This is a genomic window from Duncaniella muricolitica (assembly GCF_910574735.1).
Lineage (GTDB): Bacteria > Bacteroidota > Bacteroidia > Bacteroidales > Muribaculaceae > Duncaniella > Duncaniella muricolitica.
Map to the genome: position 1 here is coordinate 1 of NZ_CAJTCF010000034.1, position 41,735 is coordinate 41,735.

Sequence of the window (41,735 nt, forward strand, 5' to 3'; positions counted from 1 at the left end):
CTTATACATTAACTTTGTATTCAATAGTTTTGAATACCATAAAGTTACAAAACTTTATGGACATAAAAAAGCCTCAGCTTGTGAAAGTTGAGGCTTTTGCTGTTTTTTTGAGGAATAGTTCTGCAACACCCTCTTGCCGACATCATCGGGAGGGGGGGGATATTGGTCCACATTTACCGACGATGTCGGGATAGGGTAATGTCGGGGGTGCCTGCCGACATCATCGTTTGGGAATGTTGGTCGGGCATTTCTTATACTTTATATTTGAGACTATTCCATCCCGTATTCCTTGATTTTGCGGTAGAGGGTACGTTCGGAGATATTGAGTTCGGCGGCTGTGGCCTTGCGACGGCCGCCGTTGCGCTCAAGTGCGCGACGTATGGTCTCGCGCTCGGTATCCTCAAGCGTGGCCGGCGACACGTCTTCGTAGGTGTCGCTCCTGCGTTCGCTTACCGGCGATGGTGCCGACAACGGCGAGCAGAATGGCTCAAACTTGACTATCGAGCGGGTCGGCGCGGATGACATCTGCGCGCTTTCTGGCTCGAAGGTGTCGACAAAACGCGCATCACTGTGCTGCGACATGCGGTCAAGACGCTCGGAAAGCGAGTCAATCTGCTGCTGAAGGCGCATCACCATACCCAGAAGCATCTCGCGCTCTACGGCATAGTCGTGAGGCTGATCAGACCGACTGCCGGGGATAGTGGCGAGTCCGGCTCCGTGACCCGGAAGATAGGGGCGAAGGAGCGATGAATCGACGGTCTCGCCGGCATGAAACAGGGCCATCTGCTCGACAACATTTTTAAGCTGACGAACATTGCCGGGCCAGCGATAGGCCATGAGCAACTGACGGGCCGTGTCGTCAAACGAGATACGCGGCATGGTGTAACGCTCGGCAAAATCGGCTGCAAACTTGCGCGAGAGCAGCAGTATGTCGCCACCGCGGTCGCGCAACGGGGGGATGGAGATGGAGACGGTCGAAAGGCGGTAGTAAAGGTCTTCGCGAAAACGACCTTCAGCCACAGCCCGGGCCATGTCGACATTGGTGGCCGCCACGATACGTACGTTGGCACGCTGCACTGTCGATGAGCCGACCTTGATAAACTCGCCGCTCTCCAGCACTCTCAGCAGGCGCGCCTGGGTGGTGAGAGGGAGCTCGGCCACCTCGTCGAGAAATATAGTGCCGCCGTCGGCTTCCTCAAAATAGCCCTTGCGGGTGGCCACCGCGCCTGTAAACGCGCCTTTTTCATGACCGAAAAGCTCCGAGTCGATGGTGCCCTCGGGGATGGCTCCGCAGTTGACCGCTATGTAACGGGAATGTTTGCGCGGCGAAAACTCATGTATTATCTTTGGAAAAAACTCCTTGCCCGTGCCGCTCTCGCCCGTCACGAGCACCGACAGGTCGATGGGAGCCACCTGCACGGCACGCGCTATGGACTCCATGAGCGCGGGCGAATTGCCCACGATGCCAAACCGCTGTCGGGCACGCTCTACCTGCGGAGGATAGTCGAGTCGCTGAAGTTCCATATTACTATATTATATAATGTGTCGGGAAGTATGCCATTCAGGCACACACTCCTCTAAAGACTGGTCTATTTAAGTTTCTGAAGAGCGTAAGTCTTGGCCTTGAGCCACTCGCCCAGCTCGGGTATCGAAGTGTTGTGAGCCTTGATTTCCTCGGGGGTGATAATGTCGCCCACCGAGATGTGGAGCGTGTCGCCCTTGCGGCGGAACACTTCGGCCGGCAGGCGGAATGTGCGCAACTGCCAACTGATGATGCCGAGCAGACGAAACCACAGACTGTTGTAGCCGTGAAAGAAGATGGGTATCACCGGCACACCGAGCTGACTGATGAGACGTATGACCACAGGCTGCCACTCGCGGTCCTCAAAACGGAGATGGCGGTTGTAGTTGCCCACCGCGCCGGCCGGAAAGAAGCCTATAGGCTGGCCTTTGCGCACCTGCATCATGGCCTCCTTGATGCCTCTCATCGACACAGCCTTCTTGGCAGGGTCGTCGCTGGCGGTCTGGTCGACGGCTATGAAGTTGGGGCGCATGGCGGTGATGTGGTTGAGTATCATATTGACCATGACCTTATACTCGGGTCTGCGCGAGCCAATGATATCAATAAGCGTGATGCCGTCGAGCGCGCCAAAGGGGTGATTGCTCACCGTGATGAAAGGCCCCTCGGGCAGATTGTCGAGCAACTGCTCGTTGTCGATGCGCAGCTTTATGTCGAGGTCATTCAGCAGACCGCGGCAGAACTGCGGCCCGGGTGTATCAAAATTATGGTCGTGAATCCAGTTGACCTTATCGATAGAAAGCATCTTCATGAGCCGCTTCACAAGCCGGGGCTTGCCCTTGAAGAAAGGTATCATCTCCACGATGTCGTCATAATCGAGCACGGTACGCTTCACCGGCCGTGGCTGCACGGATGCAGTATCTTTTTCCATAATATCTATAATTTTGACACAAAAGTACACAAAAAAGAGAATAATCGTGTCCAAAATGGCTTGTAAAGACGTCAAAAAGGGGTGCATAAAGCCCCGTTTCAATAAATTAACACTTTTAGAACGATACAAAACGGGGTAAAATGTGAAAAAATTTCTACCTTTGCCCCCTGCAAGCGAGAAAATAAGCCTACACCAATCGTCACATGACATATTTGTCACAGGATTTTACAAGATGAATTTACTTCAGGAGAAACTCAGCAAGTACACAGCCCCCCAGCAGGCCAAAGCCGCCGGCGTATACCCATACTTCAGGGCCATCTCGAGCGAACAGGACCCAGAGGTGATAATTAACGGAAAGAAAGTGCTGATGTTCGGGTCAAACTGCTACACAGGCCTTGTCAACGACCCCCGCATCAAGGAAGCCGCCATTGAAGCCACACGCAAATATGGCACAGGCTGTGCCGGCTCTCCGTTTCTCAACGGCACACTCGACATCCACAAAGAACTCGAAGCACGCCTCGCCGAATATATCGGCAAGGAGGACGTGATGGTCTACTCCACAGGTTTTGAAGTAAACCTCGGCGTAGTCTCCTCACTCACCGGCCGCGAGGACTACATACTCTGGGACGAGCAAGACCACGCCTCGATCATCGAAGGCCGCCGCCTCTCGTTCAGCCAGCAGCTCAAATACAAGCACAACGACATGGAGTCGCTCGAGAAACAGCTCAAGAAATGCGACCCCGACAAGGTGAAACTCATCGTGAGCGACAGCGTGTTCTCCATGGAGGGCGACGTAGCCAATGTCAAGGAGATGGTGCGCCTGGCCAAGCAATACAACGCAAGCGTCATGATCGACGAAGCCCACGGCATCGGAGTATTCGGCGAAGGCGGACGCGGAGTGTGTCACCACTACGGCGTGGCCGATGACGTAGACCTTATCATGGGCACATTCTCCAAATCGTTTGCATCGCTCGGAGGATTCATCGCCACCAACAAGGAAATCACCAACTTCCTGCGCCACCACTCACGCTCCTACATCTTCACCGCGAGCATCACACCCGCATCGACAGCGGCAGCACTCAAGGCTCTCGAAATCATGCAGACCGAGCCCGAGCGTCAGGAAAATCTCTGGAAGCTTACCAACCATGCTCTCGACGGATTTCGCGAGGCCGGATTTGAGATCGGCAACACCTCGACTCCTATCATCCCGCTCTTCATCCGCGACGACTTCAAGACATTCGCCATCACCCGCGACCTTCTCAACGAAGGTATCTTTGTCAATCCCGTGGTGTCGCCCGCAGTAGCACCCTCCGATACTCTCATCCGATTCAGCCTCATGGCCACACACACCATGGAACAGGTGGACCGCGCTCTCGAGACCATCACCCGCATATTCAAGAACTACGGACTGCTCGACAAGTAAGAGACATCACCTGACAGACTTTAAAATAACGGACAATAAGTAAGACAGAAGGCTATCGCCCAAGGGCGGTAGCCTTCCTTCATTCCGAACTTCGCAAATTCTACTTATTGTCATCCCGCGGTTGCGATAACGACTACGGCTGCGTTGCAGAGGGTGCAGCCGCTACATCATCGGGCGCGGATCCGGATTCCATTATACGCTCGGCCTGCTGAAACTCCTCACGGAGCTTAGCATCCTGCTTAAACTTCAATTCGTCAAAGCCCTGGCCATACACGCCGTTGACATTGGCCTGGGTTATAAATGCCGTCTGGTCGATGCTCTTGACTATACGGAAAATAGTCACCGACTCAATCTTGCGACACACGATAAGGAGTATCTTTATGTCATGCTTGGTGTACCATCCCATGCCGTTCATCACGGTGACACCGCGCCGGGCATGCTGGTTGACCGCCGTGGCAATGCGCTCCCACAGCGGAGAGATTATCAGAAACTGCACCGCCTGACGGTTGGTGTTGATAACCATGTCGACCATATAGGACACTATGATCAGCACCACAAAACCATAAAGCACCTTGGCCACATCGTGGGTGAAAAGATATGACGAGGAGATGATGCCGAAATCGACATAGAGCATGGTGCGCCCGATGGTCACATTGGTGCGCTTGGCCACGATGGCCGCCACGATGTCGGTGCCGCCAGTACTGCCGTTGTGTATAAACACCAGGCCGAGAGCTATGCCCGTGAGGATGGCACCCAGACACACATTCATAAACGGCTGGCCGGGCACCAGAGGTCCGTCAAACAGCGGCGGCATTATAGTGACCACCGCCGACACCACCGTCGCGCCGAATATAGTCTTTATCACAAACTGCTTGCCTACGATAAAATAGGCAAAACCGAGCAGAGCGAGATTGATGGCATACTGCGTGACTCCAATCATATAAGTCTTGCCCGTGATAAGATAAGCGATAGTGCCGATGCCGGTCACACCGCCCATGACCACCTTTTCAGGCAGGATAAAAGCCGAAAAGCCGAAGCCGAAAAGACACAGGGCCAAAACGATTATCACATAATCGCGCGATGACATCCATAGTTTCTTTGAGAGGAGCACCATAAGGATTAGATTTATTACCCTACAAAAGTATGTAAAAAAAAGTCAACCGCAAAACATTACCTCGTCCCACCCATAGTCCTAACCGCCTACTTTATAGCCGTCTGCTTCACGTTTATAATCACATTCTCACCAAGGCCGCACAATTCGCAACCGACAGCACAAGAAAAAAAGTTAATTTGAAAGTCAAAAAAAGTTACGTCTCCGCACTTTCAGCACCCCGGGAGAGTTTCAGAAATGTTAATAATACTTAACCACACATTGATAATCCTTAGAAAATCACTACCTTTGCAGTCCGATTATGTCCAATTAATAATCCGCGGCACGGGCCATCCGAGCTTCTGGCCAAGCGACGAGAGCCACGACCGCAACAGTAACTATCTATTAATTAAGCATTAAAACGTGGATACTTTAAGCTACAAGACCCTTACACCCAACGCCCAGAGCGTTGAGCACAAGTGGGTCGTAATCGATGCGACCGACCAGGTACTCGGCCGTCTCTGCGCCACCATCGCCCTCATCCTGCGCGGCAAAAACAAGCCGAGCTACTCACCCAACATGGAGTGTGGCGACAACGTAATTGTCATCAACGCCGACAAGGTAAAGCTCACCGGCAAGAAATGGACCGACCGTGAGTACCTCTCTTACACCGGCTATCCCGGCGGTCAGCGCGTCTCGACCCCCGAGATCATGATGAAGAAATCACAAAGCAAGCATGTTAAGCCCGGCTACCACCCCCTCTTTATCAAGGTGGTAAAAGGCATGCTCCCCAAGAATCGTCTTGGCCGTGCCATCATCGAGAACATGCACGTTTACAATGGACCCAACCATCCCCATGAGGCTCAGAACCCCGAACTCATCGATATTAACAAAATCAAATAACACGAAGAATGGAATCAGTTAATGCAGTAGGCCGCCGCAAGGCCGCCGTAGCACGCGTAATCGTGAAGGAAGGCAACGGACAAATCACCATCAACAAGCGTCCCCTCGAAGTATACTTCCCCTCTTCCATCCTTCAGTACATCGTAAAGCAGCCCCTCCTGACACTCGAGCAGGCCGAGAAGTATGACATCAAAGTCAACCTCAACGGCGGCGGTTACAAAGGTCAGGCCGAGGCTCTCCGTCTCGCCATCGCCCGCGCCCTCGTGAAGATCAACCCCGAGGACAAGAGCGCGCTCCGTGCCGAAGGCTTCATGACCCGCGACCCTCGCGTCGTAGAGCGCAAGAAGCCCGGTCGTCCCAAAGCCCGCAAGCGTTTCCAGTTCTCCAAGCGTTAATATTGTTACACGTTTACAGAGCCTGATTCGCGCATAGCGATATATAGTGTTTAGCATCTAAACCCCGGAGATGGACACGTTCCCTACCCCAGGGTTGTAATTTCAAAAAGAACGTAAACAACAACCGACACATCATGTCAACACCCAATTTCGACCAACTCCTCGAAGCAGGATGCCATTTTGGCCACATGAAAAGAAAATGGAATCCTGCCATGGCTCCTTACATCTTTATGGAGCGCAACGGTATCCACATCATCGACCTCTATAAGACCCAGGCCAAGCTCGAAGACGCCGCCAACGTGCTGCGCAACTTCGCCAAGAGCGGCAAGAAGATTCTCTTCGTAGCCACCAAGAAGCAGGCCAAGGAAATCCTCGCCGAGAAGGCCAAGAGCGTAGGCATGCCCTACGTTATCGAACGCTGGCCCGGCGGTATGCTCACCAACTTCCCCACAATCCGCAAGGCTGTGAAGAAGATGGCCTCCATCGACAAGATGGCCAAGGACGGCACATTTGACAACCTCTCCAAGCGCGAGAAGCTCCAGATCACCCGTCAGCGCAACAAGCTCGAGAAGAACCTCGGCTCTATCGCCGACCTCAACCGTCTCCCCTCGGCCCTCTTCGTAGTGGACGTATGCAAGGAGCACATCGCCGTAGCTGAGGCCAACCGTCTGGGCATACCCGTATTCGCTATCGTCGACACCAACTCCAACCCCAACGACGTAGACTACGTAATCCCCGCCAACGACGATGCATCCAAGTCGATCGACCTCATCCTCTCCACCGTATGCGACGCCATCAACGAAGGTCTCGCTGAGCGCAAGGTAGAGAAGGCCGACGAGAAGGCTTCGTCGGAGAACGGTGAGGCTCCCCGCCGCGACAACCGCCGTCGTGTAAGCCGCCGCGATGCCGAGGCTCCCGCTGCCGAAGCTCCCGCTGCTGAAGAGGCTCCCGCCGAAGTGGCTGAATAATTTCAGTCACCACCCCTCTCCTCATCCCCTCTAATTAACCCTATTCAAGAACTACCAAAAACTATATAATTATGGCAGTTACAATGGCAGATATCACCAAGCTGCGCAACCTCACAAGTGCCGGCCTGATGGACTGCAAAAAAGCTCTCGCCGAGACCGACGGTGACATCGAGGCAGCTGTCGAGATTCTTCGCAAGAAGGGTCAGGCAGTAGCAGCCAAGCGCGAAGACCGTCAGGCTTCCGAAGGCGTCGTTATCGCCAAGACCGACGGCAAGTTTGCCGCAATCCTCGCACTCAACTGCGAGACTGACTTCGTTGCCAAGAACGCCGGCTTCGTAGCCCTCGCCAACAAGCTCATGGACATCGCCATGGACAACAAGTTCAAGACAGCCGAAGAGCTCAAAGCCTTCACTGTTGACGGACAGACTGTCGCTGACCTCATCACCGAGGAGAGCGGCAAGACCGGCGAAAAGACCGAGATCGGCGCATATGCAGTAGTTGAGGCCGCTACCACAGCAGCTTACAACCACTTCAACAACAAGCTCGCCGCCATCGTAGGCTTCAACCTCGAGGGCGTTGACGCCCAGATAGGTCGCGAAGTGTGCATGCAGATCGCTTCCATGAACCCTGTAGCCGTTTCACGCAACGACGTACCCCAGGCCACTATCGACCAGGAAATCGCTGTCGCTGTCGAGAAGACCAAGCAGGAGCAGGTGCGCAAGGCTGTTGAAGCCGCTCTCAAGAAGGCCGGCCTCAACCCCAACCACTTCGACTCAGAGGACCACATCGAGTCAAACATCTCAAAGGGCTGGATCACCGAAGAAGACGCAGCCAAGGGCCGCGAAATCATCAAGACCACCTCTGAGGCCAAGGCTGCCAATCTCCCCGAGGCTATGATCCAGAACATCGCCAACGGCCGCCTCAACAAGTTCTTCAAGGAGTCTTGCCTCATGGAGCAGGAATATGTTCAGGACAGCAAGCTCACTGTAGGACAGTTCCTCGACAACACCCAGAAGGGTCTTGTTGTCGTTGACTTCAAGCGCGTTAATCTCAACCAGGACTAAGCATATAGCTTGATTATAAATCAGACGCCGCAAAAGGTCTCACCACCTTTTGCGGCGTCTGTCATATATGTGTCTCTGTCACGCGTCTTCCGTAAAAAGATTATCGGAAGGCGCGTTTCGGTACATTTCGGTACATTCACGCTCATTTTCTTAAAAATTTTAAGCAAATTATGGAAATAAGTAAATAATTACTATCTTTGCGCTCCAATAGGATAAAAATTTACGATTATGAGCGACAGACTTTACATATTCGACACCACGCTCCGCGACGGTGAGCAGGTGCCGGGATGCCAGCTTAATACGGTAGAAAAGATTGAGGTAGCCAAAGCACTCGAGACTCTCGGAGTCGACGTCATCGAAGCCGGATTTCCCGTATCAAGCCCGGGCGACTTCAACTCAGTGGTTGAAATATCCAAGGCCGTGACATGGCCAACCATATGCGCCCTCACGCGCGCTGTCGAAAACGACATCCGCGTGGCAGCCGACGCCCTCAAATATGCCAAACACCCCCGCATACACACAGGCATCGGCACATCCGACCCACACATACGCTATAAATTCAACTCCACACGCGAGGAAATCATCGAGCGCGCCGTCAGAGCCGTAAGCTACGCCAAACGGTTTGTGGAGGATGTACAGTTTTACGCCGAGGACGCCGGACGCACCGACAATGAATATCTCGCCCGCGTGGTCGAGGCCGTAATCAAGGCCGGAGCCACAGTCATCAACATCCCCGACACCACCGGCTACTGCCTGCCGGCCGAGTTCGGTGCCAAAATCAAATATCTCTTCGACCACGTGGACGGCATCGACAAAGTGACCATCGCCACCCATTGCCACAACGACCTGGGCATGGCAACGGCCAACACCGTGTCGGGCATCATCAACGGAGCACGTCAGGCCGAAGTCACCATCAACGGCATCGGCGAGCGCGCCGGCAACACCGCTCTCGAAGAAGTGGTGATGGCATTTCGCTCCCACCGCGAGCTCGGCATCGACACCAATATCAACTCGACCAAAATCACCGGCATCAGCCGTCTCGTGTCGAGCCTCATGAACATGCCCGTGCAGCCTAACAAAGCCATAGTCGGACGCAACGCCTTCGCCCACTCTTCGGGCATACACCAGGACGGTGTGCTCAAAAACCGCGAGAGCTACGAGATTATCGACCCCAAGGATGTAGGCATCGACGAAAACTCAATCGTGCTCACCGCCCGCAGCGGACGCGCCGCTCTCAAACACCGCCTGCACGTGCTCGGATGTGAACTTTCGTCCGAACAACTCGACAAGGCCTATGAAGAGTTTCTCAAACTCGCCGACCGCAAGAAGGAAATCAATGATGACGATGTGCTCATGATAGCCGGCCAGCACCGCAAAGCCTCATCCCGCATCAAGCTCGACTTCCTCCAGGTCACCTCGGGCGTCGGCGTGCACTCGGTGGCAAGTGTCGGACTCGACATCGCCGGCGAAAAATTCGAGGCCTGCGCCTCGGGCAACGGCCCTGTCGACGCCGCCATCTCGGCCATCAAGATTATCATACGCCGCAGGATGCTTGTCAAGGAGTTCCTGATCCAAGCCATCAACAAGGGAAGCAACGACATCGGCAAGGTGCACATGACTGTCGAGCACGACGGTGTGTCATACTACGGATTCTCGGCCAATACCGACATCGTGGCCGCCAGTGCCGAAGCCTTTATCGACGCCATCAATAAGTTTGTAAGATAAGAGATTAAAAAGTTTAAAGTTTAAGGGGTAAAGTTTAATTTTTACCCCTCCCGATAAGCCCATGCCACAGACACTATTCGATAAAATATGGGATGCCCACGTGGTCAACCGCATCCCCGACGGACCCGACCAGCTCTATATCGACCGCCACTACTGCCACGAAGTCACCAGTCCCCAGGCCTTTGAGGGACTGCGCCGCCGCGGCATCAGAGTGATGCGTCCCGAGCGCACAGTCTGCTCGCCCGACCATAATATCCCCACCATCAACCAGGACCAACCCATCGCCGACCCTGTGTCGCGCAACCAGGTCGACACCCTTACCCGCAACGCCACCGAGTTTGGCGTCACACTCTACGGACTCGGCCACCCCAAAAACGGCATCATACACGTCATCGGCCCCGAAAACGGCCTCACCCTCCCCGGCCAGACACTCGTCTGCGGTGACTCACACACCTCCACCCACGGAGCCCTCGGAGCAGTGGCTTTCGGTATCGGCACCTCTGAAGTAGAGATGGTGCTCGCCTCGCAGTGTATCATCCAGCCCAAGCCCAAAAAGATGCGCATCACCGTCGACGGCACTCTCCGGCACGGGGTCACGGCCAAAGACATCGCCCTCTACATCATCGCTCAGATGACTACCGGCGGAGCCACAGGCTACTTTGTAGAATATGCCGGCGAAGCCATACGCGCCCTGTCGATGGAAGAGCGCATGACTCTCTGCAACCTCTCCATCGAGATGGGAGCCAGAGGAGGCATGATAGCTCCCGACGAAAAGACATTTGAATACGTGCGCGGACGCGAGTTTGCCCCCAAAGGCGACGACTGGGACAAAGCTCTCGCCTACTGGCGCACGCTCCACACCGACGAGGGAGCTGTCTTTGACCGGGAGGTGCGTTTTGACGCTGCCGACATCGAGCCGCGCATCACCTACGGCACCAACCCCGGCATGGGCATAGGCATCACCGAGAGCATACCCGCTCCCGACCCCTCCGACGAGCAGGGACGCATATCGTTTGAGAAAGCCCTCGACTACATGGGATTTAAAGTAGGGCAGAATCTCATCGGCACCCCGGTCGACTATGTATTTCTCGGTTCATGCACCAACGGACGCATCGAGGACTTCCGCGCCTTTGCCGGCTTTGTCAAAGGCTGCCGCAAAGCTCCCGGAGTCACCGCGTGGCTCGTGCCCGGCTCATGGAACGTCGACAGGCAGATACGCGAGGAAGGTCTCGACAAAATCCTGGCCGAAGCAGGCTTCGAGCTGCGCCAGCCCGGCTGCTCGGCTTGTCTGGCCATGAACGACGACAAGATACCCGCAGGCCGCCTGGCCGTCTCGACCTCCAACCGCAACTTCGAGGGCCGTCAGGGTCCCGGCGCGCGCACCATTCTCGCCGGTCCGCTCGTAGCGGCAGCGGCCGCCGTGACAGGCTGCATCACCGACCCACGCACACTCTGACCATAGCCGCGTAATCCCACCCCTCGGACACCGCAGCCCAATCCCTTGGATGAAGGCATCCAAGGGCGACCGGTTTACGTGACACACAACACACCAAAAGTATGAAAGAAAAATTCACCACCATCATATCGTCATGCGTTCCCCTGCCGATGGAGAACGTCGACACCGACCAGATAATACCCGCCCGCTTCCTCAAAGCCACCTCGCGCGAAGGATTCGGCGACAACCTCTTCCGTGACTGGCGTTACGACAAAGAGGGCCGCCCGATAGAATCGTTCGTGCTCAACGACCCGACCTACTCGGGATGCATACTCGTGGCCGGCAAAAACTTCGGCTCTGGCTCCTCGCGCGAACATGCCGCATGGGCCATACACGACTACGGATTCCGCGTGGTTGTCTCGAGCTTCTTCGCCGACATCCACAAGCAGAACGAGCTCAACTGCTTCGTGCTCCCCGTCACCGTCAGCGAGCAGTTTCTGGCCGAACTCTTCGCCTCCATCGCCTCCGACCCCACAACGCAGGTCAAAGTGGACCTCCCCTCGCAGACCATCACCAACCTCGCCACAGGCTCGTCGGAGACATTCGACATCAACCCCTACAAGAAACAGTGTCTCAGCGAAGGTCTCGACGACGTGGAGTATCTCCTCTCCAAGAAAGCCGATATAGAACTCTTTGAAGCCAACCGACAGTGAACCGTGGCATGACCGTCGAAATAATGGATACCACCCTGCGCGACGGCGAGCAGACCTCGGGAGTGTCATTCTCCACAGCCGAGAAGATGACCATCACGCGTCTGCTGCTCAACGAGCTCCACGTCCCGCGCATCGAAGTGGCATCGGCCCGCGTCTCTGACGGCGAGCTCGACACCGTGGGCAAAATCTGCGCCTGGGCATCAGGCATCGGACGCCTCGAAGCCATCGAGGTGCTCGGATTTCTCGACGGCGGACAGTCGGTCGACTGGATTACCCGTGCCGGCGGACGCGTCATCAACCTCCTGGCCAAAGGCTCGGAGCGTCACTGCCGCCTGCAGCTCGGCCAGACTCCGGCCCAACACTTCGAGCGCGTAGCCGCCGAAGTGAACCGCGCCACTGCCGCCGGCCTCAAGGTCAACCTCTATCTCGAGGACTGGAGCAACGGCATGAAACAGTCGCGCGACTACGTATTCGCCATGATGGACGCCCTCCGTCATCTGCCCGTCGAGCGTTTCATGCTCCCCGACACACTGGGTGTACTCAACCCCTACGACACCCTCTCCTATGTCCACGACATGGTGAAACGTTATCCCGGAGTGAGGTTTGACTTTCACGCCCACAACGACTACGACCTGGCCACGGCCAACGTCTTCGCGGCCGTCAAGGGCGGAGCCCGAGGCGTGCACTGCACCGTCAACGGTCTGGGCGAGCGCGCCGGCAACGCCACCCTCTCCAGCGCGGTCACAGTCATCCACGACCAGCTCCAGGCCTCCACAGGCATCGACGAAAGCAAAATCAACAAGGTCAGCCACATCGTCGAGTCGTTCTCGGGCATCATAGTCCCGCCCAACAAGCCCATTATCGGCGAGAGCGTCTTCACCCAGTGTGCCGGAGTCCACGCCGACGGCGACAACAAACACAAGCTCTATTACAACGCTCTGCTGCCCGAACGCTTCGGCCGCGAACGCGAATATGCCCTCGGCAAGACCTCAGGCAAAGCCAACATACGCAAGAATCTCGAGGCTCTCGGCATAGAGCTTCCCGAAGAGGACATACGCAAAATCACCGAACGCATCACTCACCTCGGCGACAAAAAAGAGATAGTCACCCAGAGCGACCTCCCCTTCATCTTGGCCGACGTGCTCAAACACTCCACCATACCGTCGAGAGTATCGGTAGCCAACTACGCGCTCAATCTCTCGCAGGGACTACGCCCGACCGCCACCGTCAAACTCATTATCGACGGGAAGGAATATCAGGACTCGGCCGCAGGTGACGGACAGTTTGACGCCTTCATGAAAGCCGTGCGCAACATCTACATATCAAGGCTCGGCCGCCCCTTCCCGACACTGGCCAACTACACCGTCAACATCCCTCCCGGCGGACGCACCGATGCCCTCGTGCACACCGTAATCACCTGGAATTACCAGGACACCGTAATCAAGACCCGCGGGCTTGACGCCGACCAGACCGAATCGGCCATACAGGCGACCGTCAAGATGCTCAATCTCATCCAGATATAGCTCCGCGCGCCCATACTGACAATCATTAAGAAACAAACCCAATCACCCCCAAATATTACAGCAACTATGGATTTCAAAATAGCAGTTCTCCCCGGCGACGGCATAGGCCCCGAAATATCAGTGCAGGGCGTCGACGTAATGTCGGCCGTCTGCGAAAAATTCGGCCACAACGTCGAGTATCGTTACGCTCTCTGCGGAGCCGACGCCATCGACAAGACTGGCGACCCTTTCCCAGAAGACACCTATCAGACATGCCTGTGGGCCGATGCCGTGCTCTTCTCGGCCGTAGGAGACCCTAAGTTTGACAACAACCCCAACGCCAAGGTGCGCCCCGAGCAGGGTCTCCTGGCCATGCGCAAGAAGCTCGGTCTCTTTGCCAACATACGCCCCGTCGAGACTTTCGACTGCCTCATACACATGTCGCCCCTGCGCAAAGAACTTGTCGAGGGAGCCGACTTCGTATGCATCCGCGAGCTCACCGGCGGCATGTATTTCGGCGAGAAACTCGAGGGTGACGACCGCGCCTACGACACCAACGCCTACACCCGCGCCGAGATAGAGCGCATACTCCGCGTGGCCTACGACTATGCGCGCCGCCGTCGCCGCCACCTCACCGTAGTCGACAAGGCCAATGTGCTGGCTTCCTCGCGCTTGTGGCGCAAAGTAGCCCAGGAGATGGCCCCGCAGTATCCAGACGTGCAGACCGACTTCATGTATGTCGACAATGCCGCCATGCGCATGATACAGGACCCTCGCTTTTTTGACGTAATGGTCACCGAAAACACCTTTGGCGACATCCTCACTGACGAAGGCTCCGTCATCTCGGGCTCCATGGGACTCCTCCCCTCGGCCTCCACAGGCGATAAGACACCAGTCTTCGAGCCCATCCACGGCTCTTGGCCCCAGGCCAAGGGCCAGAACATCGCCAACCCTCTGGCTCAGATACTCTCCGTGGCCATGCTCTTCGAGCACTTCGACTTACTCGAAGAGGGCGCGCTCATACGCCGTGCTGTCAACGCTTCGCTCGACGCCAATGTCCGCACCCCCGAAATCCAGGTAGCCGGCGGCCCCGCCTACGGCACCCGCGAAGTGGGCGGCTGGATTGTCGACTATATCCGGAAGGCTTAGAGTTTTTTCTATGGTTTAAAGAGTTAAGGCAAGTAGCGCGGGAGTTTTTGTGGCTGGGATTTATCCCAACCTATAAGAAACTCCCGCGCTACTTGCCTTAACTCTTTTAAACTTTACGAAGAATGCCGATACCTGTACTCTCGAGGTGTACAGCCATTAATCTTCCTGAATGTCACATTAAAGCGGCTCACCGAGCCGAATCCGCAGTCATAAGCTATCTGCAATACGCTGTCAGCAGTAGTAATCAACTGCCGCTGGGCATGGGTGATACGCTCCAGCATCACATGTTCGAGCAAAGTATGGCCAAACGCCCGCTTGAACACACTATTGGCATAATCAGCATTCAACCCGACCGCACAACCGAAATCCGATATACGCAACGACCTGTTATAATTTCGCGCAATGTACATGGCCATATCGGCAATCTTGCCGACATCACTATGGCGCATCCCCTCTCCGACACCACACTCCACATAATTTTCCGACAATCGCAGCATTCTGGCCTGTAGCTCAAGCCCGACCGGATCGACTCTCTCCGAGAGCAGATCATCACACCATCGATCAAACATCATGGCGTCAATCGCTCCCATAGTGTCAGACGAATCGGAATACATGCCTCCGTTAAGAACATTTTTTACAAAGCCGGCCGGCAGATTCCACTTCAGAAACACTGACAACGGAATTGTAGCCACATAATAATACTCAACTCCGTCATCGCCGGCCACCCTGTGGGGAATAAGTCCCCAGAATATTGTCAGACGTCCGGCAGGCACACTCATCATACGGTCATGAAAAACATACGACAGACATCCGTCCGGCACCAGGTTAAGCTCTATCTCATTATGACGGTCATACTTGCCCATCGGACGCGGAGCCCACTTCTCACATGTCAGTCCATAAGGCCGAAATATAGGTCTTCGTTCCTCAAATGTCTTCAAAATCTCGGTATCCGATAAGTTTTTCATTGAAACATGATTGATTTATTTGCAAAACATGCCCAAATTTGCAAAATAAAATCGACATGAAGAAACGTTGTACCAATCTTTTCAACTATTTATGAAACATTTCCTGCCTTACCTCCTTACAGTTGTCCTTGCAATCATGTCAGCGACACAAGTATGTGCCGTTGACCGCGAGCTCAAACCACGCATTGTCATACTGACCGACATAGCACCGGCCGACATCGAACCTGACGACATGGAATCGCTCATCAGGCTTCTGGCCCATGCCGACCTTTACGAAATCGAAGCCATAATCACCGGCTCGGGCTGGAACAGCAGCGGACGTGAATATCCGGATGCCTGGGGCAAATATGCCAAGGACGTAATCGAAGCGTATGCCAAGGACGTCACAAATCTGATGAAACGCTCGGGACAGACATCATTCATGCCGGCTGATAAAGAAAACAAATCACAACGCATCGGCTACTGGCCATCACCCGACTACCTGCGAGGACGCACTATGCCCGGCAGCCGCAATCTCGGCGTGGCAAGCCTCGGAGAAAACAACCGTTCGCAAGGCAGCGACTTCATCATTCAGCTCGCACTTGAAAAAGACCCGCGCCCATTGTGGATACTCGCATGGGGCGGAGCCAACACCGTTGCCCAATCTCTATGGCAACTCAACGACTCGGGCGACTCACGACGACTCAACTCTGTCCTCGATAAAATCAGAGTCTACACCATCACTGACCAGGACATGAACTGGCATCAACGAGACAATTTCGATCTAAGTTCGCATAAATGGATGCGTTCCACGTTTGGCGACCGTCTCTTCTTTATCTGGGACGAAAACGCATGGCTGGTGCAAAACTACACCGGCTCAGCCAACTGGGATGAATATCAGGACAAAATCCAGGGCCATGGTTATCTCGGCAAAATATATCCCCGCTACAAATGGGGAGTGGAGGGTGACTCTCCATCATTTTTCTACCTCATGCCCAACGGCCTCAACGATCCCGACAATCCATCACAAGGCAGTTGGGGCGGATTTTTCCGTAAAGCTCTCTCAGCCGACAGCCTGACCACATGTCACACCAACACCCCGGCCGACATCCATGACATATCCGAGACCTACGGAAAACGTTTCTATCCGGCAATATTCGATAATTTTGCCGCACGCATGGAGTGGGCCGCCACCGGCTCCGGCAACCGCAACCCTATGACAGTCATCAACGGCCGCGGCGGTCTCAGTCCCATAGTAATAAATGCCAAAGGCAAAAAATCGGTCACACTTGACTCCAAAGGCTCATATGACCCCGACAACGACACCATCGATATAAAATGGTGGCTTATACCTGAAGCCGGCAACGGCCCCGACGGTATAATCATATCCGAAAGTGACGGCCCGATGACAAGTCATACTGACCGACGGAGCGAAAGGAAAAACTTACCATATAATATGCGAAGTAACCGACAACGGACCATTCAGACTCAAAAGCTACCGCAGAATAATCCTAAAGTGCTGATCATGTTAAGAACCATCTTATCTGTATTGATGACATTATTTATATTGTCATCAACTCATGCCGCCGACTGCAGCAAACACCGACTCATAGTCACCACCGATATAGGCGGCAGTGATCCCGACGATACCCAGTCGCTCATACATCTGCTCGTGTGTTCCGACCGCTTTGACATCGAGGGCATCATCAGCGCGCCCGCATGGGTGAAACATCCCGACAACACCGGCAAGATACATCAGTTAATAGACATCTATGATAAAATCCGGCCCAATCTTGCCATTCACTCCATCGGATATCCTGAAACCTCACATCTGCACAATATCGTAGCCCGAGGTCAGGCAATGCCCCATATGTCCGGGGTCGGAGAAGGGAAGGATTCTCCGGGGTCCGAGCTCATCATACATGCCGTCGACAACCCCGATGACAACCGCCCCGTATGGCTTACGGCCTGGGGCGGAATGAACACCATCGCACAGGCCATATGGAAAGTCCACACCACCCGCAGCAGTGACAAGTTCAGAAAGTTCATATCCAAGATACGCATATACGACATATTAGGACAGGATGACGCCGGAGCTTGGATAGCCCGAAACTTTCCCGACATACTCTATATACGCAACAGCCAAGTCTACGGCTGGGCACCCGATGACGCCTGGACACGTCTCAACATACAGTCGCAGGGACCGCTCGGAGCAGCATATCCTGACCGGATATGGGCCACCGAAGGCGATTCACCGGCATTTCTCTATCTCTACCCCAACGGTCTCAACAGTCCCGAACACCCCGACTATGGAGGCTGGGGCGGACGATTCTCTCACGACAAGTCACTCAATCCGCGTGGCATGGACTTTATCGAAAAGAGCGGCAAATCCGAAGCCGTATATGACGATTATTATATGACATGCTCCACATCCGAAGGCAACGAAGCCATCTCACGGTGGAAAGAGCATATCGCCAACGACTTCGCAGCAAGGATGCAATGGTCCGTGACACCCGACTTCGGCAATGCCAACCATCACCCCGAAACCGTCATCAACGGCAGCCGAGGCGACGCGACGCTCCACATAAAGGCTCGACCCGGACAGACAATACGCCTCGATGCATCAGGGAGCAGCGACCCCGACGGCGACACACTCTCATATGACTGGCACATATACGACCGGCCATCCACCTGCTCTGCACACGTGTCGATAACCGATGCTCAGACTCAGCGGTGCAGTCTCACGATACCTCATGCTGTCAAAGGCTCCACCATACACATAATACTTCAGGTCACCGATTCCGGCTCACCGGCTCTCACCTCCTACCGACGGGCCATAGTCACTATTATTTGAAAGTTTAAAGAATTAAGTCTTTAAACTCTCTAAACTCTAAGAATCTTTATTGTTTTTTTGCTTTTGACGTGGCTCAGTTAACGAAAATGTTGTTAACTTTGCAACTTGAAAACAACTGCCGAAGCCTCAAGGCTTCCAAGCCATCAGCATTATGACAAAAAGATTTCCGTTATACCTTATCGCCGGCATTCTTGCACTCTGCCTTACAGCAGCTTGCAATGACGACCCATCGGAGACCACTATTCTCGAAGACGACTCTAACAACTGCGCCATCTCGACCTTCTCTCTGGCCAAGGACGACAGCATACTCCGTGCTCTCGACTCGGTCTACTTCTCCATCGACCTAATCGATGCCAAGATATACAACGCCGACTCGCTGCCCAAAGGCACCGACATATCCAAGTTTATAGTCAATGTCACAGCCCCTGCCGCAAGTGCCATAGAGCTCTCGTTCAAGTCGCGCTTCACAGGCAACGACACCACTGTCAACATCACCGAAAACCCCGGCGACAGCATCAACTTCGCCGCCGGCCCTGTCAAGATGACAGTCACCTCCTACAACGGACAGGCCAAGCGCGATTATGACATCAGCGTGCTCGTCCACACCATGGACGCCGACACCCTCTACTGGGACCGTCTCCAGCAGGTATCCTTCCCCAAGGCAGCCTCCGCTCAGAAGACAGTCATGTATGGCTCAAGACCCCACACCCTGCTTGCCGGCACCGACGGAAAGCATTATCTCTGCACCACCGACAGCCCCGAGGCCTATGACGCATGGCACACAGCCGTGTCGTCACTCCCCTCAGGAGCCGACATCTCCACATTCTCAGCCACCGACAACGCCCTCTACATAGCCACCGCCGACGGCGCGCTCTACAGCTCGGCCGACGGACTGACATGGACCCCGACCGGAGCCCGCATGCACTGTCTCTACGGCGGTTACGGCTCCACACTGCTGGGCGCGCGTCGTGACAGCGACGGCTGGAAACACGTCACCTGGCCCGCCACCACCGAGCGAGCAGTCCCCGCCGACTGTCCGGTCAGCGGCACAAGCCAGCTCATCATCTACCAGACCAAGTGGAGCACCTCCGACCTGGCCATCATGGTAGGCGGCAAGGACAGCTCGGGTCGCTACTCGGGCGAGACCTGGGCCTATGACGGCTCTCGCTGGGACCGCATCAGCTCCACCGGCATCGACGAGCGCGAAGGTGTGGCCCTCTTCCCCTACTCCACCCCGCGCCTCAGCTCCGACTCCTGGAAAGTCACCGAGCAGTCGGCACTCCTGGCGATGGGCGGACAATACGAGACCGACAAAGGCATCGAGGCCTCCAACACCGTCTACATATCCTATGACTTCGGCATCACATGGAAAGAGGCCGACAGCTACCTCCAGTTTCCCAAAGACTACCCCGACTTCAGCGCGGCCCAGGCCTATGTTATAGACTATACGCTCCACGCCCGCTCCACCTTCGGCAACGGTGCATGGCGCGACCTCACCCCGCGCACCATCCCCTGCTGGGCCACCCCCGCAGCCAACGTCGACGACATCCGCTCGCGCGTGAGCAAGCCCGTCACCTCATGGGAATGTCCTTACATCTTCCTCTTCGGAGGCAAGAAAGCCGACGGGACTCTGCAGCCCCACGTCACCCGCGGCGTCATCAACCGCTTCACATTCCAGCCACTCTATTGATTGATACATAGTGTTGCGCAGAGTCCTGACATCCCTGACACTGAGCCTGTGCATGCTGGCCGGCACGCTCCGCGGAGCCGCACAGGCCACCGCACAGCCCGAGACCTACAAGTTTGACCTTGGAGCGGGCATCGGCATGTCGGGCTATCTGGGCGACGCCAACGAGAGCAGCCTCTTCTCCCATCCGGGGCTGGCGGCCGACATCTCGATGCGCTATCTGCTCAACACACGCTTCGCCCTGCGCGCCATCGCGGGCCTGGCCTCGCTCAGCGGCTCCACCGCCGACATGGACAATGTGCTGCCCGACGGTGCGGTCTACGACTTCCGCTCCTCGCTCTACGACCTTCAGGTCAGAGGCGAATTTAACTTCTTCTCCTACGGCATAGGCGAAAGCTACAAAAAGCTCAGCCGCATCAGCCCTTATCTCGCCCTCGGTCTCGGAGTGTCGATGGCCTCGTGCGAGGGCAAAAACTTCGTCGCCATGACCGTCCCGATGGCTCTTGGCGTGAAATACAAGATAAAACCGCGACTCAACCTCGCGCTCGAATGGTCAATGACCAAAGTGCTCGGCGACCATGCCGACGGCCCCGACCTCTCCGACCTCTACCTCATAAAGAGTTCATTCATAAAGAATACCGACTGGTACTCGACCCTCCGGCTTTCGCTCACCTACGAGTTTGGCGAGCGGTGTGTGGAGTGCCACAGGTTAGACTGACCAAACATACACGATGTCCAATAAAGCCGAAATAGATATTACCCGCATCCCGCGTCACGTCGCTGTCATCATGGACGGCAACGGCCGCTGGGCCACGTCGCGCGGACTCGACCGCAGTTGCGGCCACGTGGAGGGCGTCAACACTGTGAGACGCATCACCGAAGCAGCGTCAGAATTAGGCATCGAATACCTCACGCTCTACACCTTCTCGACCGAGAACTGGAACCGTCCACGCGCCGAGGTCGATGCCCTGATGCACCTCATAGTCACGGCCATAGAGCGCGAGACCCCCGACCTTATCAAGAACGGAGTGCGCCTCAACATGATAGGCGACACCTCGCGTCTGCCCGCCGAAGCCTTCGAGCGGCTCAACCGATGCATAGCCGACACCGCCGCCGGCACAGGGCTCACCCTCACGCTCGCCCTCAGCTACTCATCGCGCTGGGAGATACTCGAGGCATGCCGCCGGTTTGCCGCCGACGTCGCCTCGGGCGCGAAGACCCCGGCCGACATGGCCTCCGACGCCGACTTCGAGCATTATCTCACCACGGCCGGAATCCCCGACCCCGACCTGCTCATACGCACTGGCGGCGACCACCGCGTGAGCAACTATCTCCTGTGGCAGATAGCCTACTCCGAGATATATGTCACCGACACGTTCTGGCCCGACTTCTCGCGCGAGGACTTCATCAATGCAATAGCCAACTTCCAGACACGCGAGCGTCGATACGGCCTCACGTCAGCACAAATAAAACAGCAATAGCGAAACACACTGACAATGCGTACCAATCCGTCACATATCATCACGCTGCTTGTAGCACTGCTCTTCAGTGCGCTCCCCATCAGAGCCCAGCTCTCCACCGACACTATCATCAATCCGACGATGATATTCAGCGGCATGCCCAAGACCTACGAAATCGCAGGCATCCGCATAGTCGGAGCCGACAACTATGAGGAGAAAAACATCATAGGATACTCCGGCCTCAAGGTGGGCGACCGCATACCCATACCCGGAAGCGACATCAACGACGCCGCCAAGCGACTCTGGAAACAGGGCCTCTTCTCAAACGTCAAAATCACCGTCGACAAGGTGGCAGGCAACAAGGCCTGGCTCTGCTTCAACCTGCGCCAGCAGCCACGCATCGCCTCAATCAATTATATAGGTGTGAAGAAAGGCGAGCAGAAAGACCTCGACGACGCCCTCCAGCTCCACCGCGGCAACCAGATAACACAAAACATCGTCAACCGCGCCGAGCAGATAATCAAGAAATACTACGCCAACAAGGGCTTTGGCAACGCTCAGGTGAAAATCAACCTCGCCGAAGACCTTTCGGCCCCCAACGAGGTCATCGTCAACATCAACGTCAACAAGAACGACAAGCTCAAAGTCCACAAGATATACATCGACGGCAACGAGGTGCTCTCCGACAATCAGGTGCAGCGCGCCATGAAGAAGACCAACGAGAAAGGCAAGCTCCTCAACCTCTTCCGTCAGAAAAAGTTTGTCGAGAGCGACTATGAGGACGACCTCGAGCGCATCATAGCCAAATATAACGAAAAAGGCTATCGCGACGCCACGATACTCAGCGACTCGGTAGTGCCCTATGATGACAAGAGCGTCGACGTATACATCTCGCTTGACGAGGGTAAGAAATACTACATCAACGACGTGAGCTGGGTGGGCAACACCGTCTATCCCACAGCCGTGCTCGACAATGTGCTCGGCATCCAGAAAGGTGACGTATACAACCAGAAGCTCCTCAACAAGCGCACCAACGATGACGATGACGCCATCGCCAACTACTACATGGACAACGGTTATCTCTTCTTTAACCTCGTGCCCATCGAGAAAAACGTGCACGGCGACTCCATCGACCTTGAGATGCGCATCACCGAAGGCCCCCAGGCCCGTATCAACAACGTGGTGATCAACGGCAACGACCGCCTGTATGAAAAGGTAATACGCCGCGAGCTTCACGTCAAGCCCGGCGAGCTCTTCTCCAAGACCGACCTCATGCGCTCGGCCCGCGAGATAGCCCAGACAGGCCACTTCGACCCCGAAAACATGGACATACGTCCCGAACCCAACGACGAGAACGGCACCGTCGACATCCTCTTCAACCTCCAGTCCAAGTCAAACGACCAGTTTGAGTTCTCGATGGGCTGGGGCCAGACAGGTATCATCGGCAAGGTAGCCATCAAGTTTACCAACTTCTCCATCAAAAACCTTTTCTATCCCAACTCCTACCGCGGTATCATCCCGCAGGGCGAGGGCCAGCAGTTCACCATCTCGGCCCAGACCAACGCCCGCTACTATCAGGCCTACTCCATCTCGTTTCTCGACCCGTGGTTTGGCGGCAAGCGACCCAACTCGCTCTCCGTCTCGGCCTACTACAGCCGTCAGACCGGTGTCAACTCGTCATATTACAGCAACCGCTACATGAATTATTACAATTCATATTACTCGGGACTGTATAACGGCTACGGATATGGCTACAACGACTATTACAACAACGCCATCGAGGATGCCTACGACCCCAACAAGTATCTCCAGATGCTCGGTGTCAACATCGGCTTCGGCAAGCGTCTCGACTGGCCCGACAACTGGTTCACATTCCAGGCCGAGCTTGGCTACAACTGGTATCATGTAAAGAACTGGGCCTACCTGCTCAACATGCAGAACGGAACGTCCAACTCGCTCGTGCTCGGACTCACCCTCAGCCGCAACTCAATCGACAACCCGCAGTACACCCGTACAGGCTCCATCTTCTCGCTCAACCTCCAGCTCACCCCGCCAGCATCACTCTTCGGCAAAAAGGACTGGAAGAAACTCTCGGAGCAAAACACCGACGAAGCCCACCGCGAGCTCTACCGCTGGATCGAATACTGGAAACTGCGCTTCACCTCGCGCACCTACACTCCGCTCACCAATCCCGACGGCAAATACACACTCGTGCTCATGACCCGCGCCGACATCGGTCTGCTCGGCAGCTACAACCGCTATCTCAAGTCGCCCTTCGAGACATTCTATGTCGGTGGCGACGGCATGTCGGGCTCCTACACCTATGCCCAGGAGACCATTGCCCTGCGCGGATATGACAACGGACAGCTCACCCCCTACTACGAGGGCGGCGGCCGCGCCTACACCCGCTTTGGCGTCGAGCTCCACTTCCCCTTCCTGCTCCAGCCTACAACCACCATCTATGGTCTGACCTTCCTCGAAGGCGGTAACGCATGGTCGGATGTCAAGAAATTCCAGCCATTCGACATCAAGCGTTCGGCAGGCGTGGGTGTGCGCATCTTCCTCCCGATGGTAGGTATGATGGGTATCGACTGGGCCTATGGCTTCGACAAAGTATATGGAGAGAAGGGCGGCTCGCACTTCCACTTCATACTCGGTCAGGAATTCTAATCGACATATTAAAAAAACTTGAAATGGAAAACGAGCCTCCCAAAGCCCGATTTTCCATTTTAAGTTTCAGAGCTTTAAACTTTCCTCACTCTTACGCGTCTATATCTATATAAATAAGTATAACCCGCAAACAATAAAAAACTCCTCTTTATGAAAAAACTTCTATTCACTCTTATCATAGCCCTGGGCTCGGTGCTTGGAGCGAGCGCGCAAAAGTTCGCGCTGGTCGACATGGACTACATCCTCTCGAGCATCCCCAACTATGAGATGGCCAACGAGCAGCTCAATCAGTTGTCGCAACGCTGGCAGAAAGAGGTCGAAGCCGTGGCCAAAGAGGCCGAGACCATGTATAAAAACTATCAGAACGAAATGGTGTTTCTGACCGACGACCAGAAAAAGAAGCGCGAGGCCGACATCGTGGCCAAGGAAAAAAGCGCGGCCGAGCTGCGTCAGAAATACTTCGGCCCCGAAGGCGAGCTCTACAAAAAACGTCAGACACTCATGCGCCCCATACAGGAGGACGTATACAACGCCATCAAAAAAGTATCGGAGGAACGAGGCTATCAGTGCATATTTGACCGCGCATCCTCGGCCGACATCATCTTTGCCTCGCCCCGTATCGACGTATCCAACGAGGTACTCGAAAAGTTAGGTTATTCAAAATAAAATACCTATCTTTGCACGTCTTAATGAAATTATAATCATAACACCATTTTATACGACAATGATCAAGAAACTCTTGCTCGCAATCATGATTGCGCTTCCCATGAGCGTGTTCGCTCAGAAATTTGCTGTCATCAACACCCAGCAGCTCATGGAGTCAATGCCCGAAATCAAGACTGTAAACGAACAGCTCGAGGCTGCCAACAAGAAATATCAGGACGAGTTTACCAAGCTCCAGGAAGAGTTCCAGAAGAAATTTGAGGAGTTCCAGGGCCTCGAAGCCAGCACTCCCCAGACCATCAAGGACCGCCGCATGCAGGAGATGCAGGAGCTCGAAAACAAGATACAGCAGTTCCGCGAAATGGCCGCTCAGGACATCCAGCGTCAGCAGCAGCAGCTCATGGCCCCCATTCAGGAAAAGGTCATCAAAGCCATCCAGGCCGTAGGTGCCGAGGGCAACTACACATTCGTGTTTGAAAACATGATGCCCCTCTACACCGGCACTGACGTGACCGACATCACCGACACCGTAAAGGGCCGTCTCGGCATCAAATAATTTTGACATCCCACACTATGTGTCTTGAAGCATAGATACAAAAAGGACAAAAGTTTCAAAACGAAACACAAGCCGCAGATTTATTTCGTTGAGACCTTGAATTACACCGATTCAGCCTCCAACATCCGGAAATTAATCCGCAACTTCTGCCGCTTTTGAAACTTTTGTCCTTTTGTATCCACCCTCACGGGCAACGACACTCATCTTTTTTACCAACCCCGCAAAACCCCATCTAAGCAGTGCTACGTATCAAGCGCATGGACCTGTTCATCCTTCAGAGCTTCCTGCCTCTGTTTGTTATGACTTTCTGCATATGCCTTTTCATAGTACTCATGCAGTTTTTGTGGCGTTATATCGACGACCTCGTAGGCAAAGGCCTTGGGGTCGACGTCATTTCCGAGCTCTTCTTCTACGCCGCCCTCACCATGGTGCCCATGGCTCTGCCGCTGGCCATACTCCTGGCCTCGCTCATGATATTCGGCAATCTCGGCGAAAACTTCGAGCTCACGGCCATGAAAGCCTCGGGCATTTCGCTCCTGCGCACGATGGCCCCGCTCATAGTGCTTATGGTCATGATAGCCACGGGCGCGTTTTTCTTTCAGAACAACGCCCTGCCCATAGCGCAGACCAAGATGTATACACTCCTCTACTCCGTAAGGCAGAAATCGCCCGAGCTTGAGATACCCGAGGGTGTGTTTTACGACCAGATACCCGGCTACAACCTCTTTGTCGAAAGCAAGAACCGTGACACGGGCGTGCTCTACGACATGATGATATATGACGTCTCGCGCGGATTTGAAAACTCATCAATCATCCTGGCCGACTCGGGCAAGATGAGCATCACCGCCGACAAGACCCACCTCTTTCTCGAGCTATGGAGCGGCGAGTCGTTTGAAAACCTCAAGGACGCGGCCACCGGCATGAAAAACGTCCCCTACCGACGCGAGACATTCACCACCAAGGAAATAATGGTGCCGTTTGACGCCAACTTCAACCGCATGGACGAGCAGGGCATGCGCTCACAGTATATCGGCAAAAACATGGCCGAACTGCAGGCCACCATCGACTCTGTGCAACTGCGTGTCGACTCGCTCGGCCGCGAATACACCCGAGAGCTGCGCGAGACACCCCACATGAACGTCATGCCCTACATCACCGTCCCCGACACCGCAGGCACTCTGCGCAAAGAGCCGGCCCCCGAGGTGATGATGGACCGCCCCATCGACGTCGACTCACTCTTCCGCGGCTCCTCCTCGGGCGTAGCCCTCAACTATCTCCAGTCGGCCCTCTCCAAAGCACAGCGGGCCAAGCAGGAGTATGAATACCGCAGTCTCACCATGGCCGACGACCAGAGAAGCATCCGACGCCACTCCATCGAGCTGATGAAGAAATTCACCCTCTCCTTTGCATGTATCATCTTCTTCTTCATCGGCGCGCCGTTAGGTGCCATCATACGCAAAGGCGGCCTCGGCACACCGCTGGTCATCTCTGTGTTTCTCTTCATCTTCTATTACATCATCGACAACATGGGCTACAAGCTGGCCCGCGACGGCAAATGGCCCGTATGGGAGGGCATGTGGCTCAGCGCGGCCGTGCTGCTGCCTCTGGGCATATTCTTCACCTACAAGGCCGTCAACGACTCGGCCGTCTTCAACAAGGACGCCTATCTCAACTTCTTCCGTCGCTTCTTCGGCGTGAGCGAAGTGCGCTCGGTCGAAATGAAAGAGATAGTCATGGAGGAGGTGCGTCCCGCTCTGGCCATAGAGCGACTCGGCGAGCTACGCTCCATGGTGACAGCCTATCTCGAAAACAATCCCGCCCGGCAGTCCTACGTAGCCTACTGGCGCAAAGGCTATGACCGGCACGGACTCCACGCCCTGCGCGACTATGAGGAAAACCTCGTGGACCGTCTGGCCAACTCGCGCGACAAGATGGTAATCATCAAACTCATGGACCTACCCATCCTGCGCTCGCTATGGTTCATCGAGCCCTCGGCCACTCCCTGGCTCAGCAATCTCATGATAGCACTCTTCCCGCTGGGAATACCCATATGGCTCTATGGCCGCTACACTCAGAAACGTCTGCGCCACGAACTGGAGACCACAGCCTCAGTCGCGGCTCAGCTCATAACTCTCATTGAAAATGGAAAAGATAAAGCTTGACACAATCGAAGAAGCCATCGCCGACTTCCGCGAAGGCCGTTTTGTAATCGTAGTCGACGACGAGGACCGCGAAAACGAAGGCGACCTCATAATCGCCGCCGAAAAGGTGACCCCCGAGCATGTCAACTTCATGATAACCAACGCACGCGGCGAGTTGTGTGCCCCGCTCACCCTCTCGCGCTGCGCCGAGCTCGGCCTCGGCCATCAGGTGGAGGACAACACCTCGATGCTCGGCACCCCCTTCACCGTCACAGTCGACCTGCTGCCCGGATGCACCACCGGCGTCTCGGCCCACGACCGTGCCGCCACCATCCGCGCCCTTGCCGACCCGACGGTCAAGCCCTCCGACTTCGGACGCCCCGGCCACGTGCATCCTCTCTATGCCCAGGACGCCGGAGTGCTGCGCCGCCCCGGCCACACCGAGGCCTCAATCGACCTGGCACGTCTGGCCGGTCTGCGTCCCGCGGCCTCGCTCATCGAGATACTCAACCCCGACGGCACAATGGCCCGTCTGCCCCAGCTCCGTGTCAAGGCCGACGAGTGGGGACTCAAACTCGTGTCGATACGCGACCTCATAGCCTATCGCCTGCGCACCGAGTCGCTCGTCGAGCAGGGCGTCGAGGTCGACATGCCCACAGCCTTCGGCCACTTCCGCCTCATACCCTTCCGTCAGAAAAGCAACGGACTCGAGCACATAGCCCTCATCAAAGGCGACCTCTCGACCGACGAGCCGGCCCTCGTGCGCGTACACTCGTCATGCGCCACCGGCGACATATTCGGCTCCATGCGCTGCGACTGCGGCGAGCAGCTCCACAAAGCCATGGAGATGATCGAGAAAGAAGGACGCGGATGCATCCTCTATCTCAACCAGGAAGGACGCGGCATCGGACTCATGGAGAAAATCAAAGCCTACAAGCTCCAGGAAGAGGGGCTCGACACTGTCGACGCCAATCTCCACCTCGGACACAAAGCCGACGAACGCGACTATGGCGTGGGGGCTCAGATACTCCGTCTGCTCAACATCCAGAAGATGCGCCTCATAACCAACAATCCCGTAAAGCGCAAAGGGCTCGAAGGCTTCGGCCTCGAAGTGGTGGAGAACGTGCCCATGGAGATACCCGCCAACCAATACAACCGCCGCTACATGCTCACCAAGCAGGAACGCATGGGCCACTGGCTGCACCTCTCATAATCCCCGCCCGAGAGATACAAAAAAGACAAAAGTTTTCTTAATCATTTAAGATAGGAGTAGGGGGAGTCAATGATTTCACAATCGACTCCCCCTACTCCTGTCTTAACTTTTACACTAACTAAGCTCCTTAAACTTTATCACAGCTAAAAGCCGCGCTTTTCGATGAATTAACATAAAATAACTATTTGTATCTACTTTTATATCCGATGGTTGAGTAATTTTGTCAAGATATTGAAAAAACACACTCCAAACTGGAATTTTAACCGTAATACAAAATACCAATCCATGAAAAAATTGCTGATGATGGCCGTAGGGCTTCTTCTCGCAGGAAGCGCGGCGGCAATCACCCCCGACAAGGCGTGGAACGAACTGTACCCGCAGATTGAAAAGTCGATAGAGCAGCCCACATTCCGTGCAAAGGACTACAAGCTCTTTGACTATGGCAAAAAATCCAAGACCAAAGGATTTCTCTATACCGAGCTTATCAACAAGGTCATCGACGTGTGCTCGCGCGAAGGCGGCGGCCGCGTAATCGTGCCCAAAGGCACATGGCTCACAGGCCCCATCACCATCAAAGACAATGTGAACCTTCATCTCGAGGAAGGTGCCACACTGCTCTTCACCCCCGACACCACACAATATCCCGTAGTGCGCACCCGCTGGGAAGGCATGGACTGCTATAACTATCAGCCCATGGTCTATGCTATCGGGGCCAAAAACATCGCCCTCACCGGCAAAGGCACTGTCGACGGCGGTGCCGACAACTCGACATGGTGGGGCATGAGCGCGAAACGCGGACATGACTACACCGGCCCCGGCACCATCGCCACCCAGAAGATAGGACGTCCTCTGCTCCAGGAATGGAACGAAAACGGCGTGCCTGTCGAGAAGCGTCAGATGGGCCCCGGCTACGGCATGCGTCCCCAGTTGGTCAACTTCGTGGAGTGTAAAAACGTGCTCATCGAGGATGTGACCCTCCTGCGCTCGCCGTTCTGGGTAATCCACCCCTTCATGTGCGAGAACCTCACCGTGCGCGGCGTGCACATCCAGAACGAAGGCCCCAACGGTGACGGCTGCGACCCCGAGAGCTGCAAGAACGTACTCATCGAGGACTGCTTCTTCGACACCGGCGACGACTGTATCGCCATCAAGAGCGGACGTAACCGCGACGGCATCGTGGCCGCCCGTCCCACCGAGAACGTAATCGTGCGCAACTGCCGCATGAAGAACGGTCACGGAGGCATCGTGGTGGGCAGCGAGATTTCGGGCGGTTTCAACAACCTCTTCGCCGAAAACTGCGTCATGGACTCGCCCGACCTCGACCGCGTGGTGCGCATCAAGACCAACTCATGCCGCAGCGGTGTGATCGAAAACATCTTCTGCCGCAACATCGAGGTAGGACAGTGCAACGAGGCCGTGCTCAAAATCAATCTCCTCTACGAGCGCAAAGAGGCTTGCGACCACAGCTATCCCCCCGTGGTGCAGGACGTATATCTCGAGAATATCACCTGCAAAGAGAGCAAGTGGGGCATCATGATCGAAGGCTATGAAGACCTCTGCAACATACGCAACATCGAGGTCAAGAACTGCAAATGGGACGGCGTGAAAAACGGCGGCAACTCCATCAGCGGTCTGACACGCGACGTGCGCGTGGCCAACACATATATCAACGGCAAACTCGTTGACCAGAACGCTCCTCTCTCACAGGTAATGACCCTCTCGGAGATGAAGCGCAACCCCGAGAGCTGGCAGCTCGACTTCTCCAAGCGTGCCAAATGGACTTACTCGGTAGGTACCGAGCTCGACGCAATGCTCAACGTGGCCGACCGCTATGGCGACGACAAAATCGCAGCCTATGTGATAAGCTATGTCGACACCCTCGTCAACCAGGACGGCTCCATCACCGGCTACAAGACCGAGCACTACAATCTCGACCAGGTGAAAAACGGCACCCTTCTCCTCCAGGCCTATGACCGCACAGGCGAAGAGCGTTATCTCAAGGCTGCCCACACCCTCTGGAACCAGCTCAAGAGCCAGCCCCGCACAGCCGACGGCGGATACTGGCACAAGCAGATCTACCCCCATCAGATGTGGCTCGACGGCCTCTTCATGGCCGAGCCCTTCAGTGCCAAGTATGCCAACCGCTTCCTCACCGGCAAGGAAAAAGAGGACGCCTGGAATCATATAGCCGACCAGTTTATCGTCGTGGCCAAGCACACCTATGACCCCGCCACCGGTCTCTACCGTCACGCATGGGACGAGAGCAAGGAGCAGCGTTGGGCCGACAAGCAGACCGGCCAGGCACCCCACGCATGGGCACGCGCCATGGGCTGGACATTCATGGCCCTTCTCGACGTGCTCGAAGAAATGCCTCAGGACCACCCCAAGCGTCCCGAACTGGTGAAGATATTCCGCTCGTTTGCCGACGGCATCATCAAGGCCCAGGACACCAAGACCGGCATATGGTATCAGGTGCTCGACGAGCCCGGCCGCGAGGGCAACTATCTCGAAGGCACAGCCACAGCCATGTATGTCTACTCGCTGCTGCGCGGCGTGAGAATGGGCATCCTTGACGACAGCTATCTCAACGCAGCCCTCACCGGCTGGAACGGCATGAACAAGCACCTCATCCGCAAGGACAAGGACGGCACCATCTCACTGACCAACTGCTGTGCCGTAGCAGGCCTCGGCGGTTCGGGCAGATATCGCGACGGCTCGTTTGAATACTACATCTCCGAGCCCATCCGCGACAACGACGCCAAAGGCGTAGGCCCCTACATCAACGCGTGCCTCGAAATGGAACGTCGCTGATTCTTACAGTCTGAAGAATAAAAAGAGTTGAGATAACACTACAGGTGTTTTATCCGGTCATACGAGATAAAAGCCGCCTGTAGAGTTATCTCAACTCTTTATCTATCCGAAACGACAAGAGCCACATTAACGAAAAATCTTAATTTTGAGTTAAAAAAGTGTCGAATTGGGCGGAAAGTCTTAGTTTTTTCGTAAATTTGGGACGAATTTTACACACACGGGGATGCAGCATCATCCCGACACACACTCAACAATACCTTAAAAACTACATATGATGAAAAAAAATTACCGTCTCGCGCTCCTCAGCCTCGCGATGGCAGCTTTCACGAGCTCATCGGCAGCCGAATACGTTTCGGAAGTATGGTGCCCCGACCTGGGCAACGGCAAATACATGAACCCCATCATTGACGCCGACTATTCCGACCCCGACGTAGTGCGCGTAGGCGATGATTATTACATGACAGCATCAAGCTTCTCCGACATCCCCGGACTCCCCGTGCTCCACTCCAAAGACCTCGTAAACTGGACCATAATCGGCCACGCCATCGAAGTGATGCCCGATTATGCCAAATTTGCCACTCCCAACCACGGCAACGCCGTCTGGGCCCCGGCCATACGCTATCACAACGGAGAGTTTTACATCTACTACGGCGACCCCGACCTTGGCATCTTCATGACCAAGACCAAAAATCCCGCCGGTCCGTGGGAACCCCTCGTGCTCGTCTATCCCGCCAAAGGCGTCATCGACCCCTGCCCCTTCTGGGACGAGGACGGCAAGGCCTATCTGGCCCACGGATATGCAGGCAGCCGCGCAGGTGTCAAGAGCATCATCGGCATGATCGAAATGACACCCGACGGCAAGTCGACCATCGGACAAGACCGCATGATATATGACGGACACCTCGAGAACGAGACCATCGAAGGCGCGAAGATGTACAAGCGCGGCGACTGGTATTACATCTTCTCACCCGCCGGAGGCGTGCCCACCGGCTGGCAGGAAGTGCTCCGCTCCAAAAATCCCTGGGGCCCCTATGAAGTGCGCAACGTCATGGAGCAGGGCGACACCGACATGAACGGCCCCCACCAGGGCGCATGGATCGACACCCCCGACGGTAAAGAACACTGGTTCATACACTTCCAGGACAAAGGCCCGTACGGACGCGTAGTCAACCTCGAACCCATGACATGGCTTGAAAACGGCTGGCCCGTAATCGGCGTCGACCCCGACGGCGACGAGCGCGGCGTGCCTGTACGCACCTACAAGAAACCCAACGTAGGCAAGACCTATCCCAAGCAGACACCTCAGGAGAGCGACGAATTTGACTCCATCGAGCTGGGCAAACAGTGGCAGTGGAAGGACAATCCCTCGGCACTCTGGTATCACTGCGACGCCCGTGCCTCCAAGCTCCGCCTCTTCTCCAACCTCCAGCCCGAAGGCACCACTCTCTATGACCTCCCCAACCTCCTGCTTCAGAAATATCCCGCCCGCGACTTCACAGCCACAGCCAAAGTGCAGTTCTTCCCCCGCAAGAAAGACGGCAAAATCATGGCCGGCGAGCGTGCAGGCATCGTAGCCATGGGCTACAACTTCGGAGCCCTCGCCCTCGAGAGCCGCGAGGACGGCATCTATCTCGTGCAGACCGACTGCTACAAGGCCAACAAGGGCGGCAAGGAGACTGAGGTCGAAGCCATCAAGCTCGCCGACGGCGACAAGGAGATGTATCTGCGTATGCGTCTCGACTACACCGGCACCAAGAAACCCACCCAGAAGCCCGACTACAAGGCCGAGGCAACATTCTACTACAGCCTCGACGGCAAGAAGTTTACCAAGGTAGGCCGCCCCGTCAAGGTGGACGTAGGCCACTGGATCGGTGCGAAATTCGGCCTCTTCTGCTCGCGCGACTGGCAGAGCAACGACAGCGGATGGCTTGACATCGACTGGTTCCGCGTGACAAAGAAATAATCATCAATCATCTCTCCTCACCCCTCCCCTTTTTCCATCATAAGAAAGGTAACCTTTACTGACTATGAAGCTGAAACTCACAGCCCTTATAGCCGTCATGCTGCTCAGCGGCCTCGGCATGAGCGCGGCCGACAACAACTGGAAACGCGACATCTACGTAGCCCAGGACGGCTCGGGCGACTACAAGACCATAACAGAAGCCCTCGAAGGGATACGCGCCTATATGGAATATGTGGTCACAGTGCATATTGCCGACGGTGTGTACAAGGAGAAAGTAGTGATACCCTCGTGGCTCAAAAATGTCGTCTTTGAAGGACAGAGCACCGAAGGCACAGTCATCACCTTTGACCACCATGCCAACATCGACAAGATGGGCACTTTCCGCACCTACACGGTCAGGGTCGACGCCTCCGACGTGACATTCCGCAACCTCACCATCGAAAACAACGCCCCCAAGCTGGGACAGGCAGTGGCCCTGCACACCGAAGGTGACCGTCTGCACTTCATCAACTGCCGTCTGCTCGGCAATCAGGACACCCTCTTCACCGGCGGCAAGAACACCCGCCTGCTCTTTGACGGATGCTACATCGAAGGCACCACCGACTTCATCTTCGGCCCTGCGACAGCCTACTTCAGAGAGTGCACCATCCACGCCAAGAGCAACAGCTACATCACGGCCGCATCCACACCCGAGGACGTAAAGGTGGGCTACGTGTTCGACCGATGCACACTCACCGCCGCCCCCGAAGCCACCAAGGTCTATCTCGGCCGTCCCTGGCGTCCGTATGCCCACACAGTGTTCATCAACTGTGAGATGGGCAGCCACATAGTCCCCGCCGGATGGCACAACTGGAAAGACCCCGCCAACGAGGCCACGGCTCGCTATGGCGAATATGGCTCTACAGGCCCCGGTGCGAAGCAGGCCTCACGCGTAGGCTGGACCAAAACCCCCTCGGCAGCCGAAGTGGCCGAGCTCCTCGACCTCGGCAAAGTATTCAGCCACTCATCATCGTGGACCCCAGCCAACTAACAACATTAAGACAACAATAATAAACAATCTATACCTATAACTATGAAAGCGTTAAACAAATTGACAGCCCCCAAGGCAGTCGCACCCGAGAGAATCATTCAGTTTGGTGAAGGCAACTTCCTTCGCGCCTTTGTCGACTGGATTATCAAAAACATGAACGACAAGACCGACTTCAACTCTTCGGTAGTCGTAGTGCAGGGCACACCCGATGCCTTCGTGATGCAGCTTCTCCAGGGTCAGGACTGTCTCTACCACGTAAACCTCCAGGGCCGTCTCGACGGCGAGGTTGTCAATTCTTTCACCCGTGTTGACGTCATCAGCCGCGGCCTCAGCCCCTTCACCCAGACCGACGCCTTCTTCGCACTGGCCGACCAGCCCGAGATGCGCTTCGTAATCTCCAACACCACCGAGGCAGGTATCGCCTATGACGACACCTGCAAGCTCTCCGACCGTCCCGCCGCTTCATATCCCGGCAAGCTCACCCAGCTCCTCTACCGCCGCTACAAGACATTCAACGGCGCACCCGACAAGGGCTTCATCATCATGCCCTGCGAGCTCATCTTTGAGAACGGACACCACCTCAAGGAAATCATCAACAAGTACATCGAGCTCTGGAAAGAGGACCTCGCAGCCGACTATGAGGGCTTCAAGACATGGTTCAATACCTACTGCTACGTATGCGCCACCCTCGTTGACCGCATCGTGCCCGGATTCCCCCGCAAGGAGATTGCCGAAATCCAGGAAAAACTCGGCTACAAGGACAACATCGTAGTGCAGGGCGAAGCCTTCCACCTCTGGGTTATCGAGCGTGCGTCCAACATGACTCTCGAGCAGCTCCGCGCCGAGTTCCCCGCCGAGAAGGCCGGCCTCCAGGTGCTCATCACCGACTCCGAGGCTCCCTACCACGAACGTAAGGTGACTCTGCTCAACGGCCCGCACACAGTGCTCTCGCCCGTAGCATTCCTCAGCGGCGTCAACATCGTGCGCGACGCATGCAACCACCCCGTGCTCGGCAAGTATATCCACAAGGTGCAGTTTGACGAGCTCATGCAGACCCTCAACCTCCCCATGGAAGAGCTTCAGAAGTTTGGTGCCGACGTGCTCGAGCGTTTCAACAACCCCTACGTCGACCACCAGGTGACCTCGATCATGCTCAACTCCTTCCCCAAATACCAGACCCGCGACCTGCCCGGCCTCAAGGTATATCTCGAGCGCAAGGGCGAGCTCCCCAAGGGCCTCGTGCTCGGCCTCGCAGCCCTCATCACCTACTACAAGGGCGGCAAGCGTGAGGACGGCACCGAAATCAAGCCCCAGGACGACCAGAAGATCATGGATCTCCTCACTGAGCTCTGGGCCACAGGCGACACCCGCAAGGTAGCCGAAGGCGTTCTCGCCGCCAAAGACCTCATCTGGGGCGAGCACGGCGACCTCAACACCATCCCCGGCCTCACCGACCTCGTTGTCGAGTATCTCGACAAGATCCAGGCCAAGGGCATGCTCGAGACCGTCAAGGAAATCATCTAAATTTTGTTTTCGCAAGCGAAGACAAAAGGTTATAAGGTTATGGGGTTATAAGGTTAGGAAGTGTCAGTCTGTGACATCCGATTTTCCCCCACCTCTGCTATCCCTGACCTTATAACCTCATAACTTTATAATCTTTTTAAGCCCAGCTTAAAACTCATGAAGGATTTTCTCAAAATCAATCCCGCCGACAATGTGGCCGTAGCCATCAACCCTCTGGCCGAGGGCACTGTGGTCAGCGTCGAAGGCGCAGGCGACATCACGCTCGTAAGCGACATTCCCGCGGGTCATAAATTTGCCCTGCGCGACATCGCCGAGGGCGAAAACGTCATCAAATACGGATTTCCCATCGGTCACGCGCGCCACGCCGTAGCCAAGGGTCACTTCCTCGACCACAACGACATCAAGACCAACCTCGAGGGTCAGCTCGACTACTCCGACATAGCCATCAACAGCCACGACTGCCCCGCCCCCGGCTCGGCTCTCAAAGGCAAGGAAGCGACATTTCGCGGCTATGTGCGTCCCGACGGGCAGGTAGGCATCCGCAACGAGCTCTGGGTCATCCCCACAGTGGGATGCGTCAACGGCATCGTCAAGCAGATAGTGGACCGCGTCAACGCCGAGACCGGAGCCGAGGGTGTCGACGGCATCTTCGGATTTCCCCACAACTATGGCTGCTCGCAGCTCGGCGACGACCACGAAAACACCAAGAAGATACTCCGCGACATGGTGCTCCACCCCAATGCGGGCGGCATACTCGTGGTGGGCCTCGGATGTGAGAACAACCAGCCCAAGGTCTTCGAGGAATTTTGCGGCGACTATGACCGCGACCGCGTGAAATTCATGGTGTGTCAGGAAGTCGAAGGCGATGAAGTGGAGACCGGCGTGAAAATGCTCACCGCCCTCTACGAGCAGGCCCGCAAATGCGAGCGCACCGAAGTGCCCGCCTCCAAGCTGCGCATCGGCCTCAAGTGTGGCGGCTCCGACGGCTTCTCGGGCATCACTGCCAACCCGCTGCTGGGCGAGTTTTCCGACTGGCTCTGCGACGTCGAAGGCGGCACCACCGTACTCACCGAAGTGCCCGAAATGTTTGGCGCGGAGACCATCCTCATGAAGCGTTGCGCCTCTGACGCCCTGCTCGGCCAGACCGTATCGCTCATCAACAACTTCAAGCAATACTTCCTTAGCCACGGCGAGCCCGTAGGCGAGAATCCCTCGCCCGGCAACAAGGCCGGCGGCATCTCCACACTCGAGGAGAAAGCCCTCGGCTGCACCCAGAAGTCGGGCAAGAGCCCCGTATTCGGCGTCATGGAATATGGCGAGCGCATCAGCGAGCACGGCCTCAACCTGCTCTCGGCCCCCGGCAACGACCTCGTGGCCTCGACAGCACTGGCTGCCGCCGGCTGTCAGATGGTGCTTTTCACCACCGGACGCGGCACTCCCTTCGGCACTTTTGTCCCCACGATGAAAATATCCACCAACTCGGGCCTCGCACAGCGCAAACCCACTTGGATTGACTTCAACGCCGGACGCCTTGTCGAAGACCAGTCAATGGAGCAGGTCGTAAGCGAGTTTATCGACTATGTGCTCAGCGTAGCCAACGGCGAGCAGGTCAACTCGGAGAAAGCCGGCATACACGAGATCGCCATCTTCAAAAACGGCGTGACACTCTGATTCTCCCCTCCTAAAAAATAAAAAAACGAAACCGAATTACTAATTTTTCATAATTCCACAATTATTATGAAACCATTCATGGACGAAAACTTCCTGCTGCAGACCGAGACTGCACAGAAACTATATCACGAGCATGCGGCCAAGATGCCCATCATCGACTATCACTGCCACCTCATCCCCAAGATGGTAGCCGACGACCACCGCTTCAAGTCAATCACCGAGATATGGCTTGGCGGAGACCACTACAAGTGGCGCGCCATGCGCTCCAACGGTGTGGAGGAGCGTTTCTGCACAGGCACTGACACCACCGACTGGGAAAAATTCCAGAAGTGGGCCGAGACCGTACCCTACACCTTCCGCAACCCCCTCTACCACTGGACACACCTCGAGCTCAAGACAGCCTTCGGCATCGACAAGCTGCTCAACCCCGAGACCGCACGCGAAATCTTTGACGCCTGCAATGACAAGCTGCTCAACGACCCCTCGATGACCGCACGTGGCCTCATGCGCCGCTACAACGTCGAGACCGTCTGCACCACCGACGACCCCGTTGACTCGCTCGAATATCACAAGGCCGTGCGCGACAGCGGCTTTGAAATCAAGATGCTCCCCACCTGGCGTCCCGACAAGGCCATGGCCGTCGAGGTGCCCGCCGAGTTCCGCGCCTATGTCGAGAAACTCGCCGAAATGTCGGGTGTGACCATCAATAAGTTCAGCGACATGATCGACGCCCTTCAGAAGCGTCACGACTTCTTCGAGGAAATGGGCTGCCGCCTCTCCGACCACGGCATCGAAGAGTTCTATGCCGCCGACTACACCGACGCAGAGATTGAGGAAATCTTTAACAAAGTGTATGGAGGCAAAGAGCTCACAGCCGAGGAAATCAACAAGTTCAAGAGCGCGATGATGATTATCTTCGGCGAGATGGACTACGAGTCGGGCTGGACACAGCAGTTCCACTACGGAGCCATCCGCAACAACAACACCAAGATGTTCAAGCTCCTTGGCCCCGACACCGGTTTCGACTCCATCGGCGAATTTACCACAGCCAAGACCTGCGCCAAGTATCTCGACAAGCTCAACACCCGCGGCAAGCTCACCAAGACCATCCTCTACAACCTCAACCCCAGTGCCAACGAAGTCATCGCCACTATGCTCGGCAACTTCCAGGACGGCAGCGTAGCCGGCAAGATACAGTTTGGCTCAGGATGGTGGTTCCTCGACCAGAAGGACGGCATGCAGAAACAGATGAACGCCCTGTCGCTGCTGGGTCTGCTCAGCCGCTTCGTAGGCATGCTCACCGACTCGCGCTCATTCCTCTCCTACCCGCGTCACGAATACTTCCGCCGCACACTCTGCAACCTCGTAGGCAACGACATCGAGAACGGAGAGATTCCCTACACCGGCTATGAAGAGCAGCGCGTCAACCAGATGATCGAAGACATCTGCTACAACAATGCCAAAAACTATTTCAAATTCTAACATATGGCATCAGCAACCTCACCCCTCGCAGCGGCCAATCAGAAGATGACCAACTTCCGTTGGACCATCTGTGCCCTGCTCTTCCTTGCCACGACCGTCAACTACATGGACCGTCAGGTGCTCTCGCTCACCTGGAAAGAGTTCATCGCTCCTGAATTTCACTGGACCGACACCAACTACGGTCTGATCACAGCCGTCTTCTCCATCGTCTATGCCGTGGCCAACCTTCTGGCAGGCCGCTTCATCGACTGGATGGGCACCAAGAAAGGCTACCTCTGGGCCATCGGCGTATGGTCGGCCGGCGCGTGTCTCCACGCAGTCTGCGGCGTAGCCACCGAATGGACCCTCGGCATCCACGACGCCACCGGTCTGGTCAAAGCCACAGGCGACGTGGCCATGACCATCGCCACCGTATCGGTCTACTTCTTCCTTGCGGCCCGCACCATCCTCGCTCTCGGCGAGGCCGGCAACTTCCCCGCCGCAATCAAGGTGACAGCCGAATACTTCCCCAAGCGCGACCGCGCCTATGCAACCTCAATCTTCAACGCCGGCTCGGCCGTGGGCGCGCTCATCGCACCCTTCACCATCGGCCCGCTCGCTATGTTCTTCAAGAGCATCGGTTGGGGCAACGGATGGGAGATGGCCTTCATCATCATCGGTGCCCTCGGCTTCGTATGGATGGGATTCTGGATTTTCCTCTACACCAAACCCGCTGAAAGCAGCCACGTCAACGCAGCCGAGCTCGCCTATATCGAGCAGGACAACCACGCCGACGAGACCGCCCGCGAGAAAGCCGTGACCGAGGACAGCGACACCGCCACAATCCCCTTCATCAAGTGCTTCAAGTATCCCCAGACATGGGCCGTATTCTTCGGCAAATTCCTCACCGACGGTGTGTGGTGGTTCTTCCTCTTCTGGACACCCGCCTACATCACCGACGTGTTCAAGCTCTCCACCTCGTCGGGCGAAGGCATGCTGATGATCTTCGTGCTCTATCTCATCACCATGCTCTCCATCTATGGCGGCAAGCTCCCGACCATCTTCATCGACCGTGCGGCAGCCAAGGGCCTCAACATCGACCCCTACGCAGCACGCATGCGCGCCATGCTCATCTTTGCAGTGTTCCCCCTGCTGGCCCTCCTCGCCCAGCCCCTCAGCTCGGTATCGCCCTGGCTCCCCATCATCATCATCGGTATAGCCGGAGCCGCCCACCAGTCATGGAGTGCCAACATCTACTCGGTAGTAGGTGACATGTTCCCCAAGTCGACCATCGCCACCATCATCGGTATCGGCGGCATGGCCGGAGGTCTCGGATCATTCCTCATCAACTACTGCTCAGGCATCCTCTTTGACTACGCAGCCCAGAGCAACATGTCATTCATGAGCTTCCAGGGCAAGCCCGCAGGCTACTTCATCGTATTCTGCATCTGCGGCGTTGCCTATCTCGTAGGATGGCTCATCATGAAGGTGCTCGTGCCCCGCTACAAGCAGGTAATCCCCTAATAACCCTCTGAGAAGACACCACAAAGTCTCTTAAATATCACGACGGGAGTACAGGAGTAAGATTTCATCCTTTCCGTACTCCTGTCGTGCTTTATTAACCTCATCAGGCGATAGCTCCACCCTCTTAATTTTTCAAACTTTTGTATTTTTGTATCGCATAAAAATTTTGACGATTGAGGGAAAAGCATTACCTTTGTCGGACAATTCAACAATAACGAAGTTTTTTATCCATCTTAATCCTACTAAACAATGGCTTACGTAATCACAGACACCTGCATCTCCTGCGGAGCTTGCGCCGCTGTTTGCCCCACCGAGTCTATCTCAGAAGGTGCTGAGCACTACGAAATCAACCCCGACACCTGCATCGACTGCGGTGCTTGCGAGGCTGAGTGCCCCACCGGCTCAATCCATCCCGGAGAATAATCCGCCACTCCTCCCGCACTAAGGGAGCGACAAAAGGACTAACCCCACACACGAGACACACGCTGCGGCAACGCGGTATGTGTCTCGTTTCTTTTATGCTTTTTTTAGCATTCAGACAATATGTTAATATATATTAACATAGCATTATAATTAATCTACAATTTGTATTATATCGTAACTACTCAGGTAGGTATGCCGTACTCATATTATGACGAAACAATAGCAGCTTAACGTTCAATTATCACTTCGCATTTGACGCTCATAAAAGCTATTGAATATCAAGAAAATAAACATTATTTTACTTGCATATTTGTTTTTTTTTT

The 41,735-nt window shown here is 55.5% G+C and carries 31 protein-coding genes; 27 read left to right on the forward strand and 4 right to left on the reverse strand.

Going from position 1 to position 41,735, the window contains the following annotated elements; genetic code table 11:
* Positions 1–270: 270 nt before the first annotated feature.
* Together QGT73_RS08875 and QGT73_RS08880 are read right to left on the reverse strand one after the other, a co-directional pair.
* The gene (locus QGT73_RS08875; RefSeq protein ID WP_280122229.1) at positions 271–1,524 is read right to left on the reverse strand and encodes a sigma-54 interaction domain-containing protein; all 1,254 of its coding nucleotides are present in this window, start codon (positions 1,522–1,524) and stop codon (positions 271–273) included.
* A gap of 65 nt (positions 1,525–1,589) precedes the next feature.
* The gene (locus QGT73_RS08880) at positions 1,590–2,450 is read right to left on the reverse strand and encodes a 1-acyl-sn-glycerol-3-phosphate acyltransferase (RefSeq protein ID WP_280122230.1); all 861 of its coding nucleotides are present in this window, start codon (positions 2,448–2,450) and stop codon (positions 1,590–1,592) included.
* Between the two features lie 232 nt (positions 2,451–2,682).
* Here QGT73_RS08880 and spt point away from each other — a divergent pair, with 232 nt between their 5' ends.
* Positions 2,683–3,873, forward strand: coding sequence for a serine palmitoyltransferase (spt, locus tag QGT73_RS08885; RefSeq protein WP_123617672.1), 1,191 nt, complete (start codon positions 2,683–2,685; stop codon positions 3,871–3,873).
* Positions 3,874–4,006: 133 nt separating this feature from the next.
* Here the strand turns inward: spt and QGT73_RS08890 are convergent, their stop codons facing one another.
* Entirely contained in the window at positions 4,007–4,987 is a 981-nt protein-coding gene (locus tag QGT73_RS08890) for a YitT family protein (protein ID WP_280122231.1), read from the reverse strand.
* Between the two features lie 399 nt (positions 4,988–5,386).
* On the opposite strand from QGT73_RS08890, the gene rplM reads away from it, so the two are divergent.
* The 9 genes from rplM (at position 5,387) to leuB (ending at position 14,817) form a co-directional block, all read left to right on the forward strand.
* Positions 5,387–5,866, forward strand: a complete 480-nt coding sequence (rplM, locus tag QGT73_RS08895; protein ID WP_280122232.1) for a 50S ribosomal protein L13 — start codon at positions 5,387–5,389, stop codon at positions 5,864–5,866.
* Positions 5,867–5,874: 8 nt separating this feature from the next.
* Positions 5,875–6,261, forward strand: a complete 387-nt coding sequence (gene rpsI, locus QGT73_RS08900; protein WP_123617675.1) for a 30S ribosomal protein S9 — start codon at positions 5,875–5,877, stop codon at positions 6,259–6,261.
* Positions 6,262–6,395: 134 nt separating this feature from the next.
* The gene (gene rpsB, locus QGT73_RS08905; protein ID WP_123617676.1) at positions 6,396–7,229 is read left to right on the forward strand and encodes a 30S ribosomal protein S2; all 834 of its coding nucleotides are present in this window, start codon (positions 6,396–6,398) and stop codon (positions 7,227–7,229) included.
* Positions 7,230–7,300: 71 nt separating this feature from the next.
* Entirely contained in the window at positions 7,301–8,293 is a 993-nt protein-coding gene (gene tsf / locus QGT73_RS08910) for a translation elongation factor Ts (RefSeq protein WP_280122233.1), read from the forward strand.
* Between the two features lie 228 nt (positions 8,294–8,521).
* Positions 8,522–10,018, forward strand: coding sequence for a 2-isopropylmalate synthase (locus tag QGT73_RS08915; protein WP_123617678.1), 1,497 nt, complete (start codon positions 8,522–8,524; stop codon positions 10,016–10,018).
* Between the two features lie 61 nt (positions 10,019–10,079).
* Entirely contained in the window at positions 10,080–11,474 is a 1,395-nt protein-coding gene (leuC, locus tag QGT73_RS08920) for a 3-isopropylmalate dehydratase large subunit (RefSeq protein WP_280122234.1), read from the forward strand.
* A gap of 101 nt (positions 11,475–11,575) precedes the next feature.
* The gene (gene leuD, locus QGT73_RS08925; protein WP_280122235.1) at positions 11,576–12,166 is read left to right on the forward strand and encodes a 3-isopropylmalate dehydratase small subunit; all 591 of its coding nucleotides are present in this window, start codon (positions 11,576–11,578) and stop codon (positions 12,164–12,166) included.
* Between the two features lie 8 nt (positions 12,167–12,174).
* Positions 12,175–13,689, forward strand: coding sequence for an alpha-isopropylmalate synthase regulatory domain-containing protein (locus QGT73_RS08930; protein ID WP_280122236.1), 1,515 nt, complete (start codon positions 12,175–12,177; stop codon positions 13,687–13,689).
* Positions 13,690–13,755: 66 nt separating this feature from the next.
* A complete protein-coding gene (gene leuB, locus QGT73_RS08935) occupies positions 13,756–14,817 on the forward strand; it encodes a 3-isopropylmalate dehydrogenase (protein ID WP_280122237.1) in 1,062 nt (353 codons plus the stop codon).
* 113 nt (positions 14,818–14,930) lie between these two features.
* Here leuB and QGT73_RS08940 read toward each other — a convergent pair whose 3' ends face one another.
* Positions 14,931–15,782 carry a helix-turn-helix domain-containing protein gene (locus tag QGT73_RS08940; protein ID WP_280122238.1) on the reverse strand — a complete coding sequence of 284 codons (852 nt, stop codon included), beginning with the start codon at positions 15,780–15,782 and terminating at the stop codon, positions 14,931–14,933.
* A gap of 136 nt (positions 15,783–15,918) precedes the next feature.
* Here QGT73_RS08940 and QGT73_RS08945 point away from each other — a divergent pair, with 136 nt between their 5' ends.
* The 17 genes from QGT73_RS08945 (at position 15,919) to QGT73_RS09025 (ending at position 41,412) form a co-directional block, all read left to right on the forward strand.
* The gene (locus QGT73_RS08945; protein ID WP_280122239.1) at positions 15,919–18,615 is read left to right on the forward strand and encodes a DUF1593 domain-containing protein; all 2,697 of its coding nucleotides are present in this window, start codon (positions 15,919–15,921) and stop codon (positions 18,613–18,615) included.
* A 151-nt stretch (positions 18,616–18,766) separates the two neighbouring features.
* Positions 18,767–20,305: a BamI family beta-barrel-assembly machinery protein gene (gene bamI, locus QGT73_RS08950; RefSeq protein ID WP_280122240.1), complete on the forward strand. Its 1,539-nt coding sequence runs from the start codon at positions 18,767–18,769 to the stop codon at positions 20,303–20,305.
* Positions 20,306–20,315: 10 nt separating this feature from the next.
* A complete protein-coding gene (gene porG / locus QGT73_RS08955; protein ID WP_280122241.1) occupies positions 20,316–21,020 on the forward strand; it encodes a type IX secretion system protein PorG in 705 nt (234 codons plus the stop codon).
* Positions 21,021–21,033: 13 nt separating this feature from the next.
* Positions 21,034–21,783 carry an isoprenyl transferase gene (locus QGT73_RS08960; protein WP_280122242.1) on the forward strand — a complete coding sequence of 250 codons (750 nt, stop codon included), beginning with the start codon at positions 21,034–21,036 and terminating at the stop codon, positions 21,781–21,783.
* A gap of 15 nt (positions 21,784–21,798) precedes the next feature.
* On the forward strand, positions 21,799–24,432 hold the full coding sequence (locus QGT73_RS08965) for a BamA/OMP85 family outer membrane protein (protein ID WP_280122243.1): 2,634 nt from the start codon (positions 21,799–21,801) through the stop codon (positions 24,430–24,432).
* 150 nt (positions 24,433–24,582) lie between these two features.
* Positions 24,583–25,098, forward strand: a complete 516-nt coding sequence (locus tag QGT73_RS08970) for an OmpH/Skp family outer membrane protein (protein WP_280122244.1) — start codon at positions 24,583–24,585, stop codon at positions 25,096–25,098.
* A 58-nt stretch (positions 25,099–25,156) separates the two neighbouring features.
* Entirely contained in the window at positions 25,157–25,651 is a 495-nt protein-coding gene (locus QGT73_RS08975; RefSeq protein WP_280122245.1) for an OmpH/Skp family outer membrane protein, read from the forward strand.
* A 239-nt stretch (positions 25,652–25,890) separates the two neighbouring features.
* Complete coding sequence (locus tag QGT73_RS08980) at positions 25,891–27,813, forward strand: LptF/LptG family permease (RefSeq protein WP_280122246.1); 1,923 nt, start codon at positions 25,891–25,893, stop codon at positions 27,811–27,813.
* On the forward strand, positions 27,794–29,005 hold the full coding sequence (locus tag QGT73_RS08985; protein ID WP_123617692.1) for a bifunctional 3,4-dihydroxy-2-butanone-4-phosphate synthase/GTP cyclohydrolase II: 1,212 nt from the start codon (positions 27,794–27,796) through the stop codon (positions 29,003–29,005). The genes QGT73_RS08980 and QGT73_RS08985 overlap by 20 nt, the downstream gene beginning before the upstream one ends.
* A 285-nt stretch (positions 29,006–29,290) precedes the next feature.
* Entirely contained in the window at positions 29,291–31,816 is a 2,526-nt protein-coding gene (locus tag QGT73_RS08990) for a glycoside hydrolase family 88 protein (RefSeq protein WP_280122247.1), read from the forward strand.
* 274 nt (positions 31,817–32,090) lie between these two features.
* Positions 32,091–33,779 carry a glycoside hydrolase family 43 protein gene (locus QGT73_RS08995; RefSeq protein WP_425278395.1) on the forward strand — a complete coding sequence of 563 codons (1,689 nt, stop codon included), beginning with the start codon at positions 32,091–32,093 and terminating at the stop codon, positions 33,777–33,779.
* 64 nt (positions 33,780–33,843) lie between these two features.
* The gene (locus QGT73_RS09000; protein WP_280122249.1) at positions 33,844–34,809 is read left to right on the forward strand and encodes a pectinesterase family protein; all 966 of its coding nucleotides are present in this window, start codon (positions 33,844–33,846) and stop codon (positions 34,807–34,809) included.
* A gap of 42 nt (positions 34,810–34,851) precedes the next feature.
* On the forward strand, positions 34,852–36,333 hold the full coding sequence (locus QGT73_RS09005) for a tagaturonate reductase (protein WP_123617697.1): 1,482 nt from the start codon (positions 34,852–34,854) through the stop codon (positions 36,331–36,333).
* Positions 36,334–36,489: 156 nt separating this feature from the next.
* Positions 36,490–38,004: a UxaA family hydrolase gene (locus tag QGT73_RS09010; RefSeq protein WP_280122250.1), complete on the forward strand. Its 1,515-nt coding sequence runs from the start codon at positions 36,490–36,492 to the stop codon at positions 38,002–38,004.
* Positions 38,005–38,070: 66 nt separating this feature from the next.
* Complete coding sequence (gene uxaC / locus QGT73_RS09015) at positions 38,071–39,486, forward strand: glucuronate isomerase (RefSeq protein WP_280122251.1); 1,416 nt, start codon at positions 38,071–38,073, stop codon at positions 39,484–39,486.
* A gap of 3 nt (positions 39,487–39,489) precedes the next feature.
* The gene (locus QGT73_RS09020) at positions 39,490–40,989 is read left to right on the forward strand and encodes an MFS transporter (RefSeq protein ID WP_280122252.1); all 1,500 of its coding nucleotides are present in this window, start codon (positions 39,490–39,492) and stop codon (positions 40,987–40,989) included.
* 249 nt (positions 40,990–41,238) lie between these two features.
* Positions 41,239–41,412 (forward strand): DUF362 domain-containing protein, encoded by a 174-nt coding sequence (locus tag QGT73_RS09025; protein ID WP_123617701.1) that lies wholly within the window; start codon positions 41,239–41,241, stop codon positions 41,410–41,412.
* Positions 41,413–41,735: the final 323 nt, after the last annotated feature.

What these genes read in the sequence shown, in the direction of transcription:
- QGT73_RS08875 (WP_280122229.1), bottom strand. Translation starts at nt 1,524, where the DNA reads ATGGAACTTCAGCGACTCGACTATCCTCCGCAGGTAGAGCGTGCCCGA.
- QGT73_RS08880 (WP_280122230.1), bottom strand. Translation starts at nt 2,450, where the DNA reads ATGGAAAAAGATACTGCATCCGTGCAGCCACGGCCGGTGAAGCGTACC.
- spt (WP_123617672.1), top strand. Translation starts at nt 2,683, where the DNA reads ATGAATTTACTTCAGGAGAAACTCAGCAAGTACACAGCCCCCCAGCAG.
- QGT73_RS08890 (WP_280122231.1), bottom strand. Translation starts at nt 4,987, where the DNA reads ATGGTGCTCCTCTCAAAGAAACTATGGATGTCATCGCGCGATTATGTG.
- rpsI (WP_123617675.1), top strand. Translation starts at nt 5,875, where the DNA reads ATGGAATCAGTTAATGCAGTAGGCCGCCGCAAGGCCGCCGTAGCACGC.
- rpsB (WP_123617676.1), top strand. Translation starts at nt 6,396, where the DNA reads ATGTCAACACCCAATTTCGACCAACTCCTCGAAGCAGGATGCCATTTT.
- tsf (WP_280122233.1), top strand. Translation starts at nt 7,301, where the DNA reads ATGGCAGTTACAATGGCAGATATCACCAAGCTGCGCAACCTCACAAGT.
- QGT73_RS08915 (WP_123617678.1), top strand. Translation starts at nt 8,522, where the DNA reads ATGAGCGACAGACTTTACATATTCGACACCACGCTCCGCGACGGTGAG.
- leuC (WP_280122234.1), top strand. Translation starts at nt 10,080, where the DNA reads ATGCCACAGACACTATTCGATAAAATATGGGATGCCCACGTGGTCAAC.
- leuD (WP_280122235.1), top strand. Translation starts at nt 11,576, where the DNA reads ATGAAAGAAAAATTCACCACCATCATATCGTCATGCGTTCCCCTGCCG.
- QGT73_RS08930 (WP_280122236.1), top strand. Translation starts at nt 12,175, where the DNA reads ATGACCGTCGAAATAATGGATACCACCCTGCGCGACGGCGAGCAGACC.
- leuB (WP_280122237.1), top strand. Translation starts at nt 13,756, where the DNA reads ATGGATTTCAAAATAGCAGTTCTCCCCGGCGACGGCATAGGCCCCGAA.
- QGT73_RS08940 (WP_280122238.1), bottom strand. Translation starts at nt 15,782, where the DNA reads ATGAAAAACTTATCGGATACCGAGATTTTGAAGACATTTGAGGAACGA.
- QGT73_RS08945 (WP_280122239.1), top strand. Translation starts at nt 15,919, where the DNA reads ATGTCAGCGACACAAGTATGTGCCGTTGACCGCGAGCTCAAACCACGC.
- bamI (WP_280122240.1), top strand. Translation starts at nt 18,767, where the DNA reads ATGACAAAAAGATTTCCGTTATACCTTATCGCCGGCATTCTTGCACTC.
- QGT73_RS08960 (WP_280122242.1), top strand. Translation starts at nt 21,034, where the DNA reads ATGTCCAATAAAGCCGAAATAGATATTACCCGCATCCCGCGTCACGTC.
- QGT73_RS08965 (WP_280122243.1), top strand. Translation starts at nt 21,799, where the DNA reads ATGCGTACCAATCCGTCACATATCATCACGCTGCTTGTAGCACTGCTC.
- QGT73_RS08970 (WP_280122244.1), top strand. Translation starts at nt 24,583, where the DNA reads ATGAAAAAACTTCTATTCACTCTTATCATAGCCCTGGGCTCGGTGCTT.
- QGT73_RS08975 (WP_280122245.1), top strand. Translation starts at nt 25,157, where the DNA reads ATGATCAAGAAACTCTTGCTCGCAATCATGATTGCGCTTCCCATGAGC.
- QGT73_RS08985 (WP_123617692.1), top strand. Translation starts at nt 27,794, where the DNA reads ATGGAAAAGATAAAGCTTGACACAATCGAAGAAGCCATCGCCGACTTC.
- QGT73_RS08990 (WP_280122247.1), top strand. Translation starts at nt 29,291, where the DNA reads ATGAAAAAATTGCTGATGATGGCCGTAGGGCTTCTTCTCGCAGGAAGC.
- QGT73_RS08995 (WP_425278395.1), top strand. Translation starts at nt 32,091, where the DNA reads ATGAAAAAAAATTACCGTCTCGCGCTCCTCAGCCTCGCGATGGCAGCT.
- QGT73_RS09000 (WP_280122249.1), top strand. Translation starts at nt 33,844, where the DNA reads ATGAAGCTGAAACTCACAGCCCTTATAGCCGTCATGCTGCTCAGCGGC.
- QGT73_RS09005 (WP_123617697.1), top strand. Translation starts at nt 34,852, where the DNA reads ATGAAAGCGTTAAACAAATTGACAGCCCCCAAGGCAGTCGCACCCGAG.
- QGT73_RS09010 (WP_280122250.1), top strand. Translation starts at nt 36,490, where the DNA reads ATGAAGGATTTTCTCAAAATCAATCCCGCCGACAATGTGGCCGTAGCC.
- uxaC (WP_280122251.1), top strand. Translation starts at nt 38,071, where the DNA reads ATGAAACCATTCATGGACGAAAACTTCCTGCTGCAGACCGAGACTGCA.
- QGT73_RS09020 (WP_280122252.1), top strand. Translation starts at nt 39,490, where the DNA reads ATGGCATCAGCAACCTCACCCCTCGCAGCGGCCAATCAGAAGATGACC.
- QGT73_RS09025 (WP_123617701.1), top strand. Translation starts at nt 41,239, where the DNA reads ATGGCTTACGTAATCACAGACACCTGCATCTCCTGCGGAGCTTGCGCC.